The 43,229-nt window shown below is 64.9% G+C and carries 41 protein-coding genes and 2 pseudogenes; 34 read left to right on the forward strand and 9 right to left on the reverse strand.

Annotated elements, in window-relative coordinates; all coding sequences use genetic code 11:
* Positions 1–114 precede the first annotated feature (114 nt).
* A complete protein-coding gene (locus FNF32_RS14995) occupies positions 115–273 on the forward strand; it encodes a transposase domain-containing protein (RefSeq protein WP_246087881.1) in 159 nt (52 codons plus the stop codon).
* A gap of 412 nt (positions 274–685) precedes the next feature.
* Here the strand turns inward: FNF32_RS14995 and FNF32_RS15000 are convergent, their stop codons facing one another.
* Positions 686–3,412: a TrlF family AAA-like ATPase gene (locus tag FNF32_RS15000; protein ID WP_185961987.1), complete on the reverse strand. Its 2,727-nt coding sequence runs from the start codon at positions 3,410–3,412 to the stop codon at positions 686–688.
* A 4-nt stretch (positions 3,413–3,416) separates the two neighbouring features.
* Positions 3,417–8,273 carry a DEAD/DEAH box helicase gene (locus FNF32_RS15005; RefSeq protein WP_143796718.1) on the reverse strand — a complete coding sequence of 1,619 codons (4,857 nt, stop codon included), beginning with the start codon at positions 8,271–8,273 and terminating at the stop codon, positions 3,417–3,419.
* A 270-nt stretch (positions 8,274–8,543) separates the two neighbouring features.
* On the opposite strand from FNF32_RS15005, the gene FNF32_RS15010 reads away from it, so the two are divergent.
* The gene (locus FNF32_RS15010; RefSeq protein WP_143796731.1) at positions 8,544–9,839 is read left to right on the forward strand and encodes a tyrosine-type recombinase/integrase; all 1,296 of its coding nucleotides are present in this window, start codon (positions 8,544–8,546) and stop codon (positions 9,837–9,839) included.
* Here the strand turns inward: FNF32_RS15010 and FNF32_RS15015 are convergent.
* Positions 9,802–10,374 (reverse strand): hypothetical protein, encoded by a 573-nt coding sequence (locus tag FNF32_RS15015; protein WP_143796719.1) that lies wholly within the window; start codon positions 10,372–10,374, stop codon positions 9,802–9,804. The two genes, FNF32_RS15010 and FNF32_RS15015, sit on opposite strands and share 38 nt — an antisense overlap.
* 313 nt (positions 10,375–10,687) lie before the next feature.
* On the opposite strand from FNF32_RS15015, the gene FNF32_RS15020 reads away from it, so the two are divergent.
* The 8 genes from FNF32_RS15020 to FNF32_RS15825 all read left to right on the forward strand — a co-directional run bounded on the left by FNF32_RS15020 (position 10,688) and on the right by FNF32_RS15825 (position 17,028).
* Positions 10,688–10,948: a helix-turn-helix transcriptional regulator gene (locus FNF32_RS15020; RefSeq protein WP_246087882.1), complete on the forward strand. Its 261-nt coding sequence runs from the start codon at positions 10,688–10,690 to the stop codon at positions 10,946–10,948.
* Complete coding sequence (locus tag FNF32_RS15385; protein ID WP_185961989.1) at positions 10,945–11,151, forward strand: hypothetical protein; 207 nt, start codon at positions 10,945–10,947, stop codon at positions 11,149–11,151. The genes FNF32_RS15020 and FNF32_RS15385 overlap by 4 nt, the downstream gene beginning before the upstream one ends.
* The gene (locus FNF32_RS15025) at positions 11,148–12,029 is read left to right on the forward strand and encodes a helix-turn-helix domain-containing protein (RefSeq protein ID WP_185961990.1); all 882 of its coding nucleotides are present in this window, start codon (positions 11,148–11,150) and stop codon (positions 12,027–12,029) included. Before FNF32_RS15385 ends, FNF32_RS15025 begins: the two co-directional genes overlap by 4 nt.
* Positions 12,026–12,514 (forward strand): DUF6362 family protein, encoded by a 489-nt coding sequence (locus tag FNF32_RS15030; RefSeq protein WP_185961991.1) that lies wholly within the window; start codon positions 12,026–12,028, stop codon positions 12,512–12,514. Before FNF32_RS15025 ends, FNF32_RS15030 begins: the two co-directional genes overlap by 4 nt.
* A gap of 327 nt (positions 12,515–12,841) precedes the next feature.
* Positions 12,842–14,149, forward strand: coding sequence for a site-specific DNA-methyltransferase (locus FNF32_RS15035; protein WP_143796733.1), 1,308 nt, complete (start codon positions 12,842–12,844; stop codon positions 14,147–14,149).
* Positions 14,150–14,153: 4 nt separating this feature from the next.
* Positions 14,154–15,146: a DNA cytosine methyltransferase gene (locus FNF32_RS15040; RefSeq protein ID WP_143796721.1), complete on the forward strand. Its 993-nt coding sequence runs from the start codon at positions 14,154–14,156 to the stop codon at positions 15,144–15,146.
* An 80-nt stretch (positions 15,147–15,226) separates the two neighbouring features.
* Positions 15,227–16,696 carry a site-specific DNA-methyltransferase gene (locus FNF32_RS15045; RefSeq protein ID WP_425467916.1) on the forward strand — a complete coding sequence of 490 codons (1,470 nt, stop codon included), beginning with the start codon at positions 15,227–15,229 and terminating at the stop codon, positions 16,694–16,696.
* On the forward strand, positions 16,693–17,028 hold the full coding sequence (locus tag FNF32_RS15825; protein WP_338045739.1) for a DUF7220 family protein: 336 nt from the start codon (positions 16,693–16,695) through the stop codon (positions 17,026–17,028). The genes FNF32_RS15045 and FNF32_RS15825 overlap by 4 nt, the downstream gene beginning before the upstream one ends.
* Here the strand turns inward: FNF32_RS15825 and FNF32_RS15055 are convergent.
* The 3 genes from FNF32_RS15055 to FNF32_RS15065 are packed head-to-tail and all read right to left on the reverse strand — an operon-like array spanning position 16,980 to position 18,163.
* A complete protein-coding gene (locus tag FNF32_RS15055) occupies positions 16,980–17,345 on the reverse strand; it encodes a hypothetical protein (protein ID WP_085376810.1) in 366 nt (121 codons plus the stop codon). The genes FNF32_RS15825 and FNF32_RS15055 overlap by 49 nt on opposite strands.
* Before the next feature lie 3 nt (positions 17,346–17,348).
* Complete coding sequence (locus FNF32_RS15060; protein ID WP_085376811.1) at positions 17,349–17,915, reverse strand: DUF3489 domain-containing protein; 567 nt, start codon at positions 17,913–17,915, stop codon at positions 17,349–17,351.
* Positions 17,912–18,163, reverse strand: a complete 252-nt coding sequence (locus FNF32_RS15065) for a hypothetical protein (RefSeq protein ID WP_143796722.1) — start codon at positions 18,161–18,163, stop codon at positions 17,912–17,914. The genes FNF32_RS15060 and FNF32_RS15065 overlap by 4 nt, the downstream gene beginning before the upstream one ends.
* A 147-nt stretch (positions 18,164–18,310) precedes the next feature.
* On the opposite strand from FNF32_RS15065, the gene FNF32_RS15070 reads away from it, so the two are divergent.
* From FNF32_RS15070 to FNF32_RS15780, 24 genes and pseudogenes are all read left to right on the forward strand, one after another.
* Complete coding sequence (locus FNF32_RS15070) at positions 18,311–18,916, forward strand: elements of external origin (RefSeq protein ID WP_085376813.1); 606 nt, start codon at positions 18,311–18,313, stop codon at positions 18,914–18,916.
* Positions 18,917–19,077: 161 nt separating this feature from the next.
* Positions 19,078–21,063: a phage terminase large subunit family protein gene (locus FNF32_RS15075; RefSeq protein WP_246087883.1), complete on the forward strand. Its 1,986-nt coding sequence runs from the start codon at positions 19,078–19,080 to the stop codon at positions 21,061–21,063.
* Positions 21,063–21,266, forward strand: a complete 204-nt coding sequence (locus FNF32_RS15080; protein ID WP_036707016.1) for a phage head-tail joining protein — start codon at positions 21,063–21,065, stop codon at positions 21,264–21,266. Before FNF32_RS15075 ends, FNF32_RS15080 begins: the two co-directional genes overlap by 1 nt.
* A 2-nt stretch (positions 21,267–21,268) precedes the next feature.
* Positions 21,269–22,798: a phage portal protein gene (locus FNF32_RS15085; protein ID WP_085376814.1), complete on the forward strand. Its 1,530-nt coding sequence runs from the start codon at positions 21,269–21,271 to the stop codon at positions 22,796–22,798.
* Between the two features lie 11 nt (positions 22,799–22,809).
* Positions 22,810–24,801 (forward strand): prohead protease/major capsid protein fusion protein, encoded by a 1,992-nt coding sequence (locus tag FNF32_RS15090; protein WP_143796724.1) that lies wholly within the window; start codon positions 22,810–22,812, stop codon positions 24,799–24,801.
* An 84-nt stretch (positions 24,802–24,885) separates the two neighbouring features.
* Positions 24,886–25,224 (forward strand): DUF2190 family protein, encoded by a 339-nt coding sequence (locus FNF32_RS15095; protein WP_036707011.1) that lies wholly within the window; start codon positions 24,886–24,888, stop codon positions 25,222–25,224.
* The gene (locus FNF32_RS15100; protein WP_085376816.1) at positions 25,224–25,538 is read left to right on the forward strand and encodes a head-tail joining protein; all 315 of its coding nucleotides are present in this window, start codon (positions 25,224–25,226) and stop codon (positions 25,536–25,538) included. Before FNF32_RS15095 ends, FNF32_RS15100 begins: the two co-directional genes overlap by 1 nt.
* The gene (locus FNF32_RS15105; protein ID WP_085376817.1) at positions 25,535–26,155 is read left to right on the forward strand and encodes a DUF6441 family protein; all 621 of its coding nucleotides are present in this window, start codon (positions 25,535–25,537) and stop codon (positions 26,153–26,155) included. Before FNF32_RS15100 ends, FNF32_RS15105 begins: the two co-directional genes overlap by 4 nt.
* A complete protein-coding gene (locus FNF32_RS15110) occupies positions 26,152–26,580 on the forward strand; it encodes a hypothetical protein (protein WP_036707003.1) in 429 nt (142 codons plus the stop codon). The genes FNF32_RS15105 and FNF32_RS15110 overlap by 4 nt, the downstream gene beginning before the upstream one ends.
* A 133-nt stretch (positions 26,581–26,713) precedes the next feature.
* The gene (locus tag FNF32_RS15115; protein ID WP_197055711.1) at positions 26,714–27,445 is read left to right on the forward strand and encodes a phage antirepressor KilAC domain-containing protein; all 732 of its coding nucleotides are present in this window, start codon (positions 26,714–26,716) and stop codon (positions 27,443–27,445) included.
* Positions 27,446–27,488: 43 nt separating this feature from the next.
* On the forward strand, positions 27,489–28,433 hold the full coding sequence (locus FNF32_RS15120) for a phage tail tube protein (RefSeq protein WP_036707001.1): 945 nt from the start codon (positions 27,489–27,491) through the stop codon (positions 28,431–28,433).
* A gap of 3 nt (positions 28,434–28,436) precedes the next feature.
* Positions 28,437–28,874, forward strand: a complete 438-nt coding sequence (locus tag FNF32_RS15125) for a hypothetical protein (protein WP_085376818.1) — start codon at positions 28,437–28,439, stop codon at positions 28,872–28,874.
* Positions 28,875–28,957: 83 nt separating this feature from the next.
* Entirely contained in the window at positions 28,958–29,107 is a 150-nt protein-coding gene (locus FNF32_RS15720; RefSeq protein WP_240558607.1) for a DUF7697 family protein, read from the forward strand.
* Positions 29,100–31,499 carry a tape measure protein gene (locus FNF32_RS15135; protein WP_143796725.1) on the forward strand — a complete coding sequence of 800 codons (2,400 nt, stop codon included), beginning with the start codon at positions 29,100–29,102 and terminating at the stop codon, positions 31,497–31,499. Before FNF32_RS15720 ends, FNF32_RS15135 begins: the two co-directional genes overlap by 8 nt.
* Complete coding sequence (locus FNF32_RS15140) at positions 31,499–32,125, forward strand: DUF2460 domain-containing protein (RefSeq protein ID WP_143796726.1); 627 nt, start codon at positions 31,499–31,501, stop codon at positions 32,123–32,125. The genes FNF32_RS15135 and FNF32_RS15140 overlap by 1 nt, the downstream gene beginning before the upstream one ends.
* Positions 32,122–33,006 (forward strand): DUF2163 domain-containing protein, encoded by an 885-nt coding sequence (locus tag FNF32_RS15145; protein WP_143796727.1) that lies wholly within the window; start codon positions 32,122–32,124, stop codon positions 33,004–33,006. The genes FNF32_RS15140 and FNF32_RS15145 overlap by 4 nt, the downstream gene beginning before the upstream one ends.
* Before the next feature lie 62 nt (positions 33,007–33,068).
* Positions 33,069–33,506, forward strand: a complete 438-nt coding sequence (locus FNF32_RS15150) for an NlpC/P60 family protein (RefSeq protein ID WP_246087884.1) — start codon at positions 33,069–33,071, stop codon at positions 33,504–33,506.
* Between the two features lie 3 nt (positions 33,507–33,509).
* Positions 33,510–35,330: pseudogene (locus FNF32_RS15865) on the forward strand (baseplate multidomain protein megatron); the annotation flags it as partial.
* Positions 35,331–35,903: 573 nt separating this feature from the next.
* Positions 35,904–38,024, forward strand: a pseudogene (locus FNF32_RS15870) (baseplate multidomain protein megatron); the annotation flags it as partial.
* Between the two features lie 14 nt (positions 38,025–38,038).
* The gene (locus tag FNF32_RS15165) at positions 38,039–38,782 is read left to right on the forward strand and encodes a DUF2793 domain-containing protein (protein ID WP_143796729.1); all 744 of its coding nucleotides are present in this window, start codon (positions 38,039–38,041) and stop codon (positions 38,780–38,782) included.
* A gap of 4 nt (positions 38,783–38,786) precedes the next feature.
* Positions 38,787–39,041, forward strand: coding sequence for a hypothetical protein (locus FNF32_RS15170; protein WP_143796730.1), 255 nt, complete (start codon positions 38,787–38,789; stop codon positions 39,039–39,041).
* 65 nt (positions 39,042–39,106) lie between these two features.
* Positions 39,107–39,766, forward strand: a complete 660-nt coding sequence (locus FNF32_RS15175; RefSeq protein WP_085376825.1) for a lysozyme — start codon at positions 39,107–39,109, stop codon at positions 39,764–39,766.
* Positions 39,766–39,984 carry a hypothetical protein gene (locus tag FNF32_RS15180; protein WP_043132454.1) on the forward strand — a complete coding sequence of 73 codons (219 nt, stop codon included), beginning with the start codon at positions 39,766–39,768 and terminating at the stop codon, positions 39,982–39,984. The genes FNF32_RS15175 and FNF32_RS15180 overlap by 1 nt, the downstream gene beginning before the upstream one ends.
* Positions 39,985–40,006: 22 nt before the next feature.
* Positions 40,007–40,135 (forward strand): hypothetical protein, encoded by a 129-nt coding sequence (locus FNF32_RS15780; RefSeq protein WP_276207438.1) that lies wholly within the window; start codon positions 40,007–40,009, stop codon positions 40,133–40,135.
* Between the two features lie 306 nt (positions 40,136–40,441).
* Here FNF32_RS15780 and FNF32_RS15190 read toward each other — a convergent pair whose 3' ends face one another.
* The 3 genes from FNF32_RS15190 to FNF32_RS15200 all read right to left on the reverse strand — a co-directional run bounded on the left by FNF32_RS15190 (position 40,442) and on the right by FNF32_RS15200 (position 43,103).
* Positions 40,442–40,963 carry a TetR/AcrR family transcriptional regulator gene (locus tag FNF32_RS15190; protein ID WP_036706857.1) on the reverse strand — a complete coding sequence of 174 codons (522 nt, stop codon included), beginning with the start codon at positions 40,961–40,963 and terminating at the stop codon, positions 40,442–40,444.
* 10 nt (positions 40,964–40,973) lie between these two features.
* Entirely contained in the window at positions 40,974–42,479 is a 1,506-nt protein-coding gene (locus FNF32_RS15195; protein ID WP_085376826.1) for an MFS transporter, read from the reverse strand.
* Positions 42,480–42,689: 210 nt separating this feature from the next.
* Positions 42,690–43,103, reverse strand: coding sequence for a hypothetical protein (locus tag FNF32_RS15200; RefSeq protein ID WP_240558610.1), 414 nt, complete (start codon positions 43,101–43,103; stop codon positions 42,690–42,692).
* Positions 43,104–43,229: the final 126 nt, after the last annotated feature.

Here is a 43,229-nt window from a genome sequence, read left to right on the forward strand (position 1 = left end):
CCAGAGCCCCATCGCCTTCGAGCGAAAGGCCCGCGAAGTGAGCTAAACGCTCTCCACAAAAGCCGGGCAAGTCCACTCTTCGCCGGTAACGAGGTTGGCGCAGAGAACTGGGCCATGCTCGCCTCGCTGGTCGCAACCTGCAAGATGTCCGGCGTGAACCCGGTCGACTACATCGCCGACACCCTTCGCGCGATCCTCGACGGCCACCCGAAAAGCGCCATCGAGGACCTCATGCCCTGGCGCTTCAACCAGCCGTCAAGCATCGCCGCATAGGGCAACGACCTCGCGCTTACCGAGGACCTCATGCCCTGGCGCTTCAACCAGCCGTCAAGCATCGCCGCATAGGGCAACGACCTCGCGCTTACGGTGTTGATGTGGAATTTGGACATGCGAAAACCCCGCGGTGAGGCGGGGTGTAATAGTTTATTAGTGCGATAGAATTTGGTTGCGGGGGCAGGATTTGAACCTGCGACCTTCAGGTTATGAGGCTATGTTATTGATATTACACAATTCTTTTGAAATCAAGCGCTTACACCACAACCTCCTGTTAACGCGAATCTTAATTCCAGCATTGGCCGACTTTCATCGGGTTCCACCGTGCGGGAAAGCTGCTCAAAGAGCGTTCACCTGTTGAGTTGGTGTTGAGTCGAAACCGAAGCCCTCGGGTGACCTAACGCTCCGATCTCTAGAAACCGTACTTTGTTCGACGTGTTGTGAATGCCTGCTCGCCACCCTCTAGTAAATCCTTGATGAGTTGTTGAACCGACGCCTTATCAATCGAGCCGCAGTCCTCATCGAAAATCTTGGTCCGGTCACCGGCGTCCTCAACTGTTGGCGTCAGTCCTATGATCTGATCGGCATCGCCAAGCACCGGTATGTTCGGGTTGTGGCTGGAGAAGATAAACTGTCTTCGCTTCTTGCCGGTGCGCATGATCGGAACCACCCGGCCAGCGATGAACTGGTTGTCCAAGTCATCTTCCGGCTGGTCGATGATTAAAGGAGCTTCGGCATCCAATAATAGCAGCAAGAGAACCGCCGTGGCCTTTTGCCCAGCCGACAGGTTTTCGAGCCTCTTCCAGTTGTCGCTTCCTTCGCGCCCAACATTCAGTTCGATCAGCGCTTCAGGTGGGATCCGACACTCTTCCACTTCTAGGGCGAGGGTCTCACCAGCATCGGCGATCTTTTTTGCGCTGGCCTCTGTGAAACCATATTCGGTCATCAGGGCGTCGGCCCCGTCACGGATTCGCTCTGCAAGCTTCGACAAAGATAGCGCCTGGACCTCCTCAAGCTTGCCAAACGCCTGACTAATGTTACCATCAACGTGCTTGCGGAAGACCTCCCGCAGCGGCTCTATTGTTGAACTCGGCTGAATAATGGCTTTGACAGTGCCCGTCAGTTTCTTAGAAACGCGTTTCGCCGCCTTCTCTAGCTCGGTGTAGGCGCGGGTATCAGCCTTTTCCCATTGATCTATGATCCCCTGCCTTGTTCGGCGCAGCGATGCCAGTTCATCTTCAAGGCCCTGCTTTTCAGCCTGCTTAGGCTCTAGGCGCGCAACCTGATCATCGAGACTGACATATTCGTCGGGGTTATGCCCTTCCTCCGCCAGTTTGGCCTTAAGGTCTTCAAAACGCTTGTTCGCCGTGTCCCGCAACGGCTCCCAATTGCTTCTGATAGCTGCGAGCTCCACCTCAGCGGCCTTGTGAGCTGAGGCCAAGGCATCTGATGCCGAGCGTAGGGCGAAGTCTATGTCCTGAACGATCTTTTGGAGTGGCTCTAAGGTCGAGCGATGAGGGAGCTTTTGATCGACTTCATTCGGCAGAACGGATTCTGTCCCGTCTCGCGACGGTCGTAATCTCTTTGACTGGCCCTCAAGCTCCGTTAAAATATCGGAAACTTTCTCAATCAATCGAGCTTCGGCTTGAACTGCGGTCTTTTCCTCGGCGTGTTCTTTGAGGTTTGTTGCTTGGAACCTCCTGAGTTTCTCGCGAAGGCCGGGCAACGCGGCTAAAGCTTCGTCCAACTCCTCGATCTTTCGACGCTTGTCCGCAATGCCACCGCGCGACTCTCTAAGGCGCGAGCGCAGGCTATCCATCTCAACATTCACGTGATCATCGTCACCGACAAACCGCTTCAATATCTCCGCGAGCTTGGCTCTATCTCGCGTCAGCTCTGAGATTTCGTGCTGCCCATAGACCTCAAGTCCCGGAACTAGGTCCATCGGCTTGAGGTCTTGAATAATATCCCCGCTCTGATCTTTCACGCGCGCGTCCTGCCCATAGACACGTTCGACTAGATAGTAGCCAGGCGAGGGTCTTGGAGAATACAAAAGGACAGCGACACTGGCTTTTTGCCCCATCAGCTCCTTCATCATCGCTTTGTGCGTGGCCGATGCATCCTTGCCTTTTGGTTCCAGTCCGAATGCGTAACGGATACTCTCGACAATAGTGGATTTTCCCGCGCCGCGACCACCGATCAGAACGTTCAAGCCAGCGTTCAGGGCGACTGATTGCTCTGACAGCAAACCGCGATCCCAAGACAAGGCAACTATTCTTGTGTAGTCGGCGGGAACTCCGTCCGAGTTGAGCAAAATGCGCCCCTCCGCATCGAGGAACGCCTGCTTCAAGCCTTCAATGGATATGTCCGTCATCTTTACAAGACATGTCGCGCTATCCTTCGCGAAATCCTCAGGCTTTGTAACATCAGCAGCGTTTACGAATGCGATGGGTCGGCTGCGCCGATAGTCGGCGTTCTTGTTTTCGCATATCTGATTAAGCCCGTTCGGGACATCCTTGATCGGACCCGGTATCGCCGCTGCCAAATGATGATCGGATTTCCATGCGTTTATGCGGGAAGCACCGCTAAGCGTCTTAAGCATGCCGGCGGCCAAGGTGACATGCGCAGATATTGTAATGCCGCCGCGCTCCTGGACGAGCCGCATCAACTGCTCGCATGTTTTGTTCGATATTGGAGATTCCGCCTTGGGGTCGCGAACGTCGCATGCGCCAATCAGCGTGTTCATCTCAGAAGCGGTGGTCTCGGGCGGGAATAAACAAAGGATATGCACACCCTCAGACGAGTTAGCCTCAAAGCCCGGAAAAACCGTGATGCCGTCGGCTTGAAGACGCTTGGCCAACGACACCGATCCATCATAGCGAAAGTGATCAGTAATCGCGACGATCTGAACGCCGCTATCGCGGCAGGCTTTGGCCATCGCGTCGTTGTAGTCGCTCTCTGACGAAAATCCTGTGTCCTTTGCATGGCGCTGACCATACTCATAAGGGTTCACTTGAAAGGCGCAGCGGTAAAACCGGCTTCCGCTCGGTTTTCGCAGCGCTGTGGCTATCCCTTTGGGGGTCGCAGCATGAGCAATCAGGGTTTCAAGGCTTGGAGGGTGTTGGTGAGCCAGTTCCATCGTGTCAATCAATCTCCAGCTCGGGCAGCCCATTCACGATCTTCATCGTCTCGAGGCTCACAGTGATGACGCGCTGGAACAGCTCCAGGGGGTAGCGGGGGTTGCCGACGGTCTCGTTGGCGTAGTCGTTGGCGTCGTTGGTGATGCCGCTGGCTGGGTCGGTTTTGACCACCTGGCGCTCCATCACCCAGTCGAGGGCGGGTTTGCCGTTCACGACGTAGTCCCAAGCCTCGAGGGGGATGTTCTGCATGGTGATGCGGTCGTTGTAGATGACGGTGGTGCGGTCCTTGGTCTTGCCCTTGCCGCCGAGCATCATCTTTTTCACGCGGTAGAACTTCACGGGGTCGGCCTGCGCCTCGGGGATCAGGCGGTGGTCGCCTTCCTTGAAGGTGACCATGTAGGGTTCAACGCTTTCGAAGTTCACATGCAGGTGGCCGAGGGCGCGGCCGGCGTCGCGGAAGGCGGCGAAGTCGGCAAAGTCCTTCACCGCCGGGATGCGGGGCAGTTGCTTGGCGAGGTTGTTCTTGAACCGCTCGCGGTAGTCGGGCGAATGCAGCAGGCCGTAGATGTAATAGAACAGGTCTTCCTTGCTGATCTCTTCGCCCGGATAGGCGGCTTGAAAATGCGCGAGTCCTTCGTCGGTGATGGCATCGCGGCGGGTGAGACCACTGGCCTGAGCGCCCGATGCGGCGAAGAATCCGTCATCGGGTTGGGTGTCTTCGTAGAGATAGAGGGGGAAGCACTTGCTCTTTTCGATCAAGTCATAGTTGGGCATTGCGTTGACGCAAAGTGCAGAAAACCCGCTTCTAGCACCCTTGCCCGATAAGCAAATTATCGGCGTTCCATCAGGAATAGCGGCGAACCCCCCAGCCCGTTCAATGACTTGACTGTCATAGTATAAATTCGTTTTTTCAAATGGCCGATACATCGCGTGCCGTGTCTTATCGGCTTTGAACGTTAGCCGAGCGCCACGTTCAAATGCCCTCTCCAGATCGGCGGACCATTTTATGCGTTTGGGATCACGGTCTACATCTTTGAGTGCATCACACCTGTCTAGTTCTGAATTGAAAGCGTTCATAGTTTGCTGAACAATCACGTAAAGTTTCTCACGGGAGGAGCCGTAAACCCACATGTCCCTTGCTGTTGAAACGCCGTTTGTCAGGGCTTCAAACACCTTTATGGTTTCGGAGGAACGTGAGCCAATTTCGATGAATTGATCAAAACTGCCGTCAACTTGATCCAGCCAGTCGTTCCGTTCATCGGGCGTTATGCTGATCCAGCCATGCGTTTGAGCGATACCGTCAATGGAACCCAAATCTCTAATAATAGCGCGTTTTTCCTTGGTGGTAAAATCAGGGCCAATGTCGTGGAAGTGAATATTCCCGCCATCGTCGCGCTTAGGGTTCTTGACCAAAACGGCGATTGCAATGCCTGTCATACTTCCAGACGCGAAGACATTTTCACCCTCGCGCGCAGCGCCCTTCGACAGCATGTTCTTTCGGACATCGCCTCTCAAGTGAAAGATATATAGATCGCTAAATTCTTCGGCGAGGCATTTTCGCATTCCGTCCGCGTAGCCGCGCTCAATCCAAGCACTACCCGCTACAAAGGCCATAACCCCTGAATCCCCAATTCGATCTGACGCCCAACGGAATGCTCTGATGTAGCTGTTGTAAAGTTGGTTCATAAGTTTTGCGGAGGACGATACAGCGTAGCTGCTTCGTATCGCCTTATCCAGTTGAGAATATTCGATATTGGCGGCATCATCATTTGCACTTTCCTGCCCACCAGAATACGGCGGGTTGCCCATGACCACCCGGATATCCAGCGCCTTCTGCTTGGCGCGGCGTTCCGAGTTGTCGGGCAGGAGGTTGGCGACCATATCGCGCTCCTGCTCATACATCTGGAAGGTGTCTGTCAGCAGGATGCCGGTGAAGGGGTGATAGGGCGCATCGGCCTTCAGCCCACCTTGGCTCAGTTCGTGATAGACGGTCTCGATGTTCACGGCGGCGATGTAATAGGCCAGCAGCACGATTTCATTGGCGTGAATCTCGTGCTTGTATTTGTGCTCAAGCTCATCAGGCGCGATCAGGCCCGATTGCAGCAACCGGGTGATGAAGGTGCCGGTGCCGGTGAAAGGGTCGAGGATATGCACGCCCTTTGAGCCCAGCGTCTGGCCGAACTGCGCCTTCAGCACGTCGTTCACCGAGTGGATGATGAAATCCACCACCTCGACCGGGGTATAGACGATGCCGAGGCGCTGGGTCAGGCGCGGGAAGGCGTTGCGGAAAAAGCGGTCGTAAAGCTCGGTGATCAGGGCCTGGCGACCATGGGCGGTCTTGATGCCCTGGGCCCGGCGAGCGACGCTGGCATAGAACTTGTCCAGGCTTTCCGCTTCCTTGGCGAGGTTGTGTTCGTGCAGCTGGCCGAGCACCGTCTCCATGGCGCGGGAGACGGGGTTAGCTTCGGTGAACTTGCTGTCCTTGAACAGCGCATCAAAGACCGGCTTGGTGATCAGGTGCTGGGCCAGCATCTCGATCGCGTCGGCCTCGGAGATTTCGGGGTTCAGGTCGTCGTGCAGCTCATCCAGGAAGGCGCGGAAGGCGGTCTGTTCCGGGCCGGGCTTGGCGGTGATGGCGGTGATGCGGGTGATATGGGCCTGGGCGATCTTGGCGATGTCCTTGGCCCAGCTGTCCCAGTAATCGCGGGTGCCGCATTTTTCGACGATCTTCGCCATGATGGCCCGGGTGAACTCGTCAAAGACGAAACTGCCCTGTTCGGGGCCGAGATCGGTGATGGTTGGGTCGCGGCCTTCCTGGCCGATATTGGCACCGGCTTTTTCCGCGCGGGTCTTGTTGATGTTGATGTCGTCGACCACGGCGGTCAGCTCGCGCAGCTCGGATTCGGACGAGATGCGCACCAGCTCGACCTTGTCGCTGATATCCTCGCCCAGCTTGGCCTGGTTGATGCGGGCGTCGAGGCGTTCGTCATGGGCGCGCAAGGCGTTCAGGATCTGCCAGACGACCTGATAGCGTTCATTGTCCTTCAGCGCCTCTTCGGGGGTGGTGTCGGGCGGGATGGCGACGGGCAGGATGACATAGCCCATCTTCTTGCCCTCAGCCCGGCGCATGACGCGGCCGACCGATTGCACCACGTCGATCTGGCTTTTGCGCGGGTGCATGAACATGATCGCGTCCAGCGCGGGCACGTCCACGCCCTCAGACAGCACGCGGGCATTGGTCAGGATGCGGCAGGTATCCTCGCCCGCATCGGCCTTGAGCCAGTTCAGCATCTCATCGCGGGCGGTGGCGTTGAAGGTGCCGTCGATATGGCGGACCTCGGTCGTCAGGTGGCGGGCATCGTCAATCAGTTCGCTGCCGGTATATTCATCGACGACCTTGGTGAACTCATCCTCGATGATCTTCGACTTGGCGATGGTCTGGCAGAAGGCCAGCGCGCGGCGCATCGGACGCGGATCGAAGGCCAGGTCTTCGACCAGGTCAGCTTTGGTCAGCGCCTTATAGCAGCCGATGATCTTCGTCGCGTCATCGAGAGTCAGCTCCGGCCCGTCCTTGAGGCGGTTCTGGATGGTGGTCGAGATCAGCCCTTCGTCGACCGCAAGCACCACGACCTTGTAATCGGTCAGCAGGTTGTTCTCGACCGCCCAGCCAAAGCCCCGGTGGAACAGATCCTTGCCGAACTTGTCCTCGTCATCCATCGAGGCCAGTTCGGCATCGTGGTCATCCGCCTTGCGCCGGGCGGCATCGCCGAAGATGCGCGGCGTCGCGGTCATGTAGAGGCGCTTTTTCGCCGCCACATGGTCGTTGCTGTGGATGCGCACGAAGGTGCTGTCGTCTTCGTCCTTCAGCGTGACGCCGGTGGTGCGATGCGCTTCGTCGCAGATCACCAGATCGAATTCCGGCAGGCCATGGTTTTTCTGTGCGCGGGTCAGCACGTCGATCGAGTGATAGGTCGAGAACACCACGGTCATGCGGTTGGGCGGCGCAGCGGCAACCTGCTGCGCGAGCCTCTGCGGATCGGTCGTCGCCGGGAAGGCCAGATCATGGACGTTCAGATCGAGGCTGTCGGCATCGGCATTGCGCCCGATCCTCACATCGGAGCAGGCCGAAAACGCGGTGAACTCCTGCTGGCGGTCATTGCTCCATTCGCGCACGGTCTGCGACATCAGCGCCAATGATGGCACCATGAACAGCACCCGCTTGCCCGGACCCGCCAGGGCTTCGGCGATCCGCAGCCCGGTGAAGGTCTTGCCAGTGCCGCAAGCCATGATCAGCTTGCCGCGATCGGCTTCCGCCAGCCCCTCGGTCACGGCCTTCAGGGCATCGCGCTGGTGCGGACGCAGCTGTTTCTTCGGGGCGAGGCTGACGGTGCCGGTGCGCAGGAACTGCGACCAGTCGATGCGGCTGGCCTCCAGCTCGCTGATGCTGATGCGGTTCCAGTCTTTCGACAGCTTGTCGAGCGTCCCGCTGGCGTTCTTGCCGAATTCCTTCTGCGTGGTGTCGGCAATGATCAGCCGCGTAAACAGATCATTGGAGGCGGCCGAGATGAAGCTGTCGATATCGGGCTTCTGAATCGTGTGATTGGGCGCATAGAATTTGCACTGGATCGCAGCATAACCCGAGCCATCGGCCAGCGTCGCCACCAGGTCGATGCCGGTGTCGGCCTTGCTCCAGCCCTGTTCCTTCGCCCATTGGGCAAAAGGCACAACGGCGGAATAGTATTGCTTTTGCGCATCGTCGTTTTCCAGATAAACGCGAACGACCCGCTCAAAGTAATCGCCCTTCTCGCGCTCGGACCGGGCAGCCTGGCGGTAGGAATCCAACAAATCACGCAACTGCATCAGTACCGCCTGTCCCGGAACAAGGTTTTCTTTTTATCATCAGGCGCTCGAGGGCCTGAAACAGAACCTAGCCGCCCGTTGCGGTTGAATCCATATGCAACTGACCGATTCCCTCCCGTCCTCCGCCCCCCGATGCCCCCCTTCCACCCGACCGGCGCGGATTGTGCCCTTCCGGCGCCGGTCCGCGCCTGTCTTCCGGTCTGCGAATCATCTCGTTGATAAGCCGGCGCTTCTACGCCTGTGTCGGAGCGGAAAACGGAGTGCAGGGCATTGCGAAACAGAGAAAGACTGACGGAAAAACTGGTCCGGGCGGCTGAGCCGCGGTCGAAGGCATGGCAGATTTTCGACAGCGATGTGCTGGGGCTGTCGATCTGCATCTATCCATCCGGCGGGCGCAGCTTCATGTTCGACTACCGCGCGGCCGGGCGGCAGCGGCGGCTGACCATCGGGCGCTGGCCGGAATGGAACGTCACCGCCGCGCGCGAGCGCGCCAAGGCGCTGCGCCGCGATGTCGATGGCGGGCTGGATCCGCTGGCCGAGCGTGAGGAAATCCGCGAGGCGCCGCGCTTTCCCGACCTGGTCGAGCGATACCTGCGCGAACATGCCGCGCATCTGGCGCCGCGCAATGCCGCCGATCAGGCATCCATGCTGCACAAGCTGATCATGCCGCATTGGAAGCACCGGCTGGTGGCTGAGATCGAGCCGGCGGATGTCGAGAAGGTGCTGAACCTGATTGCCGAGGGGCGTTCGCGCCCGGCCAAGAAGAAACCCAAGACCAAGCGCCGCACCCCGCTGAGGCCGCCAAGGCCCACGCCGGTGCGGGCCAATCGCGCCGGTGAGATGCTGCGCCGGGTCTTCAACCTTGCCATCGCATGGCGGATGCGCCCCGACAATCCGGCGGTCGGTTTCCGCCGCCGCGTCGAGACCGAGCGCGAGCGGTTCCTCGACATGGAGGAGATCGCCCGGCTCAGCGAGGCGCTGGGCGGGGCCGAGGACCAGCGCGGCGCCAGCATCATCCGCATGTGCATGCTGACCGGGGCGCGGTTGGGCGAGGTCCGGACGTCGCGCTTCGAGCATTTCGATCTGGAGCGCAACACATGGGTGAAGCCCGCCGCCAATACCAAGCAGCGCCGCATTCACCGCGTCCCGATCTCGGCCGAGACGGCGGCCTTGGTGCGCACGCGGCTTTCCGCCGTGCCGGTCGGTTGCAACTGGTTGTTTCCGGGCGATGTCGAGGGCAAGGACCAGCCGGTGCAGGAGATTCGCCGCTTCTGGAAGAGCATTCAGGATCAGGCCGGGTTGCCCGGGGTGCGGGTTCACGATCTGCGCCACACCTTCGCCTCGCTGCTGGTCAGCGGCGGGGCCTCGCTGGAGATGATCGGCAAGCTGCTGGGCCATTCGCAATCCAGCACCACCATGCGCTATGCGCATCTGATGGATTCGCCGCTGCGCGCCGGCGTCGATGCAGTGGCCGACATGATGCGGATACGGCCGAGGCTCGTGCATTCCGCACCCTCGGCCGAGGAGGTCACGCCTCCGCGTGCAGCATCCGCAGGATCGGGCTGACCCGCTTGCGGACTGTGCTTTCGTCAGGCGCATCACCATCCGTGCTGTTGGCAATGAACCAGTCCAGCATCTCGCCCACGAGATCGCCCTGTTTCTCGGGCAGGCCGTTCTGGAAGATGCGCAGAATCAGGGCTCCATAAAAGCCTTCCCAATCATAGCTCTTGGTCGGGTTGGAGTTGACCCGGCGAAACACCCCGTGCTCCTCCTCGAAACGCGCCAGCGTGCCGGCCTGAATCAACAGGTCGTCGCGGGTGACCCGCAGCCCGGCATCGGGCAGCGGGATGTGTTTCCACTCGCCGCCGCCCGGCATGCGGACGCGGCGGATCACCCCTTCGCGCGGGCCGGTGCCGGAGCGGCGAAACATCGCCAGAATATCGCCCGGCGCAATCACCACCAGGTCCGAGATGATCTCGGCCCCAAAACGCGTGGGCGGGATCGCGATGGTGATATCCAACTGACCGGACATGGCCCATTCGGCGATATCGGCAATATGGCAGCTCCAGCGGGCAGCGGCTTCGGGCAGCGTGTAGATCACGCGGTTTGGCAGAGCCATCGTGTATTTCCTGAATTGTTGGCTTTTCTGAAAGGCGTGCCTTTCAGGCCAATGCCTCTGACAGGTCCGCACGCATGGGTTGATTAGGCGCTTGGGCGCACCACCGCCGACCCGTCTCTTGGAGGCCGGCATGCCGGTGCGGACGACGTTCCCCCCTGCCCCACGGAATGCCCGCAAACCCCATGAAACATGGGACCGGCGCACATCCGGCGCTTCCGGCGCCGGTCCGCGCCGCGCCGCCGGTCCTCCGCCTGTGCTCTCGCTTGCCCCACAACCACGGGGAAAGGACCGGATGATGACCGATCAGACCATGATCACCGCCGAGACCGGCGCAATCGCCCATGAAGGGCTGCTGGATGACTGGATGCCGCGCAAGGAACTGGCCGGCATCATCGGCATCAGCGCCGACACGCTGAAGCGCTGGGAGACCCGCCGCATCGGCCCGCCCTGCATCCGCATTGGGCGCAAGGTGCTCTATCGGCGCGGTGCGGTGCGCGACTGGCTGCTGGAGCAGGAGACCCGCAAGACCGCCGGTCGCGGGAGGGCGGCGCGATGAGCGGCGGCAGTGATGACGGCCGCCGGCCCATCGCATGGGCCATCGTCTTCGCGCTGATGCTGATCATGCTCCTGCTTCTCGCCGGGCTGCTGATCTGGGCGCTGGTTGCGGCCGTGGACTGGGAGGCGGTGCTGCGCTTCATCGCGCCCACCGCCTTCGAGACCCGGTCGATCGAGGAAATCCTCGAGGGAGGCCGGCGATGAGCAATCTGATCTCGGCCTCGGTGCAGCGCCGCCTCGTCGGCTCGGCGACGCGCAAATCGGTGCTCGGCTACATGGCCGACAAGGCCGCCGATGACGGCAGCGGCATCTGGACCTCGAAGGCCAATATCGCCCGCGATCTCGAACTGTCGCGACGCGCCGTGCAGCTGGCGATCCAGGAGCTGATCCGCGACGGGCTGATCACCGAGACCGGCCAGCGCGACTGCAAACACGGCTTCACGGTGGAATATTCCATCGTGATCGAGGCTGTGGATAACCTGCCCTCGACCCGTGAACCACGTTCACCCCGTGAATCTGATGCACGGGTAACCCGTGAATCTGGTTCACATGACCCCGTGAACCAGATTCACCCGAACCATCCTTATAAAGATACTACTACGCCCCCAGCCAAAGATGCGGCTGTGGATAACTCCGACCCGCAGACCCGATGCCTGGCCGTCGCCGGCCCCGGCCTCTGCCCCGCCTCACGCGCCGAGATCATCAAAACCGCCGAGGTGATCGAGGGCTGGTTGCGGGAGGGCATCGACCTCGAGGCCGACATCCTGCCGGTGATCCGGGCGCGCACGCCCAGCATCCGCATCAGCCCGATCCGGACCTGGGGCTATTTCACCGACGCGGTGCGGGCGGCCCATCGGCAGCGCCTGCGCCAGCCGGCAAGGCCGCAAGGCGCAGAGAAAGACAGCGCCCCGGCCAACCCGCAGCTGCGCTTCTATGCCGACTGGGTGAACGCGGATCGCTATCTGCCCGCCAGCGCCATCAGCAACAGCGTCGCGCTGGCCTTGCTGGAGGCCGGGCTGACCAGCGCCGAGCGGCTGTCGCTGCGCGGTGTCCCCGTCCCCACCCGAAAGGAGCGCCGATGATCACCCCCCGCGAGATCGAGGACCGCTTCGAGGAAGCCGCGCTGACCCTGAAGCGTCTGCCGAACCCGCCCGGCTCCGGCGCGCGCGGCTATGGCCGCTCCTGGCCGGATTACGTCCACGAGGCCAGGCATGCCTATGGCTACGAGGAGGCGCGGATGCGGGTGATTCCGAACCCTCGCGAGATCCAGCGCATGGAGGAGGCGCTGGAATGGCTAGCACTGATCGGCGGCGAGTCCGAGCAGGCGGTAATCGACAACCGTCGCATCGTCTGGATGCGGGCCGAGGGCCACCGCTGGAAGCAGATTTGCCGCACGGTGGGCTGCGTGCGTTCGACCGCCTGGCGGCGCTGGACGGCGGCGCTGGTAACTATTGCCAACCGGTTGAATAAACAGCGGAAAACCAGCCGTCGCCCGCACAGCGTCAAAGCCACCGGGGATGAGGGAGGCGCAAAGCGGGGCGACGAGGGCGCGAAGGGGCCGCCGTAAAGGCGCGAAAGGGTCGAACTTAGGGCGCGACAAAAGCCGGCGATACGGGCCATATTCATCCCAAGATCGGGGCGAAAGCCGCCCTGCGGCCGCCTCCCCCCGGCCATGGTTCCTCCGCAGCGGCAACGCTATGCGGGGGGCATGCGCGCGCTAGTCCTCTAGCGTCAAAGGATTTTTCTGGGTTTCCACCCGTCGGTTGCCACTTTGGGTTGCCACGGTTGCCGCCCCCTCCGCCGTCCCTCGGACATTCGCCTGTCCGTCACTTTGGACCCGCCTGCCCTGTCGCAGCGGGTCTTTTCTTTTGGAGTTCGCCCTTTGCAGATCGAGATGATGCCGACCGGGCAGCTGGTGCCCTATGCGCGCAATGCCCGCACGCATTCGGACGATCAGGTTGCCCAGATCGCCGCCTCGATCACGGAATTCGGCTTCACCAACCCGATCCTGATCGGCGAGGACGGCGTGATCATCGCCGGCCACGGGAGGCTGATGGCGGCACAGCGGCTGGGGCTTTCCGAGGTGCCGGTGATCGTGCTGGCGCACCTGAACGCAGCGCAGCGCCGGGCGCTGGTTGTCGCGGACAACAAGATCGCGTTGAACGCTGGCTGGGACACCGTGATCCTGCTCGAACAGATCGAACTGATCCGCGCGGACGGGTTCGACATCGATCTGGTCGGCTTCTCGGATGTCGAACTCGGCGAATTGCTCGCGGAAATCGAGGCACCGGAGACGGCCGGCGCCATCGATGGCGAGGATGACATCCCCGAGCCGCCGGCCGAGCCGGTCTCGCGCCCCGGCGATCTGTGGATCCTCGGGCCCCACCGGCTGCTCTGCGGCGACAGCACCGTGGCGACGGATGTCGAGCGGGTGCTGGCCGGGGTCACGCCGCTCCTGATGGTCACCGATCCGCCCTATGGCGTCGAATACGACCCCTCCTGGCGCAATCAGGCCGGGGCCTCCGCGACGAAGCGCACCGGTAAGGTGCTCAACGACGACCGCGCCGACTGGCGCGAGGCATGGGCGCTGTTTCCGGGCGATGTGGCCTATGTCTGGCATGGCGCCCTGCACGCGACCACGGTCGCCGACAGCCTGATCGCCAGCGGCTTCAATATCCGCTCGCAGATCATCTGGGCCAAGGACCGGCTGATCCTCAGCCGCGGCGATTATCATTGGCAGCACGAGCCTTGCTGGTATGCCGTTCGCGCCAGGGGCAAGGGCCATTGGGCCGGCGACCGCAAGCAGACCACGCTCTGGCACATCACCAGCCGCGATCAGGATGCCGAGACCGTGCACGGCACGCAAAAGCCTGTCGAATGCATGCGCCGCCCCCTCCTGAACAACTCCAGCCCCGGTCAGGCGATCTATGAACCCTTCATGGGTTCCGGCACCACCATGATCGCCGCCGAGACCACCGGCCGCACCTGCCTCGGCATCGAGCTGAACCCGGCCTATGTCGATGTCGCCGTGGAGCGTTGGCAGAACCTCACCGGCGGCGCAGCGGTGCTGGAGGGCGATGGACGGTCTTTTGCGGAGGTTGCCGGGGAGCGGTCGGGCACCAATCCCGTCGCGCCCACCGCGCCCGCCAGCGACCCCGATCCCCAGCCGAAACCCGCGCGCAAGCGCAGGACCGCCGCGTGAGGCCATGCATGACCTGGTTGTATCTTCCGCCGGCCTGCCTGCCGGCGCCGGTAGCGCCTGCCTCTTCGGCCTGTCCCTCTGTGCTGGTGCCGGTGGCCTCGATATCGGGCTTGCCATTGCCTGCCCCCGATATCGAACTGTGGGTTACGTCGAGCGGGACGCCTTCGCCGCGTCCATTATCGTGGCGCGGATGGAAGACGCGGCCCTGGATCACGCGCCTCTCTGGGACGACATTGCCAGCTTCGACGGCCGCCCATGGCGCGGCGCGGTGGATATCGTCACTGCCGGATATCCGTGCCAGCCGTTCAGCGTGGCGGGCAAGCGCCGGGGCGCCGACGATCCCCGCCACCTCTGGCCCCATGTCGCCCGCATCATCGACGAGGTTGAGCCGCCCTTCGTCTTCCTCGAAAATGTCGCCCATCATCTCCGCCTCGGCTTCCCCGAAGTCGCCGCAGGACTGGTCGGCTTGGGCTACAGGCTTGCGGCAGGCCTCTTCACGGCGGCGGAAGTCGGTGCGCCCCATCGGCGCGAGCGGCTGTTCATCCTCGCCATCCGCGAGGGGGACGAGCTGGCCGACCCCGCGCGCCTGCTCCGGGATCCGCTCGAGCGGCGGCAACCGGACGGAAATGCTGCGCCTCTGGCCCACGCCGATGGCGACGGATGGATGCAAACCGAGCGCCGGCAACCGCCGGGCGGCCGATCTGACCCACGCGGGCGCCCTGTGGATGACGCCGACGGCACGCGACCACAAGGACGGGGCGACGAGCCTGGCGAACACGCCGGTCAATGGCCTGCTTGGCCGCCAGGTCCTTGTGACACCGATGGCTGGCGAGACTTTCTGCGACACGCCCCGGACATTGAACCCGCTATTCGTCGAGGCGCTGATGGGCTGGCCCACCGGGTGGACCGGCTTCGCCTCTGTGGCAACGGCGTGGTGCCCCTGGCTGCAGCGTATGCGCTCAGAACTCTCGCAGCTCAGCTGCTGGCCGATGGGTGAGGCCGCGTGATGCAAACCAGGATGATGATGCCGGCAGAGCAGATCGGCGGGGTGACGTTTCCCGAATGGGATGCGTCACAATGGGCGCAAGAGTTCGCTGCGACGGACTGGAAGAAGGTTACCGCGGACATGAAGCCGATCATGGACCGTTTGAAGGCGATGGGCGCCCTCGAGCCGGATTTCGAACTGTGATGCAGGTTGAGCTGATCGCGGTCGACAACCTGACCCCCTACGCCCGCAATGCCCGCACCCATTCGCCGGATCAGATCGCCCAGATCGCCGCCTCGATTGCAGAGTTCGGCTTCACCAACCCGATCCTGATCGGTGAGGACAGCGTGATCATCGCCGGTCACGGGCGGCTGATGGCCGCGCAGCGCCTCGGGCTGGCCGAGGTGCCGGTGATCCGGCTGGCGCATCTGAGCGCGGTTCAGCGGCGGGCGCTGGTCATTGCCGACAACCGCATCGCCGAGAACGCGGGTTGGGATGAGGAACTGTTGCGATCCGAGCTGACAGCGCTGCAGGGGCTGGATTTCGACCTCGATCTGGTCGGATTCTCGGATGACGAGCTGGCCGATCTGCTCGGAGACGCCGAGGCATCGGGTTTCGGCGCCGTTCCGGAAGAAGAAGAGGACGGCATCCCTGACCTGCCAGAGGATCCTGTCACTCGCCCCGGCGATATCTGGATCCTTGGCGATCACCGGCTGTTGTGCGGCGACAGCACGGATGCGGCGGCGGTCGCGCGGCTGATGGACGGGCAGCGCGCCACGCTCCTCTTCACCTCGCCGCCTTATGGCCAGCAGCGCGATTACGGCGCGGCGAAGGAGAAGGTCAGCGATTGGGACCGGCTGATGCAGGGCGTGTTCGCGGCGGCGCCGGTGAGCGAGGATGCGCAGCTGCTGGTCAATCTCGGGCTGGTGCATCGCGACAGCGAATGGATTCCATATTGGGACGCATGGATCCAGTGGATGCGGACGCAGGGCTGGCGCCGCTTCGGCTGGTATGTCTGGGATCAGGGGCCCGGCCTGCCCGGCGACTGGAACGGGCGCTATGCCCCGGCGCATGAGTTCGTCTTCCATTTCAATCGGGTGCCACGGCGGCCTAACAAGACGGTGGAGAGCAAGCATGCCGGCGAGGTGCTGGGCGGCGGCGGGTTGCGCGCGGCCGATGGCACGGTGAGCGCCAAGCACGGCGCCGGCAACGCGATCCAAAGCCACCGCATCCCCGACAGCGTGATCCGGGTGATGCGCCACAAGGGCGCTATTGCCGGCGGCGCGCATCCGGCGGTGTTCCCGGTCAGGCTTGCCGAGGAGATGATCGCCGCCTGGAGCGATCCGGGCGATCTGCTCTATGAGCCGTTCACCGGCTCCGGGTCGCAACTGATCGCGGCGACGAACCTCGGGCGCATCTGTTTCGGGATGGAACTGGACCCGGCCTATTGCGACGTCGCGGTGCGGCGCTGGCAGCTGATGACGGGCGAGACCGCCACCCATGCAGAGACCGGCGCGAGCTTCGAGGCAGAGACTGCGACGCGCAAGGCGCTGGCGGCATGAAACAGTCGCGCGCGATGTCGATGGTCGAGGCTATCGCCAACGTTGCCGTCGGCTTCTGGGTCGCGGTTACAGTGCAGGCGCTGGTGTTTCCGCTGTTCGGGTTTCACGCCGCACCGGCACAGCATCTCGCCATCGGCGCCATCTTCACCGGCGTATCGCTGATCCGCTCCTTCGCCCTGCGGCGGCTGTTCGAGGCGATCCGCCAACAGGCAGTGCGAAGAGGATCGGCGCATTCCCCCGACCCGCATCCGGTTTGCGACCATATGACAGACGATGGCCTGTGTCAGTCCATGGGCGAGCTCAGGGCACTGATGGCGTCCTGTTCCGCCTGATGGCGCGGGGCGGCGTCAGGCGGATCGCGCCGCGCGGCAAGAATCGCCACGAACAGCGCCCGGCAGGCGGCTGCCAGTTCATCGGCCCCTGCTGCGTCGAGATCGACATCATGGATGGCGCGGGCCTCGCCCAGATCGGTGATGCCATAAATGGTGGCGAACTCGGCCTCCGCCGGTGCGCAGGTGGCGATGAATGCCTCATCGGCGCCCGCTTCCGCATCGTTGCGGCAGAACCGGATGTCGATGCTCTCAACGCATTCGCGCCGGGCGAATTCGCCCAAGGTCTCGTGCTCCGGCAGGCAATTGAAGGAAATCATGGCTCAGCCCTCCGTGGCGATGCGGTAAACGGTCCCGCGTCCGTCGATTCTCTCTGCGGCAATGGTCAGCCCGAGCCGCTTTTTCAGGGCCCCGGAAATGGCGCCGCGCACAGTGTGGGGTTGCCACGAAAGGGCGGCCGCCGCCTCTGCAACACTCGCGCCCTCGGGTCGCTGCAGCAGCGCGATCAACGCCGCCTGTTTGGTGCCGGCGCGGGTGGTCGCGGGCCTTTGGGCCTCGGGAGCAACCGCAGCGGCCGCTTCCCGCTCCATCCGCCCGCGCCTTGCCCCGGCGATGGCGCCCGCCACCAGCGGCTCGATGCCGACGGCGGCCAGCCCGGCCTCGGTGGCAAGCAGCGTGGTGCCATGACCATCGCCGGTCTCGCGCCAGAGCGGCTCGCTGCGGCGAATATTGGCCTCGACCTCCTCGACGAGGCCCTTGGCAAGCAGCGCCTCCACCACCTTGGCGGCGGCACCACCGCGCAGGCTGTCGGGCAAGGGAAGCGCCAGATTGCCGGGGCGCGCGGCGGCACGGCTGAGGATCAGGCTCTGGGTTTCGGAAAGCGGGATCATCGCGCATGCTCCCCTTCGCCAAAAGCGCTGTCGGTGATCTGGCGCAGAAGGCTGGCATAATGCTCCAGCGTGCCGACATGGCCCCAGTTCACCGCGTCGGGGCTGGCGTTGAAATGATCGTCGCTCAGCGCGGCGAGGCGGGCGAGCATGGTGTCGATCTCGGTCTTCTTGCCAAGGAAAGCGGTGAGCGCGGCGCCGCTGTTGCGGTGGGCTTTCTCGGCGCGGGTGGTGGTGATGGCCATGGTCATGGGGTGCTCTCCGGCGTCTGAACTGCATCGTTTTCGTGCCATCAGAATCGCTCACCACAGGCCGGAAGTGTAGCATAATCGCAGCAATATCATTGCTTTATGTAATCTGCCCAGATGCTTGGGCGCAAGCCGGAAGGGTCACGCGGAATGGGCATGTCGCGCCGTCAATATGCGGCGCATCGCGGCGTCAGCCACACGGCGGTGGGCAAGGCAATCTCCTCGGGGCGCATCAGTCTCGAGCCGGATGGCAGCATCGATCCGGTGACGGCCGACCGGCAATGGGACGCGCAGACCGACCCGGCCAAGCAGCGCGGCGCTCATGCGCGGGCGCTGGGGACCGCCACGGCGGCCGGCACCGCCCGCGCCAGCGCCGCGACCAGGCCGGTGCCGCGCGCCGCCATCGAGTCGGTGGGCGAGACCCTGCGCGAGGCCGGCGCCGATCCCGATCCCGGCACGGGCGGCGAAGTGTCGTTCCTGCGCGCGCGGATGGCCAATGAGGTGCTGAAGGCGCAAACCGCCAAGGTCAAGCTCGCCAGGATGAAGGGCGAGCTGGTCGACCGGGCGCGCACCACCACCATGGTCTTCGATCTGGCCCGGCGCGAACGCGACGCCTGGCAGAACTGGCCGGCCCGGGTGGCCGCCAACATGGCCGCCGATCTGGGCGTCGATGTCCATCGGATGGAGCAGGTTCTGGACAATTATTTGCGCCAGCACCTGGCCGATCTTGCGGAGGTGAAGATTGACTTACGATGAATGGCGCGCCGAGGCGCGGCGCCGGCAGGCGTTCGGCCTGCTGATCGACAGGACAATGGCGCGGATCAGAGCGAGGAAAGCCCGCGAGCAACGGGATGCGGATGCGGAAGGCGCCGGGGCCGTTCTCTGCGCGATCCGGCAGGCGCGAGGGGAGACGATCCGTGGCGCTGGCTGATTTCGAGGGCGCCGAGGATATCCGCAATGCCTGGCTGGCTGGTCTGGCGCCGGACCCGGCGCTGACGGTCAGCCAATGGGCGGATCGGCACCGGATCCTGTCCTCGCGCGCAGCAAGCGAGGCCGGCCCCTATCGCACCGCCCGCACGCCCTTCATGCGGGCGATCATGGATGCGCTGTCGCCGGCCAGCCCGGCGCGACGGGTGGTATTCCAGAAGGCCGCGCAGGTGGGCGCGACCGAAGGCGGCAACAACTGGGTCGGCTTCTGCATCCACCGCGCGCCGGGGCCGTTTCTGGCGGTCCAGCCGACCGTCGATCTGGCAAAACGCCTGTCGCAGCAGCGGATCGACCCGCTGATCGAGGAAAGCCCGGAGCTGCGGGCGCTGGTGATGCCGTCGCGATCGAAGGACAGCGGCAATACCATTCTCGGCAAGCGGTTTCCCGGTGGGCAGTTGATCCTGACCGGCGCGAACAGCGCCGTGGGCCTGCGCTCGATGCCGGCGCGCTGGGTGTTTCTGGACGAGGTGGACGCCTATCCGGGCGATCTCGATGGCGAGGGCGATCCCATCGCGCTGGCCGAGGCGCGCACGATCAGCTTCGGGCATCGGAGCAAGCTGTTTCTGGCCTCGACCCCGACCGTGAAGGGCCTCTCGCGCATCGAGCGGGAATACGAGCTGTCGGATCAGCAGCGATACCATGTCCCCTGCCCGCATTGCGGCGGCCTGCAATGGCTGAAGTTCGAACGCCTGCGCTGGCAGTCGGGCCGGCCGGAAACCACGCGTTATGTCTGCGAACACTGCGATCAGCCCATCGCCGAGCGCCACAAGACCGAGATGATGGACGAGGCGAAAGGCGCGACATGGCTGCCCACCGCCGAGCCGGAGATGCTGGAGCGGGCGCGGGCGGCGGGGATCGTTGGATATCACATCAGCGGCCTCTATTCGCCGCTGGGCTGGCTCAGCTGGTCGAAGATCGCGCAGGATTGGGAGCAGGCGGTCGGTAACGAGTCCGCGCTGAAGACGCTGAAGAACACGGTGCTGGGTGAGACCTGGCAGGAACGCGGCGAGGCCCCGGACTGGCAGCGCCTTTATGAGCGGCGCGAGGATTGGCATCTGGGGGAGGTGCCGCAGCGCGCGCTGATCCTGACGGCCGGCGCGGATGTGCAGCGCGACCGGATCGAGATCGACGTCTGGGGCTGGGGCGAGAACCTTGAATCCTGGCTGGTCGATCATGTGGTGCTGGAAGGCGACACGGCCCGCGAGGAGGTCTGGGACGATCTGACCGGGTTTCTGGCCGAGACCTGGCCCCATGCCGGCGGCGCGCGCATGGCGTTGGCGCGGCTGGCGATCGACACCGGCGACGGCGCGACCACCGATGCGGTCTATGGCTGGTGCCGCAAGATGGGCCACGGCCAGGTAATCGCGATCAAGGGCGTCGGCGGCTTTGACCGCTCCACCCCGGTGGACGGCCCGAGCTATGTCGATGTGACCGAGGGCGGGCGCAAGTTTCGCCGCGGGGTGCGGCTGTGGAAGGTCGCCGGCGCGGTGTTCAAATCCGAGACCTATCGCCTGCTACGCCTCGCCGCGCCCACCGACGAGGACATCGCCGACGGCAGCGGCTGGCCGGCCGGCTTCGTCCACATCCCGAAAGGGACCACGGCGGAATGGACCAAGCAGCTGACCGCCGAGCAGTTGATGACCATCAAGACCCGCCAGGGCTTCCAGAAGCTGGAATGGCAGCAGACCCGCGACCGCAACGAGGCGCTGGACTGCCGGGTCTATGCCCGCGCCTGCGCCTGGCTGATGGGCGTGGATCGCTGGGACGGCGCCAAATGGGACGATCTGCGCGCGCAGCTCATGCCCGGCACGAGTGATGCGCGCCCGGCCGGGCAACCGCATCGTCAACCGTTGAAACCGCCGCCGCCCCGCCCGTCGGGCTGGCTGGGCAAGAGACAAAGAGGAAGCTGGTTCTGATGGCCTGGACCGAGAGTGAACTTGACGCGCTGCGCCGGGCCTATGCCTCGGGCACCCTGCGGGTCAGCTATGATGGAAAGACCCTTGAATACGGCTCGGCCGCCGATCTGCTGAGCCGCATCCGCACCATCGAGGGCGAAATGGCAGCCGGATCGGGCCGTCCCTTGCCCGTGGCGGGCTTTGCCGGTTTCCATAGGGGCTGACCATGGCAGGACCGAAGGAGATCACCCCGGACGTGCGCTGGGGGCTGATGGATGCTGCCTTGTCGGTGGTTTCGCCACGCTCTGCCGCCCGGCGCTATGCCGCGCGGGTGGCGATTTCAAACCTGCGGCGTGGCTATGAGGCCGCCTCAAGGGGGCGTGGAACGGCAGGCTGGAAAGTCGGTGGAACGGCGGCGGATGCGGAAATCGCTGCGGCCGGGGCCACGCTGCGCGACCGCATGCGCGATCTGGTGCGCAACAACCCCATCGCCGCGCAGGCGGTGCAGGTGCTGGTCAACAATATCGTCGGCACCGGCATCCGGCCCCGCGCCGCGACCCCCGATCCGGCGCTGAACAGACAGGTCGACGATCTGTGGCGGCGCTGGGCCGCCCGTTGCGACGATCATGGGCACACGGATTTCCATGGGGTTCTCTGCCTCGCCGTGCGCGAGATGATCGAGGGCGGCGAGGTCTTCGCGGTGGCCCGCTATCGTCGTGGCGCACACGCGCGTGATCTGCGTTTGCGCATCGAGCTGCGCGAGGCCGATCACCTCGACAGCGCACGCTTTGACAACCGCGCCGATGGGACCCGGATCAGCCAGGGGATCGAGACCGACCGGGATGGCCGGCGCGTCGCCTACTGGATGTTTCCGGATCATCCCGGTCACAACGACCCCATTGTCAACCACCGCCTGGAATCGGTGCGCCTCAGGGCGCAGGACGTGGCGCATCTGTTTGAACGCCAGCGGGTCCAGAGCCGGGGCGTGCCCTGGGGCACCCCGGCCATGCGGGCGATCCGCGATGTCGACGACTGGCAGACCGCGGAACTGGTGCGCAAGAAAACCGAAGCCTGTCTGGTCGGCATCGTTTTCGGCGCGGATGAGGATCAGCAATCCATCGCCCCGGTGATCGAGGACGGGATGGGCAACCGGGTCGAGCAGTTCGAGCCGGGCCTGATCGCCTATGCCCGCGGCGGCAAGGACATCAAGTTCAACCAACCGGCCTCGACGGCTGGCGTCTATGAATGGCACCGGACCCAGCTTCACATCATCGCCGCCGGCTTCCGGGTACCCTATGCGATGATGACCGGTGATCTGTCGCAGGCCAACTTCTCGTCCACCCGTGCGGGCCTGAACGAATTCCGCCGCATGGTCGAGCAGATCCAGTGGCAGACCGTGATCCCGATGTTCTGCGAGCCGATCTGGCGCTGGTTCATCAAGGAGGCACAGTCGCAGGGCCTGCTGCCGGATGGCGTCGAGATTCTTGCGGAATGGGGGCCGCCGAAGTTCGAGAGTGTCAATCCGCTGCAGGACGTGCAGGCCGATCTGCTGGAGGTGCGCTCCGGCTTCTCGACCCTGCCGCAACAGATCGCGCGGCGGGGATATGACCCTGAGGAAATCCTCAGCGAATGGGCCGATTTCGCCAGGAAGGCCGATGCCGCTGGCCTCGTCTTCGACAGCGACCCGCGCAAGGTCAGCAAGGCTGGCCTTGTCCAGACCACCGACCCGACCGCGCCCCCCAGCGGCGATAACTGACGGAGACCACCATGGAGAATGAGGAAATTCTCGACCTGCCCGTGATCGGGCGGGCCGGCACAATGCAATCTGTCGATGACGCCTCGCGCACATTCGAGGTTCTCTGGACCACCGGCGCGCAGGTGCGGCGCTATTCCTGGGCGCGCGACGAGGAGTTCGACGAAGAACTGGTCGTGTCGCCCAACGCGATGCGGCTGGACCGTCTGAACGCGGGCGCGCCTTTCCTGAACTCGCATGCGTCCCAGCGCCTGACCGACATTCTCGGCGTGGTCGAGAATGGCTCGATCCGCATCGAGAACGGCCAGGGGTTCGCCCGCATCCGGCTGTCAGAGCGCGATGAGGTCGAGCCGATCTGGCGCGACATCAAGGCCGGGATCATCCGCAATGTCTCGGTCGGATACCGGGTCCATCGCTTTGAGCGGGTGGCGAAGGCCGACCGCACCGATGGCGGTCCGCGCGCCCTCTATCGCGCGGTCGATTGGGAGCCGCTTGAAATCTCTGCCGTCGCCATCGGTGCCGATCCCGGCGCCGGCATGCGGTCGGAAGCCAGGCAGTCTGACGCCCGGCAATTCCCCTGCGCGATCACCACGAAAGGACGAAACATGCCTGAAGACACCATTGCGGCGGGTGCTGATGAAACCCGCAACGCCCCTGCCCCCGCGCAAACCCCTGCCATCCCGCAAGCGGCCCCGGCCGTGCCCGCGCCCGACGCGGAAAGCATCCGCGCGGAAGAACGCAGCCGGGTCAGCACCATCATGACGCTCTGCGCCCGGCACGATCTTGGCTCTGACCTTGCCAACGACCTGATCGCACGCGGCGTCTCGATCGATGCCGCCCGCGAGGCGGTCCTCGACGCACTGGGCGAGGCAAACCCGCTGGGCCGCACGATTGAGCTGGCCCCGGCGCAGGCCCGCGGCACCGGCGATGCCGCCTATCGCGATGCGGTTGCCGACGCGATCATGCACAGGGCGGCACCATCGCTGCATGCGGTATCGCCGCAATCGCGGGAATTCGCGTTCCGCAGCCTGATGGACCTGGCCCGCCATGCCGTCGAGCGCGCCGGCGTCAACACCGCCGCCATGCCCGATATGGAGATCGCAGGTTTCGCCATGGGCATGCGCTCGGCGGGTTACCACAGCACCGGAGACTTCCCGGCGATCCTCAGCAGCGTGGTCAACCAGACGCTGCGCGCCGCCTATGACGCGACCCCGCGTACCTTCGGGGCATGGTCCACGCGGGTGACGGTGCGGGATTTCCGGCCCGTTGACCGCCTGCAGATCGGCAACGCCCCCGATCTGGTCAAGGTGCCCGAAGGCGGCGAGTTCACCTATGGCACCGCGACCGAGGGCAAGGAAAGCTATGCGATCGCCACCTATGGCCGCATTATCGGCTTCAGCCGGCAGATGCTGATCAACGATGACCTGCGCGCCTTCGACCGGGTCGTCCAGTCCTTCGGTGCCTCGGCCGCGAACCTTGAATCGGATATCCTCTATTCGATCCTGCTGTCGAACCCCGCCATGGGCGACGGCACCGCGCTGTTTCATGCCAATCACGGCAACCTCGGCACGGCGGCGGCGATCACCGAGGAGTCCCTGACCGCGATGCTGCGCGCCTTCGCTGTGCAGAAGGATCTGGACGGCCGGGCGATCACGGTTCTGCCGCGCAACATCATCGTTCCGCCCGGAAAGCGGATGGTCGAAATCCACAAGCAACTGGCCGCAACCACGCCCGGCAGCACGGCCGAGGTGAACCCCTATTCGAACCGCTTCTCGGTGGTCGAGGAAATCCGGCTGGTGAATACCGCCGGTCCCGATCCGTGGTTCGCCGCCACCGATCCCGCCTTCGGTGCGGTGGAATACGCCTATCTGGCGGGTCAGGAGGGTCTCTATACCGAGCATCGCGTCGGCTTCGAGGTCGATTGCATCGAGTTCAAGGCCCGTCACGATTTCGGCGCCAAGGCCATCGACTGGCGCGGTCTCTACAAGAATCCCGGCATCGCGTGATGCTGCCGGCCCCGGTCTGATCCTGACCGGCGCGGACCGGTGATCGGCCCGCATTCCCTTCTTTCCCTCATCTGGAGAAAGCCCATGAAAAACTTCATCGCAACGGGTAACACGCTCACCATCACCGCCGAGGCGGATATCGCCTCGGGCGCAGGCGTTCTGATCGGCTCGATCTTCGGCGTTGCCACCGGCCCCATCGCCAATGGCGCGCAAGGCGTCATCAACCTCACTGGCGTCTATGATCTGCCGAAGACCGCGTCCCAGGCCTGGACGGTCGGCGCGAAGGTCTATTGGGACAACACCGCCAAGGCTTGCACGACCACGGTCGGCTCCAACACGCTGATCGGCATTGCGGTGCTCGCGGTCGGAGGCGGCGCTGGGGAAACTACCGGCCGCGTCCGTCTGAACGGGGCGGCCGTCTGATGAGCGCCTTTGCCACCGCTGCGACCCGGATCTTCGCGGACCCGAACATGGCGGTTGACGCGACATGGTTGCCGGGCGGGGTTCGGCCCGGCAGCACCATTCGCGCCATCCGCAAATCCTCTGACGAGTTGACCAGCTATGGTGGCGCGCGGGTGTGGTCGGAGACCGTGCGCATCGACGTGATGGCGGCCGAAACCCCGTCAATCCAGTCCGGCGACCGTATCGTGATCGGCGGCGAGACCTTCGAGGTTCAGGGCGAGCCGATCCGCGACCGGGAACGGCTGATCGTGACCCTCGATCTGAGGCCCATATGAAGCTGCGTGCCGAGATCGCGGATATCGCCAGGCTGATGGCCGATGAGGTCAAGGCCGGCGAAAAGGCGGTGCATTTCGGGATCCGCGATGCCGGGATCGCGCTCAAGGCCGCATGGCGGGGGCAGGTCACCAGCGCAGGCCTTGGCCAGCGGCTGGCCCGCACCATCCGCTCGGAGACCTGGCCCAAGGGGCGGCACAGCATGAATGCCGCGTCGATGGTCTGGACCCGCGCCCCGGTGATCGTGAACGCCCATGACACCGGGCCGCTGATCCGCTCAAAGGGCGGGTTCTGGCTGGCGATCCCGCTTGAGGCAGCCGGAAAGAGCCGCAGCGGCAAGCGCCCGACGCCGGGCGAATGGGAGGCGCGCACCGGGCTGCGGCTGATCTTCGTCTATCGCCGAACCGGCCCCAGCCTGCTGGTCGCCGAGGCGCGGCTGACCAAGCACGGTCGGGCGGCCGTGTCCCGGTCCAGAACCGGGCGCGGCCTCGCCTCGGTGCCGATCTTTCTGCTGGTGCCGCAGGTCAGGCTGAAGAAGCGGCTGGATCTTGAGAAGCCGGCCAATGCCGCTCTGGCATCCCTGCCGGGCGCAATCGTCTCTCGCTGGGAACGCACATGACCACCAGGCGCGAACAGGTTCTATCGTCCCTGTTCACCCTCCTGCAGGGCATCGGCGGCGGCACCATCGTCCTGCGCAATGAGGTCCTGCCCGAGCGCATCCCCGCCGCCGGGCTGCTGATCCTGCGCGACGGAACGCCGGGCGAGGCCGAAGTCACGCTGTCGCCGCTGCGCTATCACTGGCAGCACCGCGCCGAGGTCGAGGTCTTCGTGCGCGGATCCTCCGGCCTGGAACTGGCCTTCGACACGCTGGCTGAGGGGATCGGGCAAGTGATCGCCGCCGACCGGACGCTGGGCGGGCTTTGCGACTGGATCGAGACCGACGCGCCCGAACCTGCCGATCTGGCGGTCGAGGGTGCCCCGACCATCAGGGCGGCGGTGCTGATCCTGACCCTGCATTACACCAGCAACGATCCGCTGGGTTGAGATGCGAACAAGGCCGGACCGGCGCGGAATCCGGCCTTGCCGCGCCGGTCTGCGCCGCGCCGCCGGTCGGGCGGATGTGCCTGTCTGATTCAGGCCCGAATCCCCGGTCCGCATCGAATATCAGGAGAAAGAAATGAGCACCATGATCTCGCATCTGCCAGCCGGCCCGCAGGAAGCCAGCCCGCTCACCATGTCTTCGCGCGAAATCGCCGAGCTTCTCGAAAGCCGCCATGACAAGGTAAAGCAATCCATCGAGCGGCTGGCCGCACGCGGTGTCATCGTCCAACCCCCAATGGGGGATGAACAGGATATGGATGCATTGGGCCGTCTGCGCACGACTTCCGTCTATCGGCTCGAGAAACGCGACAGCATCATTGTCGTGGCGCAGCTCTCGCCCGAGTTCACCGCAAGGCTGGTCGACCGCTGGCAGGAACTGGAAGAGCAAGTGGCCCGCGCCCCGGCCACCGACCTCAACGACCCGGCGCAGCTGCGGGCGCTGCTACTCAGCTACAGCGAACAGCATGTGGCCCTGCAAGAGAAAGTGCAGGCGCTGCTGCCCGCACAGGAGAAGCTGGACCGGATCGCGCAGGCGGATGGGTCATTCTGCATCACCAACGCCGCCAAGCTTTTGCAGATGCGCCCGAAAGACCTGTTTCTCTGGCTGCAGGAAAATGGCTGGATCTACAAACGCCCCGGCGGCGCGAGCTTTCTCGGCTACCACAGCAAGACCGCGACCAGCCTGCTCGAGCACAGGATCACCACTGTCTTGCGCGCCGATGGTTCGGAAAAGGTCACCGAGCAGGTGCGGGTGACCGCCAAGGGCCTCACCAGGCTGGCCGCGCTGGTCAAGCCGCCATTGCACTGACCCGGTCCCGGCACGGGATCGCTTCCATAGAAAGGAACCTTCCATGGCACGCGCCCAAGGTGCGCGGTCGCAACTCGCGGCTGCGTTCGAGACTGTTTATGGCACCGCCCCCGTCAGCGGCTTCACCCGCCTGCCCTTCGCATCCTCGACGCTGAGCGCCGAACAGCCGCTGCTCGGCTCGGAGCTGCTGGGATATGGCCGGGACCCGCTGGCCCCGGTCAAGGATGCGATCACCGCGGATGGCGATCTGACCATCCCCATCGATGCCGAGGGTTTCGGCTTCTGGCTGAAGGCCGCGTTCGGGGCGCCGGTCACGACCGGAACCGCGCCGGGACCCTATACGCATGAGTTCCGCTCAGGCAACTGGACCCTGCCGTCGATGGCGATCGAGACCGGCATGCCGGAGGTGCCGCGCTTTGCCATGTATTCCGGCGTCATGGTCAATCAGCTCAGCTGGACCATGCAGCGTTCGGGGCTGCTGACCGCCAGCGCCCAGCTTGTGGCACAGGGCGAGACCGTGGCCAGCACCTCGCAGGCCGGCACGCCCACCGATCTCGACCTGCTGCGCTTCGGGCACTTCAACGGACAGGTCACGAGGAACGGCGCGGCGCTGGGCAACGTGATCTCGGCCCAGATCACCTATGCCAACAACCTCGACCGGATCGAGACCATCCGCAGCGACGGCATGATCGACGGCGCGGATCCCTCCATCGCCGCGCTGAACGGCCAGATCGAGCTGCGCTTTGCCGATATGGTGCTGATGAACCAGGCCATCGCCGGCGGGCCGTGCGAACTGGAGTTCGCATACACCCTGACCAGTGGCGAAAGCCTGACCGTCACCGCCCATGCCGTCTATCTACCCCGCCCCCGCATCGAGATCAGCGGGCCGCAGGGCATTCAGGCCAGCTTCGACTGGCAGGCGGCGCGCGGGTCCAGCCCGGCGCGCATGGCAACCATCACCCTTGTCAACAACACCGAGGAATATTGAACCATGATCCGTCTGAACCTTACCACCGAGCCGCGCTGGATCGACCTCCTGCCCGGCCTGATGATCCGGGTCGCCCCGATCACCACATCCATCATGGCCGCCGCGCGCTCCGATGTCTCCCTCGATACCCTCGACGCGGGTGCGCCGAAGGAAGTGCTGGCCGTGGCCATGGCGCAGGCCGTCGCCAGAATGGTGATTACCGAATGGTCGGGCGTCGGCGATGCCGAGGGCATCGACCTTCCGGTGACGCCCGAAGGCATCGACGCGCTCTTGAACATCTGGCCGGTGTTCGAGGCATTCCAGGAAAAGGTTCTGGGCCCCTATCTGGTGCTGGATGCGGAAAAAAACGGCTCCGCGCCCTCGCCGAATGGCATTTCGGCGGGGGCGAGCGATATTGCGCAGCCTGCCCCGGACACTGCCCCGACTGCCCTGCCCGGCTGAACAGTCCCGAAACGCAAGAGGGCTGGCAGGTCTGGGATCTGGCCGGGAGGCTGAGCGGGCAGGTCCGGGCGATCCCCGGCGCGGTGCTGGGCTGGGACATGGGCACGGCGCTGGAAATGGGCCGCGCCCTTGGCATTGCACCGCTGGCGGTCGTGGAACTGCTGCCGGTGATCGAGGCGGAAATGATCCGCAAGACCAACCAGAAGATCGAGGAAGGCCGCCAGGATGGCTGAGAAAAAAGTATCCGTCCGGCTGGTGGCCGAGAACGGCCGGCAGGTCCGGGCGGAACTGGAGGGCGTCGGCAATGCTGGCGCCGCCAGCTTCCAGAAGCTGTCGAAGGAGGTGGACACGGCCGGCGTCATGTTGCGCCGCCTCGCCGGTATCGCGGCTGGCGCGCTCAGCATCCGCCAGGTCGCGCAATATGCCGATACCTGGACCGATCTGCGCTCGCGGGTCGATCTGGCGACCGGGTCGCAGGAGAAGGGCGCCGCCGTCATGGACCGGCTCGCGCAGATGGCGCGGCGCACCTATTCGGGAATCGAGCAGACGACCGAAAGCTGGCTCTCGAACGCCACCGCCCTGCGCGAACTCGGACTTTCCACCGCCGAGAGCCTCGATTTCACCGAGGCGCTGAACAACGCCATGGTGGTCTCGGGCGCAAAGGCCGAGCGCGCGGCCTCGGTCCAGAACGCGCTCTCGAAGGCGATGGCGCTGGGCAGCCTGTCGGGCGACAACCTCAATACCGTGATTCAGACCGGCGGCCGGGTGGCCGAACTGCTGGCGGCGGAACTTGGCACCACGGTTTCCGGCCTGCGAGTGATGGGAACGCAGGGCGCGATCACCGGCGAGGTGATCCGCACCGCGCTGGTCGGCAATCTGGAGCTGCTGCGCGAGGAAGCGGACTCCATGCCGGCCACCATCGGCGACGCGTTCACGCTGATCGGCAATGCGGCGCTGCAACTGGTTGGCAGCTGGGATCAGCTTCTGGGTGCCTCCTCCACCGTCGCCTCTGTGCTGATCCTTGTCGCGGACAATATCGAACGCCTCGCCTCGCTCGCGATTGCCTTCGCCGGCTTCATGGCCGGGCGCTGGGTGGCGGCTTTTGTCGCCGCCCGTGTCGCGACCTTCTCGCTGTCCACGGCGCTGACCGTGCTGCGGGGGGCGCTGATCCGCACCGGCATCGGCGCGCTGATCGTCGCGGCGGGCGAGCTGATCTACCAGTTTTCCTCGCTGGTCAAATCAGTCGGCGGCATCGGCACGGCGTTCAAGCTGCTAGGCGATGTCGCAAAGGAGGTCGGCCAGCGCATCGTCCTGGCCTTCCAGGCATCGTTCGCGCTGCTCAATGCGGCCTGGGATGGCTATCGCGCCTATGTGTTCACGGTGCTCGACCTGATCGTGACCGGGGGCGTCACCGCCGTGGACCGATATGTTGCGGTCTGGCACGGCGGGTTTGAGGCGATCAAGGCGATCTGGGCATTGCTGCCGGATGCCATTGGCGATCTGGCGTTCAAGGCGGCGAACGGGTTGATCGCCGGGGTCGAGGCGATGCTGAACGGCGTCGTCACCCGGATCAACAGTTTCATCTCCGGCATCAACGCCGCCCTCGCCATGCTGCCGGAATGGGCTGTCGGCGAAGGCGGGGCGCAGATCGGCCTTCTGGACCCGTTCAGCATCGGCCGCATCGACAATCCGTTCGAGGGATCGGCATCCGAGGCGGGTTCCGCCGCCGCCGAGGCGTTCAGCACGGCATGGGACCGGAGCTACATCGAGACACCGGACCTGTTCGGCGATCTTGCCGATCAGGCGACCGCGGCTGCCTCCGCCCATCTTGATGTCGCGCAGGCGCTGGGCGCGGCTGCGGTCGCGCCGCTGGAAAGCTGGCAGGCGCTGAAGGATGCCGTCACCGCCTCAGGCGAGGATGGCGCGAACGCGCTGGACGATGCCGCTGGCGCGGCCGAGCGGGTTGCCGGTGCCATGGATCGCGCCGGTGGCGCTGCGGGCCGGGCCGGTGCGGCTGGCAAGAAAGCCGGCGAAGACACTACAAACGGCGCGGAACAGGCGAAACAGGGCTGGGATGCGGTTATCGCCCCGCTCTCCGACTATGCCCAGAAGGCCCGCGACATCAGCGGTGATATCGGCAACGCGCTGGTCGGAGCGTTCCAGAGCGCCGAGAATGCGGTCGGCGAGTTCGTGAAGACCGGCAAGCTGAACTTCCACGACCTCGTGACCTCGATGCTGGCCGACTTGGCGAAGCTGGGCGCGCGCCGGTTCCTGCTCGGGCCGCTGGCCGGGATTCTGTCGGGCTTCATGCCGGGGCTGAATGTGCCGATCCTCCATGCCGGCGGCATGGTCGGCGGTGCAGCGCCGTCCCGCATGGTCTCGGCCATGGCCTTCGCCAATGCGCCCCGGATGCATTCCGGCGGCTGGGCCGGGCTGCGCTCGGACGAGGTGCCGGCGATCCTGCAGAAGGGCGAGCGGGTGCTCTCGCGCCGCGAAGCGGCGGGTTACGGGGGCGGCGTCACCATCAACATCAACGCCCGCGATGCCGAGAGCTTCCGGCAGTCGCGAGCACAGATTTCGGCAGATATCGCGCGGGCCGTCGCCATGGGAAGGAGAGGGGTGTAATGACTTTTCACGATGTCCGGTTCCCGGACAATATCAGCCGCGGCGCGCGCGGCGGCCCGGAACGGCGCACGCAGATCGTGGAACTGGCCTCCGGCGACGAGGAACGCAACGCCAGCTGGGCCAACTCGCGCCGCCGCTATGACGTCTCCTATGGCATCCGCCGCGCCGACGATCTCGACGCCGTGGTGCAATTCTTCGAGGCCCGCAACGGGCGTCTGCACGGCTTCCGCTTCAAGGATTGGGGCGATCATAAATCCTGCAAGCCATCGGCGGTGGTGACGCACCAGGACCAGTTGCTCGGGACCGGCAACGGAACCGCAACCGCGTTCCAGCTTGTGAAGCGGTATGCCTCCGGGGCGCAGTCCTGGACCCGCTCGATCACCAGGCCGGTCGCAGGCAGCGTCAGGCTGGCGCTGGGCGGCGTCGAGCAGCTTTCCGGCTGGTCGGTCGATACGACGACCGGTGTCGTTACATTCGGAACCGCACCCGCCGCTGGCGTCACCGTCCGCGCGGGGTTCGAATTCGACGTGCCCGTCCGCTTCGACAGCGACACGCTCGACGTCACCCTCGATATAGAGCGGCTCGGCTCGATCACCTCAATCCCGCTCGTGGAAATCCGCCGATGAAATCGCTCCCTCCTGCCCTGCAGGCGCATCTGGACGATGGCACCACCACGCTGGCCTGGTGCTGGAAGATCACCCGCGCCGATGGCCAGAGCTTCGGTTTTACCGATCATGACCGGCCTCTCGCCTTCGGCGGTACAGACTATGAGCCGGAAAGCGGGCTTTCGGCATCCGAGATCCGGTCCGGTTCGGATCTGTCGGTGGATTCCCAGGATGCGCAGGGAGCGCTGACCTCGGGCCGGATCACCGAGACCGATATTCTGGACGGGCGCTGGGACAACGCACTGGTCGAGGTCTGGCGGGTGAACTGGAACGCCCTCGGCCAGCGGGTGCTGATCCGGCGCGGCGCCATCGGCGAGTTGCGGCGCGGGCGCATGTCCTTCGTCGCCGAGGTGCGCAGCATGGCGCATGTGCTGGGTCAGACGGTCGGCCGGGTCTATCAGGGCACCTGCGATGCGGCACTGGGCGACAGCCGCTGCGGGGTGAACATTGCCACCGCCGCTTATCGCGGCACCGGCGCGGTGGTCGATCCGATCCGCGACCGCGCCTTCACCGCCTCCGGCCTCGGCGGCTTCGCCAGCGGCTGGTTCAGCTTCGGCCATCTGGAATGGACGAGCGGCCCGAACAGCGGTCGGCTGGCCGAGGTGATGCTGCACGAGATCGCCTCCGGCGTTGTCACCATAACGCTGCTGGAAGCGCCTGTGCGCGCGGTCGCGGGCGGCAATGCGTTCACCATCCGCGCCGGCTGCGACAAGCGCAGCGCGACCTGCGCGGCCAAGTTCAGCAACATCGCCAACTTCCGCGGCTTCCCGCATATCCCCGGTCAGGACGCGGTTGTCCGCTACGCCACGGCGGATGGCGGGCACGAGGGGGCGGTGCTGTGAGCGGCGCGGCAGTTGTTGCACCGCATGCAGCATCTGATGCCCGGCCCGCCGATCCCCGATCCGTGATCGCCGCCGCGCGCGGCTGGCTCGGCACGCCCTATCACGATCAGGCCAGCGTCAAGGGCGTCGGCTGCGACTGCCTCGGGCTGGCGCGCGGCATCTGGCGCGAAGTGGTCGGAAGCGAGACGCTGCCGGTGCCGCCCTACAGCCGCGACTGGGGCGAGATCGGCACGCGCGAGGTGCTGGCCGAGAATGCCGGCCGGATGATGATCCGCATCGACCCGGCCGAGGCCGGGCCGGGCGCGGTGGTGCTGTTCCGCATGCGCGCGGGCGCCATCGTCAAGCATGTCGGGATCCTGACCGGCGAGGGCACATTCGTCCATTCCTATGAGCGGCTCGGGGTGATCGAAGAACCACTCACCATCGCATGGCGGCGGCGCATTGCCTTCGCCTTCCTGTTCCCGCGCCAGGCTCCCGGCCAGCGCAAGAAGAAGACCTGACCTGTGGCGACAATTGTTCTCGGCGCCGTCGGCACCGCCATCGGCGGCGGCCTTGGTGGCACGATCCTCGGCCTCTCCGGCGCTGCCATCGGCGGCATGATTGGCTCCGGCATCGGCTCGATGGTCGACAGCTGGATCGTCTCGTCGCTGTTGCCCGGCCAGCGCATCGAGGGCCAGCGCATGGACAGCCTGCGGGTGACTTCCGCCACCGAGGGCGTTGTGATCCCGCGCCTCTACGGGCGCATGCGGATCGGTGGCAATATCATCTGGGCCACGGATTTCCGCGAGGAAACCAATGTTCACCGCCAGGGGGGCGGCAAAGGCGGCGGGCAGAAGGTCACCACGACCGAGTACCTCTACTATGCCAGTTTCGCGGTCGCGCTCTGTGAAGGCAAGATCACCGGCATTGGCCGCATCTGGGCTGATGGCGAGATCGTGGACCTCAGTGAGGCGACGTGGCGCTGGTATCCGGGCAGCGAGGCACAGGCCCCCGACCCCTTCATCGCGGCGAAGATGGGGGTGGGGAACACGCCTGCCTATCGCGGCACCGCCTATGTGGTGTTCGAGGAACTGCCGCTGGCGCGCTTCGGCAACCGCCTGCCGCAACTGTCCTTCGAGGTGTTCCGGCCTCTGGACGATGCCGACACCGCCGAGGGGCTGGTGCCCGCGGTCACCGTTATCCCGGCGTCGGGAGAATGGTCCTACGCAACCCAGATCGTGCGCAAGGCCGGGGACGGCGACAGCGCGGCCGAGAATGTCAACGCCATGGCCGGAACCGCCGACATGGTGGTTTCGCTGGACCGGCTGGAAGCCATGGTGCCAAAGGTCGAAAGCGCCTCGCTGGTGGTGTCCTGGTTCGGCGACGATCTGCGCGCCGGAAGCTGCACGATCCGCCCGAAGGTCGAAATGGCGCAGAAGAACACCACGCCTGCCTGGAGCGTCAACGGCGTGAGCCGCGGCGATGCGCTGGTGGTCAGTCAGGACGATCAGCGGCGGCCGATCTATGGTGGCACGCCAACGGATTTCTCGGTGCTGCAGGCCATCCGCGAGATGAGGGCGCGCGGGCTGAAAGTGACCTTCTATCCGTTCCTGATGATGGATATTCCGGCCGGCAACCTGCTGCCCGATCCCTACAGCGACAACGCCGCGAGCATCGGCCAGCCGGTGCTGCCATGGCGCGGGCGGATCACCTGCGCGCCCGCCGCCGGCTTCACCGGGAGCGTGGATAAGACCGCGCTCGCCGCCGCACAGGTCTCGGGTTTCTTCGGCAACGCCCAGCCCTCGGACTTCACCGTCAGCGGGGAAACCATCACCTGGACCGGCGGCACGGATTGGGGCTTCCGGCGCATGATCCTGCATTACGCCCACCTCTGCGCGGCGGCGGGCGGGGTTGATGCCTTCCTGATCGGATCCGAGATGCGCGGGCTGACCTCGATCAGATCCGGGGCATCGACCTATCCGGCGGTTGCCGCGTTGCAATCTCTGGCCGCTGCCGTCCGCTCGATCCTCGGCCCCGGCGTGAAGATCAGCTACGCCGCCGACTGGTCGGAATATTTCGGCCATCATCCGCAGGACGGCTCGGGCGACGTGTTCTTCCACCTCGACCCGCTCTGGGCGGATGACAATGTCGATTTCATCGGTATCGACAATTACATGCCGCTTTCCGACTGGCGCGATGGCTGGGAGCATCTCGATGCGCTGGCATGGCCGTCGATCTACGACCGCGCCTATCTGCAATCGAACATTGCCGGCGGCGAGGGCTTCGACTGGTACTATGCCAGCGAGGGCGACCGGATCGCGCAGAACCGCACGCCAATCGAGGACAGCATCACACCGGGCGCCGGCGGCAAGGTCATCACCGCGATGCCTGTTCCAGCACCCGGCATCAGCCAAAGTCCCGGCGCCAGTTTCACCACCACGGTGCCATATCGGAGTGCCAGCATCACCCTATCCTGCCGGGTTCAGTTCCCAACCCTGATCGCGGACGGCATTGTTTTCGAGATCGGCAACCTGAGCAGCGGCATGTTCTTCGGCCTGGCTGGCGGTCAGCTGATCCTGCACGAGATTTTCTCGGCCATCGGACAGACCAGGACGGCCTCGACCCCTGCCGCCTCGCTCGCTGGCAGGACCGCCGATCTGGTCGCATGGTTCGACATGGCAAGCGGCGAGATCGGCTTTGCAGTCGACGGGAATGTCGCTGCCACGGCAAGCTTCGGCAGGTCCGTATCCGGCACATGGGCCGCCAACAACGGCGGGGGATATGGCCTTGCCAACGGCCCGGTGTCGGGGTCCAGCACCGTCACGACAGCACTCCCCTGGCCGGGAACGCTGGTCAGCAATCTCAGCATATGGTCGGGCGCAGTCCCGAGTTTCGCGACCTTGCCCGCGGTGGTGCCCGAGCCGTGGATCTTCCGCTACAAGGACATCCGCGGCTGGTGGTCAAACCCGCATCGCAACCGCCCGGGCGGGATCCCCGCAGCGTCCCCGACCGCATGGCTGCCGCAGTCGAAGCCGATCCGGTTTACCGAACTCGGTTGCCCGGCCGTCGATCGCGGCCCCAACCAGCCGAACGTGTTTCATGACCCGAAATCCTCGGAATCCTTCGTGCCCTGGTTCTCACGCGGCTGGCGCGACGATGCCGTCCAGCGAGCCTATCTGGAAGCGACCTACCTGTTCTGGGGTGACGCCGCAAACAACCCGGTCTCGACCGGATATGCCGGCCGCATGGTCGAGGTGGCGGAATGCGCGGCATGGACCTGGGATGCCCGGCCTTATCCGTTCTTCCCGCAACTCGGGGACATATGGGCGGATGGCGACAACTGGCGGCTGGGCCACTGGCTGACCGGGCGGCTGGGCGCGGTGTCGCTGGCGGCGCTGGTGCGTGATCTCTGCCTGCGCGCCGGCATGCCCTCGGCGTGGATCGATGTCTCGGGCCTCACCGGCGCGGCGGACGGCTATGTGATCTCGGCCCTGGAATCGCCGCGGACCTCGATCACCATGCTGGCGCGGCATTTCGGCTTCGATGCCGTCGAGAGCGAGGGGCGGATCAGGTTCGTGATGCGCGGCAGCGCCCCGGTGGCGACCATCGCACCGGCCGACATGGTATCCTCGGGCGCGGGCGACGTCATGGAACTGACCCGGGGCCAGGAGACTGAACTGCCGCAGGCCCTGAAATGGCAGGTGGCGCGCGCGGACGAGGATTATGACGGCATCACCGTCGAGTCCCGCCGCATTGCCGTGAGCGCCAGCAGGGTATCCTCGGACAGCTTTCCGATGGCGGTGCCGCCCGAGGAAGCCGACCGGCGCTGCCGCCGGGCGCTGATGGAGGCATGGATCGGCCGCGAGACCGGAGCCTTCAGCCTGCCGCCCTCGATGCTGGCGCTGGATCCCGGCGATGTCATCGCGCTGGGTCACGACGGGCGGCTGGCCGAGATGCGCATCCTCACGGTTTCCGATGCCGAGGCCCGCAGCATCGAGACCATCCGCCAGGACCGGGATGCCTATGATCTTCCGCCCGGAAGCCCTCGCCCGGCTGCGCTTGCCCGGCCGGTCGTGTTCGGTGCGCCGCTGGTCGAACTTCTGAACCTGCCGCAACTGCGCGAGGATCTCGCGCCACACCACCCGCTGATCGCCGCCCATGCCCGCCCCTGGCCGGGCCGGATAGCGGTGTTCCGCAGCCCCGAGGCTTCCGGCTTCGAACTGCTGACCACATTCAGAACCCGGGCGCGCATGGGCGAACTTGTGGCCGACCTCCATTCCGGCCCGACCTCTCGCTTCGACTACGGCAACTCGGTCTATCTCGACCTGCTGTCAGGCACCCTCGAGAGCATCACCGACCTGCGCCTGTTCGCTGGCGAGAACGCGCTCGCCGTCGCGCAGCCAGGCGGCGGCTGGGAGATCCTGCAATTCGGCACCGCCGAACTGATCGCCCCCGGCCGATATCGGCTCTCGCGCCTGCTGCGTGGTCAACGCGGCACGGATGCCGACATGGCAGCCATGGTGCCGGCAGGGGCGCGGGTGGTGGTGCTGGATGCAGCGCTGGCCCCGCTGCCGGTGAGCCAGGCCGATCTGGGCATGCCGTGGAACTGGCGCGTCGGGCCATCCTCGCGGCCGGTCAGCGACGACAGCTATCTGGCCGCGACCTTCACCCCGCTCGGGATGGGCCTGCGCCCGTTCTCACCCGTGCATGTCGCGCAGCCGTGGCGGCGGGCGCGCAGCACCGGCGATCTGACCATAAGCTGGGTGAGGCGTGACCGTTCGCTCGCCGCCGACAGTTGGAACGCGGCCGAGATCCCCATGTCGGAGGCAAGCGAGTACTGGCGGGTCGAGATCCTCGACGGGGCAACCATAAAGAGATCCTTGACCGCTGCGACAGCACGCACCGTCTACACTGCCGCCCAGCAGAGCGCCGATTGGGGCGCACCGCTCGGCCCCGGCGCATCGCTCACCATCCGCATTGCCCAGATCGGGCAGGCCTATGGGGCGGGCGCCACCCCTATCACCACACTCTGGTTCTAAAGCAGGAGACCGCAATGTCTGACACAACAGCGCATTTGGCGCTGCCTTTCATCATGGCCGCGCAGGCGCAAAAGCACGTCACCATGAACGAGGCCCTGCGCCAGCTCGACGGCATCGTCCAGCTGGCGATCCTCGACCGTGACCTGACGGACCCGCCAGCCAGCCCGGCCGAAGGCGACCGCTACATTCCCGCCAGCGGCGCAACAGGTGCGTGGGCAGGCTGGGCGGGCAGCATCGCCTACTGGATCGACGGCGCGTGGATGCGGATCCTGCCGAGCGCAGGCTGGATGGCCTGGATCGAGGACGAGGCGCAGGCCATCGTCTGGACCGGATCGGCGTGGATCCCGGTGGTGGATGCCATGGGCTTCATCGCCCAAGCCGCCTCGGTCGCCGTGGCGCGGGAGGCGAATGGTGCGACCACCGGCATGGCCGTGCTGGAAGAAACCATCACCGGGCTTTCGGGTGCCTCGGTCGCCAGCACCATCAATATCCCCAACCGCGCCATCGTGCTGGGCGTATCCGTGCGGACCGTGACCGCAGTGCTGGGGGCCAGTTCCTTCGACTGCGGCATCGCGGGCGAACCCTCGAAGTTCGGCGGTTCGCTCGGCGTGGCCGTGGGCAGCAGCAATATCGGCGTCATCGGCCCGACGGCGTTCTATGCCGACACGCCCGTGCGCCTCACCGCCAATGGCGGCAGCTTTGCCGGCGGCGCGGTGCGCATTGCCATCCATTACCTGACCTGCGCCGCGCCGGACTGAACCCATGGGAGAGAACCTCATGGACAGCATCCGCGAATGGTGGGGCGCGATCATGGCGGCAACCGGGCTGGGCGTCTGGCTGGTCCGTCTTGAAGGTGCCTCCAAAACCGCCCTGCGCGAGATCTCAAGGCTGGAAAAGCAGCTCGACGCCGACCGCCAGGCGATCTCGGAAACCCGCAAGGAACAGAACGAGATGCTGCGCGAGATGCGCGCCGACATCAAACGCCTGCTGGAACGCAGCGGTCCCGCCCGCGACTGACCGACGCCCAACCCGACCATCCACCCACCCCGCCAGCGCGCGGGGTATTTTTTATGGAGAGAACCATGTCTGTGGCGAAAGAAACCATCGAGCACGTCAAGCGCTGGGAGGGCCTGCGGCTGGAGGCCTATCCCGATCCCGGCAGCAAGGACGGCACCCCCTGGAGCATCGGTTACGGGCACACCTCGGACCGCTTCATGACAGTCCACAAGGGCCTGAAGATCACCGAGGCACAGGCCGAGGCCGCGCTGGAGCACGATCTGGGCGAGGCCGAGGATATCCTGCGCCGGCTGGTCAAGGTGCCGCTCACCGATGGGCAAAGGGCGGCGCTGACCAGCTTCGTCTTCAACATCGGCGAGGGGCAGTTCGCTGGTTCCACCCTGCTCAGAAAGCTGAATGCCGGCGATCATGATGCCGTGCCCGATCAGCTTGCGCGATGGGTCTATAATGACGGCAAGAAGATGACCGGGCTGGTCAACCGCCGCGCGGCCGAGATCGGCCTGTGGTCGAAGGGCAGTTTTGTCTCGTCGCGCACGGTCGAGGCCGCAGTCCCGCCCCTGGTCGAAAAGCTGGTCACGCCGGAAGTGCTGACAGCGGCGGGCGGCGCGCTGGCCGGGCTGACCGGGACGCTGCAGGGCGACGGGCCGGTCTCCTTCGCGCTGGCAGCGCTGATCGTCATGGCCGGGGCCTGGGTGCTGTTCCGGCTGATCAGGCGGGCCTCGTGATGCTGGCCCGCTTCAAGTCCTGGCTGGCCATCGCCGCCGCCGCCATCCTGTTCATCCTCGGCGCGCGGCGCAGCGGCGAGAAGGCCGGGCGCGCCAACGAACGCCTCGAAAATCTGGAAAGGACCAATGATGCGCGTCAAAGGATGCTCGATGCCGCCAGCCGCCGCCCTCATGATCGCGATGCTCTCGCTGAGCGGCTGCGCGACGGAAAGTTCTGACAACGCCCCCTGCCCGCCCGTGGTGGAATACAGCACCGCCGAGCAGACCCGCGCCGCGGCCGAAGTCGAGGCCCTGCCGGAAAGTGCGGTGCTGGTACGAATGATGAGCGATTACGCCGTACTGCGTGATCAGGCACGGGCCTGCAGGTGATAGCCGGGCCGGGCACAGCCCTGCGGGAAGCGCCAAACACCTCGACCACAGCATCATGCCCGGCCCGGTTCACGGCTTCACGGTTTCAAAAAGCGGCAGGGATTCGCTGCGCGGGCATGGTCGCATGAGCAGACCACCTCTGTCGCGCATCAAAACAGGCACAGTTGGGCCCCCTGGACAGTGCCAGACATACCGCAGGTCATCCTACCGCCGAACGTCATAAAGGGGCGGAGAGCGGACGGTCGCTGCGCAAAGGATGGAGGTCAGCAATGCGGACAAAGCGGACGGTCGCGTTGGCGTCGACCACTATTCCATCATTCTCAGCAGCGAGTCGGTCACCATCGCCTTGACCTCCGGCGACAGCGGTCGTCCGCCCATGGCCCGGTGAGCCCAAAGCCCGTCAGCTGCAATCCGCGCCAAGAAGTTTGCTCGGCCCACAGGATCATCCACCTGCGGAGCCGGTGGTGCCCAATGATCCATCACTTCTGACCACACCTGAGCCAACCGTTCATCCCCGGCGCTTTCCAGCATCATCAGCAGCTCGGCCCGGGTGGCATCCCGGCTGCAGCTTTGCACATAGGCTTTGTAGCGGTCGGCGGGCAGGTCCGGGTCCGGTGTAAGACTGAGCAGTTGCGCCTCCCATTGCCGGGCAAGGTGCTGGTGCGTGGCTAGGATTAGCTCATCACGGGAGGAGAAGTGATAGATGATCCCTCCCCGGGTTATGCCGGTTTCTGCAGCCACAGCGTCGAAGGTGACCGCTGTGACCCCATCCCGCTCGATCAGCCGCACCACCCCATCGAGGATCTTGTCACGGTTGCTCTCTCTCATCGTGATCTCCTCAATGCGGATAGTGCGAAGACTGCGAACCCGGTCCATAGGACCGCAGTAATACGCCGGTGAACAGCGCACCAAGCGCAATGACACCCGCGACGACATACATCACCATCAGGAAAGCGCGGTCAAACGCCGTTGACGCGGCCTGTTTTAGCGCAATGCCATCGGCGCCCATCTCATCGGCAATCGACAAAGCATTGGGCAGGCTGTCGCGCGCCGCCGCAGCGATGCCCCCAGGCAAAACAACGCCCAGAGAATAGACCGCCGCCATCAGGCTGCCCAAAAGGGCAACGGCAATCAGACTGCCGAACTCAAAGGAAACCTCCTCGACCGAGGCTGCCATCCCGGCGTTTTTCACCGGCGCATTGCCGACGATGGCAGTGGAGGCCACCGACATGGCCGCCCCGACCCCAGCACCCGCAAGCACCGATCCGGCGATCAGCCAACCGATGCCGTGGCTGATCCCCAAGGTTGCGATCAGGACACCGACCGTCGCTACCGCCAGCCCGCCCGCGATTAGGATGCGCAGCCCGATCCGGTGCAGGAAGGCACCACCAAGCATTGCGGTCGGCAGCGACCCGATGGCTGCCAACGAAACAAGGATGCCCGCCTGCATGGGCGTGAAGCCGGCGACCAGCTGGAAGCGCTGCGTGGTTGCCAGTTGCAGCCCGGCGAAGGCGAACATGGCAAAGGCCGCAGCCAGAGTGCCCGCAAGGAAGGCCGGGTTGCGAAACAAGGCAAAGTTCAGGAGCGGGTCCGCCAGCCGGGATTGCCGACGCGTGAACAGGAGCGTTGCGATCAGGCCGATGGCTGCTGCGGCGGCGGGGACTGCCCAGGATTGCCCGGCATGAGCGGTTTCCTTGATGGCGATCACCAGCGCCGCTAGGGAAACCAACGCCAGCACGGATGAGACGAAATCCCAGTGCCGCGACCTGTCGGGAGCAACCCTCGGTGCCACAATCAGCGTCGAGATGAACGCGAGGGCCACCACCGGCACGTTCACCAGGAACACCGATCCCCACCAGAAATGGGACAGCAGGAAGCCCGAGATGATTGGCCCGAGTGCGACGCCGATCACCGAGATCGAGCCCCAGATCGCGATGGCGAAATTGCGCTCTTTCTCATCGGTGAAGCTGACCCGCAGTAGGGCAAGCGTGGCGGGCATCATTGCGGCGGCACCGACCGCAAGGAAGGCCCGGGCCGCGATGAGGACATTGGCCGTTGGCGCGAATGCCGCGACCAGCGAGGCGATGCCGAACAGGACCAGCCCGATCAGAAACATTAGACGATGCCCGACGCGGTCACCGAGCGTGCCCGCCCCAAGAAGCAACCCCGCCATGACAAGAGGATAGGCGTTGATGATCCACAGACCCTGGGTCTGGCTCGCGCCCAGTTCCCGGGTCAGGGTCGGCAGGGCGGTATAGAGGATGGAGTTGTCCAGCGTGATCAGCAGCAGACCAGCCGCCACAGTCACCAGAACCGCCCAACGGTTGCGGGGGGATACAGTCATTTTCAATGCACCTTGGCTAACACTTAACTATACTATCATGTTTGTATAGTTTTGCTAGACTGATTTTGTTTGTGTCAACCGGCGGGCTGTGCTGCAGCATCACACCAATCTAGGCGTCTGCTTTGGGCTCCAAGTGGACCTTCGTTGCAATGAAGTCGAACGGCAGCTCCGGGCCGTTCGTACGTCGACAGGCGGTGTCAGCGCCGCTCGTCATCGTCCCCGAAACCGGATGACATTATCACCGCGCATGAAGGCGACGGCGCCTTCTTCCTCGATTGCCTGGATAGCGGCGTTTCTTGCCTCCTTGTCGGAGGCGAACTGATCGTCCCAAACGTGGCTGGTGCCATCCTGGTCGACGACCTCAAGCATCCAGTTCTGATCCGTTTCAGCACGGTAGATTTCGATGGAGAAAGGATGGCCGTCGATGATGACACGCTGGCTTTTGCCCGACGTGACTATGTTCGGTTCTTCTTCGATCATCTGGTGGACCCCGGCTTGTCGGTATCTGTCCAGTATGCGCCTACCGTCAGCCGGGTCAATCGCCTGCAGCGACGCGGTCTCGCCGCCGTTTCCCCATGCAGCCCGTTTTTGTTGAGTTGGTGTTGAGTCGTCGGTGGACGGCAAAAAGCCCCGCCTTGTTGCGAGGCGTAACGTGCTGATTTATTAGTAAAATTTGGTTGCGGGGGCAGGATTTGAACCTGCGGCCTTCAGGTTATGAGCCTGACGAGCTACCGGGCTGCTCTACCCCGC

The sequence above is a fragment of the Paracoccus marinus genome (genome assembly GCF_007018965.1).
GTDB classification, from domain to species: Bacteria; Pseudomonadota; Alphaproteobacteria; order Rhodobacterales; family Rhodobacteraceae; genus Paracoccus; species Paracoccus marinus.

Excerpts from the sequence above, each read along its gene's own strand:
- FNF32_RS15055 (WP_085376810.1), bottom strand. The coding sequence starts at position 17,345 with ATGATTTCCTTCAATTGCCTGCCGGAGCACGAGACCTTGGGCGAATTC.
- FNF32_RS15115 (WP_197055711.1), top strand. The coding sequence starts at position 26,714 with ATGAGCACCATGATCTCGCATCTGCCAGCCGGCCCGCAGGAAGCCAGC.
- FNF32_RS14995 (WP_246087881.1), top strand. The coding sequence starts at position 115 with ATGCTCGCCTCGCTGGTCGCAACCTGCAAGATGTCCGGCGTGAACCCG.
- FNF32_RS15145 (WP_143796727.1), top strand. The coding sequence starts at position 32,122 with ATGAAATCGCTCCCTCCTGCCCTGCAGGCGCATCTGGACGATGGCACC.
- FNF32_RS15085 (WP_085376814.1), top strand. The coding sequence starts at position 21,269 with ATGGCAGGACCGAAGGAGATCACCCCGGACGTGCGCTGGGGGCTGATG.
- FNF32_RS15095 (WP_036707011.1), top strand. The coding sequence starts at position 24,886 with ATGAAAAACTTCATCGCAACGGGTAACACGCTCACCATCACCGCCGAG.
- FNF32_RS15020 (WP_246087882.1), top strand. The coding sequence starts at position 10,688 with ATGACCGATCAGACCATGATCACCGCCGAGACCGGCGCAATCGCCCAT.
- FNF32_RS15045 (WP_425467916.1), top strand. The coding sequence starts at position 15,227 with ATGGGCGCAAGAGTTCGCTGCGACGGACTGGAAGAAGGTTACCGCGGA.
- FNF32_RS15170 (WP_143796730.1), top strand. The coding sequence starts at position 38,787 with ATGGGAGAGAACCTCATGGACAGCATCCGCGAATGGTGGGGCGCGATC.
- FNF32_RS15060 (WP_085376811.1), bottom strand. The coding sequence starts at position 17,915 with ATGATCCCGCTTTCCGAAACCCAGAGCCTGATCCTCAGCCGTGCCGCC.
- FNF32_RS15105 (WP_085376817.1), top strand. The coding sequence starts at position 25,535 with ATGAAGCTGCGTGCCGAGATCGCGGATATCGCCAGGCTGATGGCCGAT.
- FNF32_RS15090 (WP_143796724.1), top strand. The coding sequence starts at position 22,810 with ATGGAGAATGAGGAAATTCTCGACCTGCCCGTGATCGGGCGGGCCGGC.
- FNF32_RS15080 (WP_036707016.1), top strand. The coding sequence starts at position 21,063 with ATGGCCTGGACCGAGAGTGAACTTGACGCGCTGCGCCGGGCCTATGCC.
- FNF32_RS15065 (WP_143796722.1), bottom strand. The coding sequence starts at position 18,163 with ATGACCATGGCCATCACCACCACCCGCGCCGAGAAAGCCCACCGCAAC.
- FNF32_RS15385 (WP_185961989.1), top strand. The coding sequence starts at position 10,945 with ATGAGCGGCGGCAGTGATGACGGCCGCCGGCCCATCGCATGGGCCATC.
- FNF32_RS15000 (WP_185961987.1), bottom strand. The coding sequence starts at position 3,412 with ATGGAACTGGCTCACCAACACCCTCCAAGCCTTGAAACCCTGATTGCT.
- FNF32_RS15190 (WP_036706857.1), bottom strand. The coding sequence starts at position 40,963 with ATGAGAGAGAGCAACCGTGACAAGATCCTCGATGGGGTGGTGCGGCTG.
- FNF32_RS15005 (WP_143796718.1), bottom strand. The coding sequence starts at position 8,273 with ATGCAGTTGCGTGATTTGTTGGATTCCTACCGCCAGGCTGCCCGGTCC.
- FNF32_RS15040 (WP_143796721.1), top strand. The coding sequence starts at position 14,154 with ATGCATGACCTGGTTGTATCTTCCGCCGGCCTGCCTGCCGGCGCCGGT.
- FNF32_RS15195 (WP_085376826.1), bottom strand. The coding sequence starts at position 42,479 with ATGACTGTATCCCCCCGCAACCGTTGGGCGGTTCTGGTGACTGTGGCG.
- FNF32_RS15135 (WP_143796725.1), top strand. The coding sequence starts at position 29,100 with ATGGCTGAGAAAAAAGTATCCGTCCGGCTGGTGGCCGAGAACGGCCGG.
- FNF32_RS15120 (WP_036707001.1), top strand. The coding sequence starts at position 27,489 with ATGGCACGCGCCCAAGGTGCGCGGTCGCAACTCGCGGCTGCGTTCGAG.
- FNF32_RS15140 (WP_143796726.1), top strand. The coding sequence starts at position 31,499 with ATGACTTTTCACGATGTCCGGTTCCCGGACAATATCAGCCGCGGCGCG.
- FNF32_RS15025 (WP_185961990.1), top strand. The coding sequence starts at position 11,148 with ATGAGCAATCTGATCTCGGCCTCGGTGCAGCGCCGCCTCGTCGGCTCG.
- FNF32_RS15110 (WP_036707003.1), top strand. The coding sequence starts at position 26,152 with ATGACCACCAGGCGCGAACAGGTTCTATCGTCCCTGTTCACCCTCCTG.
- FNF32_RS15035 (WP_143796733.1), top strand. The coding sequence starts at position 12,842 with ATGATGCCGACCGGGCAGCTGGTGCCCTATGCGCGCAATGCCCGCACG.
- FNF32_RS15100 (WP_085376816.1), top strand. The coding sequence starts at position 25,224 with ATGAGCGCCTTTGCCACCGCTGCGACCCGGATCTTCGCGGACCCGAAC.
- FNF32_RS15825 (WP_338045739.1), top strand. The coding sequence starts at position 16,693 with ATGAAACAGTCGCGCGCGATGTCGATGGTCGAGGCTATCGCCAACGTT.
- FNF32_RS15175 (WP_085376825.1), top strand. The coding sequence starts at position 39,107 with ATGTCTGTGGCGAAAGAAACCATCGAGCACGTCAAGCGCTGGGAGGGC.
- FNF32_RS15125 (WP_085376818.1), top strand. The coding sequence starts at position 28,437 with ATGATCCGTCTGAACCTTACCACCGAGCCGCGCTGGATCGACCTCCTG.
- FNF32_RS15030 (WP_185961991.1), top strand. The coding sequence starts at position 12,026 with ATGATCACCCCCCGCGAGATCGAGGACCGCTTCGAGGAAGCCGCGCTG.
- FNF32_RS15070 (WP_085376813.1), top strand. The coding sequence starts at position 18,311 with ATGGGCATGTCGCGCCGTCAATATGCGGCGCATCGCGGCGTCAGCCAC.
- FNF32_RS15180 (WP_043132454.1), top strand. The coding sequence starts at position 39,766 with ATGCTGGCCCGCTTCAAGTCCTGGCTGGCCATCGCCGCCGCCGCCATC.
- FNF32_RS15165 (WP_143796729.1), top strand. The coding sequence starts at position 38,039 with ATGTCTGACACAACAGCGCATTTGGCGCTGCCTTTCATCATGGCCGCG.